44 protein-coding genes and 1 pseudogene (1 of these 45 cut by a window edge) are annotated in these 45,221 nt (G+C 75.1%); 16 read left to right on the top strand and 29 right to left on the bottom strand.

The window, feature by feature from the left end:
- The 3 genes and pseudogenes from MLV88_RS10075 to MLV88_RS10065 all read right to left on the bottom strand — a co-directional run.
- Positions 1 to 151 (bottom strand): annotated as a pseudogene (locus tag MLV88_RS10075) (HNH endonuclease); the annotation flags it as partial.
- A gap of 576 nt (positions 152 to 727) precedes the next feature.
- Entirely contained in the window at positions 728 to 1,234 is a 507-nt protein-coding gene (locus MLV88_RS10070; RefSeq protein ID WP_242372895.1) for a HugZ family pyridoxamine 5'-phosphate oxidase, read from the bottom strand.
- A 157-nt stretch (positions 1,235 to 1,391) separates the two neighbouring features.
- On the bottom strand, positions 1,392 to 1,997 hold the full coding sequence (locus MLV88_RS10065) for a response regulator transcription factor (RefSeq protein WP_242372893.1): 606 nt from the start codon (positions 1,995 to 1,997) through the stop codon (positions 1,392 to 1,394).
- Between the two features lie 261 nt (positions 1,998 to 2,258).
- On the opposite strand from MLV88_RS10065, the gene MLV88_RS10060 reads away from it, so the two are divergent.
- The 3 genes from MLV88_RS10060 (at position 2,259) to MLV88_RS10050 (ending at position 6,043) form a co-directional block, all read left to right on the top strand.
- Complete coding sequence (locus tag MLV88_RS10060; protein WP_242372891.1) at positions 2,259 to 3,170, top strand: S1C family serine protease; 912 nt, start codon at positions 2,259 to 2,261, stop codon at positions 3,168 to 3,170.
- On the top strand, positions 3,167 to 4,069 hold the full coding sequence (locus tag MLV88_RS10055; protein ID WP_242372889.1) for a S1C family serine protease: 903 nt from the start codon (positions 3,167 to 3,169) through the stop codon (positions 4,067 to 4,069). Before MLV88_RS10060 ends, MLV88_RS10055 begins: the two co-directional genes overlap by 4 nt.
- A 69-nt stretch (positions 4,070 to 4,138) precedes the next feature.
- The gene (locus MLV88_RS10050) at positions 4,139 to 6,043 is read left to right on the top strand and encodes a carboxypeptidase regulatory-like domain-containing protein (RefSeq protein ID WP_243337376.1); all 1,905 of its coding nucleotides are present in this window, start codon (positions 4,139 to 4,141) and stop codon (positions 6,041 to 6,043) included.
- 79 nt (positions 6,044 to 6,122) lie between these two features.
- Here MLV88_RS10050 and MLV88_RS10045 read toward each other — a convergent pair whose 3' ends face one another.
- Positions 6,123 to 7,004, bottom strand: a complete 882-nt coding sequence (locus MLV88_RS10045) for a DUF4142 domain-containing protein (protein ID WP_243337374.1) — start codon at positions 7,002 to 7,004, stop codon at positions 6,123 to 6,125.
- Positions 7,005 to 7,190: 186 nt separating this feature from the next.
- On the opposite strand from MLV88_RS10045, the gene MLV88_RS10040 reads away from it, so the two are divergent.
- Entirely contained in the window at positions 7,191 to 7,553 is a 363-nt protein-coding gene (locus MLV88_RS10040) for an FHA domain-containing protein (protein ID WP_242334494.1), read from the top strand.
- Positions 7,554 to 7,559: 6 nt separating this feature from the next.
- On the opposite strand, the gene sufT is transcribed toward MLV88_RS10040, so the two are convergent.
- From sufT to MLV88_RS09955, 17 genes are all read right to left on the bottom strand, one after another.
- On the bottom strand, positions 7,560 to 8,123 hold the full coding sequence (gene sufT / locus MLV88_RS10035) for a putative Fe-S cluster assembly protein SufT (RefSeq protein WP_242334491.1): 564 nt from the start codon (positions 8,121 to 8,123) through the stop codon (positions 7,560 to 7,562).
- A gap of 2 nt (positions 8,124 to 8,125) precedes the next feature.
- Complete coding sequence (gene sufU / locus MLV88_RS10030) at positions 8,126 to 8,575, bottom strand: Fe-S cluster assembly sulfur transfer protein SufU (protein WP_242334488.1); 450 nt, start codon at positions 8,573 to 8,575, stop codon at positions 8,126 to 8,128.
- A 30-nt stretch (positions 8,576 to 8,605) separates the two neighbouring features.
- Positions 8,606 to 9,898 (bottom strand): cysteine desulfurase, encoded by a 1,293-nt coding sequence (locus MLV88_RS10025; RefSeq protein WP_242371886.1) that lies wholly within the window; start codon positions 9,896 to 9,898, stop codon positions 8,606 to 8,608.
- Positions 9,895 to 11,211, bottom strand: coding sequence for a Fe-S cluster assembly protein SufD (gene sufD, locus MLV88_RS10020; RefSeq protein WP_242371884.1), 1,317 nt, complete (start codon positions 11,209 to 11,211; stop codon positions 9,895 to 9,897). The genes MLV88_RS10025 and sufD overlap by 4 nt, the downstream gene beginning before the upstream one ends.
- A gap of 8 nt (positions 11,212 to 11,219) precedes the next feature.
- Positions 11,220 to 12,044, bottom strand: a complete 825-nt coding sequence (gene sufC, locus MLV88_RS10015; RefSeq protein WP_242334479.1) for a Fe-S cluster assembly ATPase SufC — start codon at positions 12,042 to 12,044, stop codon at positions 11,220 to 11,222.
- A gap of 2 nt (positions 12,045 to 12,046) precedes the next feature.
- Positions 12,047 to 13,486 (bottom strand): Fe-S cluster assembly protein SufB, encoded by a 1,440-nt coding sequence (sufB, locus tag MLV88_RS10010; RefSeq protein WP_242334476.1) that lies wholly within the window; start codon positions 13,484 to 13,486, stop codon positions 12,047 to 12,049.
- Positions 13,483 to 13,929 carry an RrF2 family transcriptional regulator gene (locus MLV88_RS10005; protein ID WP_242334473.1) on the bottom strand — a complete coding sequence of 149 codons (447 nt, stop codon included), beginning with the start codon at positions 13,927 to 13,929 and terminating at the stop codon, positions 13,483 to 13,485. The genes sufB and MLV88_RS10005 overlap by 4 nt, the downstream gene beginning before the upstream one ends.
- A gap of 134 nt (positions 13,930 to 14,063) precedes the next feature.
- The gene (locus tag MLV88_RS10000; RefSeq protein WP_242334470.1) at positions 14,064 to 14,612 is read right to left on the bottom strand and encodes a YaeQ family protein; all 549 of its coding nucleotides are present in this window, start codon (positions 14,610 to 14,612) and stop codon (positions 14,064 to 14,066) included.
- A gap of 39 nt (positions 14,613 to 14,651) precedes the next feature.
- Positions 14,652 to 16,460: a RecQ family ATP-dependent DNA helicase gene (locus MLV88_RS09995; RefSeq protein ID WP_242371882.1), complete on the bottom strand. Its 1,809-nt coding sequence runs from the start codon at positions 16,458 to 16,460 to the stop codon at positions 14,652 to 14,654.
- Between the two features lie 91 nt (positions 16,461 to 16,551).
- Positions 16,552 to 17,367 carry an OB-fold nucleic acid binding domain-containing protein gene (locus tag MLV88_RS09990; RefSeq protein WP_242334464.1) on the bottom strand — a complete coding sequence of 272 codons (816 nt, stop codon included), beginning with the start codon at positions 17,365 to 17,367 and terminating at the stop codon, positions 16,552 to 16,554.
- 223 nt (positions 17,368 to 17,590) lie between these two features.
- Positions 17,591 to 18,352 (bottom strand): ABC transporter permease, encoded by a 762-nt coding sequence (locus MLV88_RS09985; protein ID WP_242355990.1) that lies wholly within the window; start codon positions 18,350 to 18,352, stop codon positions 17,591 to 17,593.
- Positions 18,349 to 19,278 (bottom strand): ABC transporter ATP-binding protein, encoded by a 930-nt coding sequence (locus MLV88_RS09980; RefSeq protein WP_242334457.1) that lies wholly within the window; start codon positions 19,276 to 19,278, stop codon positions 18,349 to 18,351. The genes MLV88_RS09985 and MLV88_RS09980 overlap by 4 nt, the downstream gene beginning before the upstream one ends.
- 72 nt (positions 19,279 to 19,350) lie before the next feature.
- On the bottom strand, positions 19,351 to 20,499 hold the full coding sequence (locus MLV88_RS09975; protein WP_242355988.1) for an ABC transporter permease: 1,149 nt from the start codon (positions 20,497 to 20,499) through the stop codon (positions 19,351 to 19,353).
- Positions 20,496 to 21,632, bottom strand: coding sequence for an ABC transporter permease (locus tag MLV88_RS09970; protein ID WP_242371880.1), 1,137 nt, complete (start codon positions 21,630 to 21,632; stop codon positions 20,496 to 20,498). Before MLV88_RS09970 ends, MLV88_RS09975 begins: the two co-directional genes overlap by 4 nt.
- Positions 21,629 to 22,591: an ABC transporter ATP-binding protein gene (locus tag MLV88_RS09965; protein WP_242334448.1), complete on the bottom strand. Its 963-nt coding sequence runs from the start codon at positions 22,589 to 22,591 to the stop codon at positions 21,629 to 21,631. Before MLV88_RS09965 ends, MLV88_RS09970 begins: the two co-directional genes overlap by 4 nt.
- A complete protein-coding gene (locus MLV88_RS09960; RefSeq protein WP_242355984.1) occupies positions 22,588 to 23,541 on the bottom strand; it encodes an ABC transporter ATP-binding protein in 954 nt (317 codons plus the stop codon). Before MLV88_RS09960 ends, MLV88_RS09965 begins: the two co-directional genes overlap by 4 nt.
- Positions 23,542 to 24,582, bottom strand: coding sequence for an HlyD family secretion protein (locus tag MLV88_RS09955; protein ID WP_242334443.1), 1,041 nt, complete (start codon positions 24,580 to 24,582; stop codon positions 23,542 to 23,544).
- 272 nt (positions 24,583 to 24,854) lie between these two features.
- On the opposite strand from MLV88_RS09955, the gene MLV88_RS09950 reads away from it, so the two are divergent.
- The 6 genes from MLV88_RS09950 (at position 24,855) to MLV88_RS09925 (ending at position 31,954) form a co-directional block, all read left to right on the top strand.
- Positions 24,855 to 26,255: a TolC family protein gene (locus MLV88_RS09950; RefSeq protein ID WP_242360111.1), complete on the top strand. Its 1,401-nt coding sequence runs from the start codon at positions 24,855 to 24,857 to the stop codon at positions 26,253 to 26,255.
- 56 nt (positions 26,256 to 26,311) lie between these two features.
- Positions 26,312 to 27,628, top strand: a complete 1,317-nt coding sequence (locus MLV88_RS09945) for a sensor histidine kinase (RefSeq protein ID WP_242334437.1) — start codon at positions 26,312 to 26,314, stop codon at positions 27,626 to 27,628.
- Complete coding sequence (locus tag MLV88_RS09940) at positions 27,625 to 28,992, top strand: sigma-54-dependent transcriptional regulator (protein ID WP_242334434.1); 1,368 nt, start codon at positions 27,625 to 27,627, stop codon at positions 28,990 to 28,992. Before MLV88_RS09945 ends, MLV88_RS09940 begins: the two co-directional genes overlap by 4 nt.
- A 142-nt stretch (positions 28,993 to 29,134) precedes the next feature.
- Positions 29,135 to 29,716, top strand: a complete 582-nt coding sequence (locus tag MLV88_RS09935) for a hypothetical protein (protein ID WP_242334431.1) — start codon at positions 29,135 to 29,137, stop codon at positions 29,714 to 29,716.
- 124 nt (positions 29,717 to 29,840) lie between these two features.
- Positions 29,841 to 31,472, top strand: a complete 1,632-nt coding sequence (gene pruA, locus MLV88_RS09930) for an L-glutamate gamma-semialdehyde dehydrogenase (RefSeq protein ID WP_242334428.1) — start codon at positions 29,841 to 29,843, stop codon at positions 31,470 to 31,472.
- Positions 31,469 to 31,954 carry a zinc-ribbon domain-containing protein gene (locus MLV88_RS09925; protein ID WP_242352544.1) on the top strand — a complete coding sequence of 162 codons (486 nt, stop codon included), beginning with the start codon at positions 31,469 to 31,471 and terminating at the stop codon, positions 31,952 to 31,954. Before pruA ends, MLV88_RS09925 begins: the two co-directional genes overlap by 4 nt.
- Before the next feature lie 49 nt (positions 31,955 to 32,003).
- On the opposite strand, the gene MLV88_RS09920 is transcribed toward MLV88_RS09925, so the two are convergent.
- A complete protein-coding gene (locus MLV88_RS09920) occupies positions 32,004 to 32,645 on the bottom strand; it encodes a CGNR zinc finger domain-containing protein (protein ID WP_242352546.1) in 642 nt (213 codons plus the stop codon).
- 89 nt (positions 32,646 to 32,734) lie between these two features.
- On the opposite strand from MLV88_RS09920, the gene MLV88_RS09915 reads away from it, so the two are divergent.
- The gene (locus MLV88_RS09915) at positions 32,735 to 32,950 is read left to right on the top strand and encodes a hypothetical protein (RefSeq protein WP_242334419.1); all 216 of its coding nucleotides are present in this window, start codon (positions 32,735 to 32,737) and stop codon (positions 32,948 to 32,950) included.
- Between the two features lie 7 nt (positions 32,951 to 32,957).
- Here MLV88_RS09915 and MLV88_RS09910 read toward each other — a convergent pair whose 3' ends face one another.
- The 3 genes from MLV88_RS09910 to MLV88_RS09900 form a co-directional block, all read right to left on the bottom strand.
- Positions 32,958 to 34,316: a sensor histidine kinase gene (locus MLV88_RS09910; RefSeq protein WP_242334416.1), complete on the bottom strand. Its 1,359-nt coding sequence runs from the start codon at positions 34,314 to 34,316 to the stop codon at positions 32,958 to 32,960.
- Positions 34,313 to 35,017, bottom strand: a complete 705-nt coding sequence (locus MLV88_RS09905) for a response regulator transcription factor (RefSeq protein WP_242352548.1) — start codon at positions 35,015 to 35,017, stop codon at positions 34,313 to 34,315. The genes MLV88_RS09910 and MLV88_RS09905 overlap by 4 nt, the downstream gene beginning before the upstream one ends.
- A 63-nt stretch (positions 35,018 to 35,080) precedes the next feature.
- A complete protein-coding gene (locus tag MLV88_RS09900; protein WP_242334410.1) occupies positions 35,081 to 35,518 on the bottom strand; it encodes a Spy/CpxP family protein refolding chaperone in 438 nt (145 codons plus the stop codon).
- Positions 35,519 to 35,658: 140 nt separating this feature from the next.
- Here MLV88_RS09900 and MLV88_RS09895 point away from each other — a divergent pair, with 140 nt between their 5' ends.
- Positions 35,659 to 37,677: an ABC-F family ATP-binding cassette domain-containing protein gene (locus MLV88_RS09895; protein ID WP_242334407.1), complete on the top strand. Its 2,019-nt coding sequence runs from the start codon at positions 35,659 to 35,661 to the stop codon at positions 37,675 to 37,677.
- Between the two features lie 10 nt (positions 37,678 to 37,687).
- On the opposite strand, the gene MLV88_RS09890 is transcribed toward MLV88_RS09895, so the two are convergent.
- The 4 genes from MLV88_RS09890 to MLV88_RS09875 all read right to left on the bottom strand — a co-directional run bounded on the left by MLV88_RS09890 (position 37,688) and on the right by MLV88_RS09875 (position 42,247).
- Positions 37,688 to 39,793, bottom strand: coding sequence for a caspase family protein (locus MLV88_RS09890; protein WP_243337372.1), 2,106 nt, complete (start codon positions 39,791 to 39,793; stop codon positions 37,688 to 37,690).
- Between the two features lie 10 nt (positions 39,794 to 39,803).
- On the bottom strand, positions 39,804 to 40,580 hold the full coding sequence (locus MLV88_RS09885) for a hypothetical protein (RefSeq protein WP_242334401.1): 777 nt from the start codon (positions 40,578 to 40,580) through the stop codon (positions 39,804 to 39,806).
- Complete coding sequence (locus tag MLV88_RS09880; protein ID WP_242334398.1) at positions 40,577 to 41,080, bottom strand: RNA polymerase sigma factor; 504 nt, start codon at positions 41,078 to 41,080, stop codon at positions 40,577 to 40,579. The genes MLV88_RS09885 and MLV88_RS09880 overlap by 4 nt, the downstream gene beginning before the upstream one ends.
- A gap of 84 nt (positions 41,081 to 41,164) precedes the next feature.
- A complete protein-coding gene (locus MLV88_RS09875) occupies positions 41,165 to 42,247 on the bottom strand; it encodes an LA_2272 family surface repeat-containing protein (protein ID WP_242334396.1) in 1,083 nt (360 codons plus the stop codon).
- 248 nt (positions 42,248 to 42,495) lie between these two features.
- On the opposite strand from MLV88_RS09875, the gene MLV88_RS09870 reads away from it, so the two are divergent.
- The 4 genes in view from MLV88_RS09870 to MLV88_RS09855 are tightly spaced (at most 29 nt apart) and all read left to right on the top strand, a layout consistent with a single transcriptional unit that may run on beyond the window.
- A complete protein-coding gene (locus MLV88_RS09870; RefSeq protein ID WP_242334393.1) occupies positions 42,496 to 43,194 on the top strand; it encodes a MotA/TolQ/ExbB proton channel family protein in 699 nt (232 codons plus the stop codon).
- Positions 43,195 to 43,223: 29 nt separating this feature from the next.
- On the top strand, positions 43,224 to 43,649 hold the full coding sequence (locus tag MLV88_RS09865) for an ExbD/TolR family protein (RefSeq protein ID WP_242334390.1): 426 nt from the start codon (positions 43,224 to 43,226) through the stop codon (positions 43,647 to 43,649).
- Positions 43,646 to 44,386, top strand: coding sequence for an energy transducer TonB (locus MLV88_RS09860; RefSeq protein WP_242334387.1), 741 nt, complete (start codon positions 43,646 to 43,648; stop codon positions 44,384 to 44,386). The genes MLV88_RS09865 and MLV88_RS09860 overlap by 4 nt, the downstream gene beginning before the upstream one ends.
- A gap of 5 nt (positions 44,387 to 44,391) precedes the next feature.
- Positions 44,392 to 45,221, top strand: partial view of a TonB-dependent receptor domain-containing protein gene (locus tag MLV88_RS09855; RefSeq protein ID WP_242334384.1) — the 5' end (the start) only. Its footprint extends 1,759 nt past the window's final position; only the first 830 of its 2,589 coding nucleotides appear in the window; the start codon lies at positions 44,392 to 44,394; its stop codon lies off the right edge, out of view.

Here is a 45,221-nt window from a genome sequence, read left to right as displayed (position 1 = left end):
CATGGCCGGCTTCAACGAAGGCGCGGCGCCGATCGAACTCGTCGAGGTGCAGGAGGAAGTCGACCTGGACGTTTCGTTCCTCTCCGGCGAGCTCGCGCAGGCGCAGGGCGAGAACGTTCGACTCGAGTGAAGCGGGGGCGAGCGCAGACATGGGGTGCACCTCCAGTACACCCTTCGTAGCACGCGATTTCCGGAGCTCCAGAGACGCTCCAGGTTCGCGTCTGCGCGGCGTTCTCCGCTGCGCCCTCGTCGGAGCCTCAAACCGATCGGCGCGCGCTTCACGCGCGAGGCGCGTGCGCGAGAGCGGCCCTCCCGCGCCTACCCATATGCCGAGCGCGATCGAAGCGAGAAGGCGTCAATGGGAATTGTTTCACCCACCGCAACTGGGACGCCTTGAGCGCGAGCGACGCTGCGAAGTTCCGGCGGACTATCGCTGGCGATAGTCGTTACGGTAGGTGAACAGAGGACCTCCCGCGACGCTCCGGCCGTGCGCCGGCGCGAGCTGCGGAAGCGCCTACGAGAAGTCCGCATTCACCCTCTGCGCCGCGCCCAGCCGTCCCGACACACGGCGAGACGTTCGCCTGCTCCGCCGCCACCCTCGCGTTCATGGTGTCGCGCTCGAAGCGCGTGTGCCGACCCCGTCGATGCCGGAATCCGGCAAGCGCACGTAAGACGGCGGTCGAAACACCCACGCTCGTCCGGCCAGTACCCGCACTCGTGCTGCCCGTCAGAACAGCTCAGCAGGCGTGAGCCAGCCCGCCGCGGCGAAGCCGCCGACCCACTGCGCCTCCTCGACCGCGAGGCGGTAGAGCTTGAAGTCGAGGCCGATGAGGCCGCGCGCGTCGGGGTGGCGGGCGAGGTATGCGGTCTTTGCCTCGGTCTCGTCCGCGCCCTCCAGCACCGAGACCTTCCCGTAGAGGGTGAGCCGCGGCGCCGTGCGCGCGTCCTTCACCGCGGCGGCCGCGTCGTACACGAACAGGCAGGCGCGCGGATCCGCCTCGAGGTTGCGGGTGTGCTGCGCGAGCGCCGAGAGGAGCAGGATCGGCGCCCCGCGCGCGTCGAGCGCGAAGGGCGCGAGCGACGCCGCCGGCCAGCCCGGCTTGCGCTGCGAGAGGGTCGTGAGGACCGCGACCTTCTCCGCCCGCAGGAGCGCGCGCGCCGCCTCCGCCCCGCCCATCTCCTCCACCCGCGCCTGCGCCTTCTTCTCGGCGGCTTCCCTTGGATCCTCTGCCATGGCGTCCCCCTGGCGCTGTTCGTGTCGCCCGCCGACGCGCGACGCCGCTCCCCGGCGGGTTACGTCGTTGCCAGGGAGACGCACACCGCGCGGCCCCCCGGACCCCCGGCTCGCTCCGGCGCAGCCTCATCCGGCTGCGCCTGCGCTCGCGACCGCTCTACAGCGCCACGAGCCCCAGCCGCGCGGCCCTGACGATCGCCTCCGCCCGGCTCTCGACCCCGAGCTTCCCCAGGATCGCGTTCACGTGGAACTTGGCCGTGTGGTCGGAGATCCCGAGCCGCGCGGCGATGGCCTTGTTCGCGAGCCCCTCGGCGAGGAGCGAGAGCACCTCGCGCTCGCGGGGCGTGAGCCCCTCGGCGGCGAGCGGCGCGTCGGGGAGCCGCAGCCACTCGCCCGCGAGCGGCGCCTCCAGCACGGCGAGCCCGCGCGCGACCGCGACCAGCGCGGCCGAGAGCGCGTCGGGCGTGACGCCGCGGAGGAGCACGCCGCGCGCGCCCGCGCGGAGCGCCTCGGAGGCGTGCGACTCGTCCGCCGCGAGGGCCAGGATCGCCGCGGTCCCGGCCCCGTTCAGCGCCTCGGCCGCCTCGCCCGCGACGCCGAGATCCCAGAGCACCACGTCCGGCCCGGTCGCGACGATCGACTCCGCCGCGGCATCGGAGTCGGACTCGCCCGCGAGCACGAGATCCGCGCGGCCGGCGAGCAGCGCCGCGAGCCCCGCGCGAGCGAGCGGGTCGTCGCCGACGAGGAGGACGCGGACGGACATGAGGCGGATGTAACGGCGCTCGGCGCACCGCGCGCGACGAGGGAGGGACCTCGAACATCCGACGAGTGCGCAGACCTCGACCTCGACCCCGACCGGACCCCGGCCACGTCCCCGCCCCCGATCTCGCCGTCGCGTCGCCGGATCCTACCCAATCGATTAGGTCGCGCTCCCGTCCCTCCCGCCGATGTGCCGCCCCGCTCGCCTTCCTACGCTTTCCCCCGGGCGCCAACCGTCCCCGGCGCCCACGGAGAGCGAGAAGCCATGGAAGCCCACACCCTGTCCGCCCTGTCCGACGAGCTCACCGCGCTCGTCCGCCTCGCCCAGGAGCACGTCGTCCGCGTCGAGGGCCGCCGCGGCCGCGCGGCGAGCGGCGTCGCCTGGTCAGCCGACGGCATCGTCGTCACCGCCCATCACGTCCTCGATCGCGACGAGGAGATCGACGTCGGGCTGCCGTCCGGCGAGACGGCCGTCGCCGAGGTCGTCGGGCGCGATCCCACCACCGACCTCGCCGCCCTCCGCCTGCGCGGCGGCGGGATCGCCCCGGCCCCCTGGACCGACGCGCCGCTCGCGGCCGGTTCGCTCGTCCTCGGGGTGACGCGCCCGGGCAAGAGCCCGCGCGTCGGGCTCGGCCTCGTCGCGCGCGCAGCGGGCGAGTACCGCGGCGGCCGGGGCGGCCGGATCGACCGGTTCCTCGAGACCACGCTCGCGCTGCACCCCGGCGTCTCGGGCGGCCTCGCGGTGTCCGCGGGGGGCGCGCCGCTCGGGCTCCTCTCCGCGGGGCTCGTGCGCGGCAGCGCGATGATCGTCCCGCCGGCCACGCTCCGCCGGGTCGTGAAGTCGCTCCTCGCCCACGGCGAGGTGCGCCGCGGCTACCTCGGCCTCGCGACGATGCCCGTGCCGCTCCCGGCCCCGCTCCGCGCGGCGACCGGCGAGCACGTGGCGCTCCTCGTCACGCGCGTCGAGCCGGAGAGCCCCGCCGAGCGCGCCGGGATCCTCCTCGGCGACGCGCTCCTCTCGTTCGGGGGAGACACGCTCCAGGATCCGTCCGAGCTCCTCGGGCTCCTCGCCGAGGACCGGATCGGCGATGCGGTCCCGATGAAGCTGCTGCGCGCCGGAGAGGTGCGCGACGTGACGGTCACGGTCGGCGCGCGCGGGCACGGGAGGCGGTCGTGATCCCCATCGCGGACCTCTCGAGCGGCCTCGCCGACCTCGTCGCGCTCGCGTCGCCGAGCGTGGTCGGGGTCGAGCACCGGCGCGGCCTCGGGTCGGGCGTGGTGCTCGCGCCGGACGGCTGGATCCTCACGAACGCGCACGTGGCGGCGGGGCCCGGCCCGCTGCGCGTGCGCCTCTCCGGCGCGCGCACCGTGAAGGGCGAGCTCGCCGGCGCGGACGCGCGCACGGACCTCGCCGTCGTGCGGGCCGAGGCGCGCGACCTCCCTCCGCTCCCGCTCGCGGAGCGCCGCCTGCGCGTCGGGGAGATCGTGCTCGCCATCGGCAACCCGCTCGGCTTCGAGCGCTCGGTCACGACGGGCGTCGTCTCCGCGCTGCACCGCAACCTCCCCGCCGCGCGGGGCGAGGTGCTCGAGGGGCTCGTGCAGACCGACGCGGCGGTGAACCCCGGCAACTCCGGCGGGCCGCTCGTGGACGCCCACGGCGCGGTGGTCGGCATCACGACGGCGATGCTCCCCTGGGCGCACGGCATCGGCTTCGCCATCCCGGCGCACACCGCGAGCTGGATCGCCTCGGTGCTCATCCGCGACGGCTCGGTGCGAAGGCCCTTCCTCGGCGTCTCCGCGCGCGGCGAGGACCTCGATCCGGCCGACGCGCAGGCCGCCGGGCACGGGAGGGCCGTGCGCGTGATGGAGGTCGTCGCCGGCTCGCCCGCCGAGGCGGCGGGGCTCCGCGGCGGGGACCTGGTGGTCGGCGCGGCGGGAGGACCGGTCGAGACGCTCGACGATCTGGTGCGGGCGATGGTGCTCGGCGGCGAGGGTGCGCTGCGCGTGGACGTGCTGCGCGGAGGGGGGCTGCGGCAGGTGGAGATCCGCCCGAGGCCGGCGGCGCTGGCGGCGTAGGGGCGACCCCGGCCGGACCCCGGCGCTCTCCGGCCCTCGTCCCGCCCGGCCGCGCGTTATACCTGCGCCATGCCGGATCGCCGCCGCGCGCCCGTCGCAGCCGGGCTCGTGCTCCTCGCCGCGGCGCTCGCCGCGCTCCTCGCCTGGTGGGCGATGCGCGAGCCGCAGCGCGCCGCTCCGCTCCCGGACGCCCGCCCGCCCGCGCCCGCGACCGACACCGCGCGCGCGGCGCCGGATCACCCACCGTCGCGCCTCCCCATCCGCGTCCCCGCCGTCCCCGCCGCGGGCGCGGACTCCGCCGCGCCGGGTCCGGCCACGTTCGAGGGACGCGTCATCGCGAGCACGAGCGGCGCCGGCGTCGGCGGCGCCGACCTGACCTTCTCGCGCGCCGGGGCGGCCGCCTCGGTGCGCGCCGGCCCGGACGGCGCGTTTCGCTTCGAGCCACCGGCGGAGGGTCGCTGGCTCCTCGCGGCGGTGGTGGCTCCGGGCTTCCTGCCGTTCGCGCCGGAGTGGGGGCACAGCCCCGTCCAGCTCGACGCGCGCGCGGGGCGTCCGGTGCGCGGGCTCGAGATCCACCTCGTACCCGCGACGCCGATCGCCGGCCGCGTGGTCGACCGCGAGGGGCACGCGATCGCGGGCGCCGAGGTGCGGCTCTCGGGCGCCGCGGCCGAGGCGGCGCTCGTGCCCATCGCGGACCGTTTCACGACGGACGCCGCGGGCGAGTTCCACTTCTCGGCGCCGGAGGGCGCCGTCCTCGAGGCGCGCAAGGACGGGTTCCTCCCCGGGCGCGCCCCCGTGGACGGGCTCGCCCTGCTGAACGGCCGCGTGACCGTGACGCTGGGGCCCGCCCACCGTTCGCTCGGGTCGCCCGGCCCGGTGGCGGGGCGCGTCGTCGAGAGGGGCGGCGGCCCGATCGCGGGGGCGCTCGTCACCGCCGCGCCCGAGGGGCCGTTCGGGGGCGCCGGCCCCCCCGCCGCGCAATCGCTGACGGACGACGAGGGCCGCTTCGCGCTCGCGGACCTCGCCGCCGGGCGCTACCGCGTCACGGCGCGGGCGGAGGGGCGCGCTCCCGCGACCGCGCGGCGCGTCAGCCCGGGCGCGCGAGAGCTCCTGCTGGAGCTCGGCGCGGGCGGCCGGCTGCGCGGCTGCGTCCGCGACGCCGCCTCCGGACGGCCGGTCGCGCCGTTCACGGTGACCGTGCTCGAGCGCCGCGGGCCGCTCCGCCTCGTGCCGCAGGCGAGCCGCTCGGTCATCGATCCGTCCGGATGCTACGCGCTCGACGACCTCGCGCCCGGTCCCGCCGTCGTGACCGTGTCGGCGCCGGGGTACGCGCCCTCGCGGGAGCTCGCCGTCGAGGTCCCCGCGCCGGACGCGGAGGCGGTGGCGGACGCGGCGCTCGAGCCGGGCGGGCGCGTCGAGGGGATCGTGCGCGACGACGCGACGGGCGCCCCGCTCGCCGGCGCGCGCATCTCGGTCGAAGGGACTTTCGCCGAGAGCGCCGCCTCGACCTTCCCGGCGCTCTCCGAGGCGACCACGGGGGACGACGGCCGCTTCGCGCTCTCGAGCCTGCCGCGCCGCGCCTCGCTGTTCGTCGCCGCGGCCGGGCACCACGCGCGCATCGTCGGCGTGGACGCCCCCCCGGGCGGCGGCGCCGGCGCGCTCGAGGTCCGGCTCCGGCCGGTCGAGGCGGGGGAGGAGCCGCGCGTGGATCTCGCCGGGATCGGCATCGTCCTCGCGACGCGCGACGACGGGCTGCAGGTCGCGCAGGTGGTGCCCGGCGGCGGGGCGGCGGAGGTGGGCATCGCCGCCGGGGATCTCGTGATCCGCGTGGAGGGGCGGGCCGTGACCGAGCTCGGCTTCGCGGGGGCGGTGGACGCGATCCGCGGGCCCGAGGGGACCGCGGTGGTCCTGACGGTGCGCCGCGGCGACGCGACGTTCGACGTGCGCGTGCCGCGGCGGATCGTGCGCGGCTGATGGCGCGCCGCGGACGCGAAACGGCCGGGCGCGTCGCCGTGCCCGGCCGTCTCGCTCTCGCGACTTTCTTCGAGCGTCGCTACTTGCCGCCGCCCGACCCGCCGCCGGTCCCGCCCGCGCCGGTGGGCGCGCTGCCGCTGCCCGTCCCGGAGCCGGAAGGGCCCTCGGCGCCGCCGGTCCCGCCACCCTTGCCTGCCGCGCCGCTGCCGGTGCCCATCTCGCCGGCTCGCGAGCCGTGGCGCGCCTGCGAGCCGCCCCGCTCGAGCTGCTTCTCGATCCGCTGCGCCTCCTGCAGGTGGCCCTGGAGCGTCGTGTGCGTGGTCTCGAAGAACGAGGCGAGCTGCGTCTGGTTCTCCTTGCGCGCCTCCTTCGCCGCCTTCTCGACCTCCTTCGTGTCCTTCTTGTGGTCCTTGACCATGTCCTTCATGAAGGCCTTGTCGAACTCGGCGCCCTGCTTCTTCTGCAGGTCCGTCACGCGCTCCTGGCCTTCCTTCGTCTTCTCCCGGGTCTCCTCGCCCTGCAGGTTCACGCCCATCGTCTGCGCGAGCTGCTGGAGCTGGTCGTCGTTCTTCTGGTGATCCTGGGCCAGCTTCTCGGCGTACTGCTTCACCTCGGGCGCCTGGGCGCTCTGGGCGCCGAGCTGACCGAGCTGCACCTCGGTCTGGTTGGCCGCGTGCAGCTCCTGGACGGCCTTCACCAGATCCTTCTTCAGCGCCTTGCCGGACTCGGTCCCGGCGCTCCCGGTCCCCATCGTGCTGCTGGTCGACCCGCGGCTGCCGGTCGAGCCTTGCTCGGTCGCGCTCGATCCCGTGCCCCGGTTGCTCGTCGAGCTCCGCGGCGCGTCGTCACCCGGTGACCGCTGGCCGCCCGTCCCCATCTGCGACCCGGCGCCTTGCCCGTAGGCAGGCGCCCCGACGAGCAGCGCCGCGAGGATCGCGGCTCTCCTCCACCGATTGTTCATGGTGCCCTCCCCCTTGGATCCGTGAATTGCTCAGGGCAAAAGCTGTAGAGGAGGCACGCGATTCGCACGCGGCGCGGGATCGTGCGCTCGCGGCGGGAGCGCACGCCCGCGCGCACGGAAACCGGCCCACCTTGTGCGTACCCCGCCCCCTTTCTCGCTCCCTCCCGGCCGTGCTAACGCGATGGCATGAGCCTCGACGAGACCCGCGTCGGCGCGGCGCCCCAGGCGACCGGCCGCGCCCGAACCGCGAAAGCCTCCCTCGTCGTCGTCCACGCCGCCGACGGGGCGGAGAAGGGACGCACCTACGCCCTGGGCGACGAGGACGTGACGATCGGCCGGGAGGCCGGGAACACGGTCGTGGTGGGCTCGGACCAGGCGTCGCGCCGGCACGCGCGGATCTTCGTCTCGGGGGGCGTCCACGTGCTCGTGGACCTCGACTCGACGAACGGGACGTTCCTCAACTCGAAGCTCGTCCAGGAGCAGACGCTCCGCCACGGGGACGTCGTCCGGATCGCCTCGACCGTGCTGAAGTACGTCGTGGAGAGCTGAGGGTCCCTACATCATCCCGAGGTGCAGCCGCGCCGCCTCGCTCATCCGCGACGGGTCCCAGGGCGGATCGAAGACGAGCTCGACGTCGACGTCCTTCACGCCCGGCACGCCGAGCACGCTGCGCCGCACGTCGTCCACGAGCACCGGACCGATGCCGCAGCCCGGCGCCGTGAGCGTCATCTTCACGTGCACCTTGTGGCCGCCCTCCACCGGCTCGGCGGCGAGCGCGTAGACGAGGCCGAGCTCGACGATGCTCGCGGGGATCTCCGGGTCGTAGACCGTCCGGAGCGCCTCCCAGACCTTCTCCTCGTCGAACGGGCCCTCCACCGCCGCGGCGCGCTCTGCCGCGAACCTCCGGGCCTCCGCCTCGAACTCCGGGCCGAGCGCGTCCGCGTCGGTGCCGTCGATGCGGACGAGTCCGCCGAGCTCGGTCATGGCGGTGAACTGACCGCCCAGCGCCTGCTGCACGACGAGCCACGTGCCGGAGGGGAGCAGGACACGGTCGCCGTCCGGGACCCGGACGGCCGGGACGTCGCGCCGCGTGGAGGTGGGCGTGCGGGAGAAGGCCATGGTCACTCCGTCGAGATCGCCTCGCCGCCGCCGCGCAGCGCCTGGCGCAGCGCGTGCCACGGGAGGCTCGCGCACTTCACGCGGGTCGGGTACTCGTGCACGCCCCCGAACACGGCGAGCTTGCCGAGCGACTCCGCGTCCACCGCGCCGGGCCCCTCCGTGACCAGGCGGTGGAACTGCTCGAACACCGCGTCGATCTCGGCCGGCGTCCTGCCCTTCGCGAACCCGGTCATGACCGAGGCCGAGGCCTTCGAGATCGCGCAGCCGCTCCCCTCGAAGCGGACGTCGCGGACGACGCCGTCCTCGAGCCGCGCCTGGACGGCGATCCGGTCCCCGCACAGCGGGTTCAGGCCCTCCGCGCGGTGCGTCGCCCCCTCGAGCGGCCCGTAGTTGCGGGGTCGCTTGCCGTGGTCGAGCACCACCTCCTGGTACAGATCCGTCAGCTCCGACATGTCCTCACTCCGGCCGCCGCGAGGCGCGGCTCAGGCGAACATCTCCCGGACCGCGCGGATCCCGCGCACGAGCGCGTCGACGTCCTCGGGGGTGTTGTAGAGCCCGAACGACGCGCGGGCCGTCGCCGCGAGGCCGAGGCGCTGCATGAGCGGCTGGGCGCAGTGGTGCCCGGCGCGGACGGCCACCCCGTGCCGGTCGAGCACGGTGCCGACGTCGTGCGGGTGGACGTCCCCGACGAGGAAGGAGACCACCCCCGCGCGCTCGCGCGGCGTGCCGACGAGGCGCACGCCCTCCTCCGCCTCGAGCGCGTCCACCGCGAGCGCGAGGAGCTCGCGCTCGTGCGCGGCGATCGCCTCGAGGCCGAGGCCGTCCACGTAGTCGATGGCGGCGGCGAGCCCGATCGCGCCGGCGATGTCGGGCGTGCCGGCCTCGAACTTGTGGGGCAGCGCGTTGTAGATCGTCTTCTCGAAGGTGACGGAGAGGATCATGTCCCCCCCGCCCTGCCAGGGCGGCATCGCCTCGAGGTGCTCGCGGCGCCCCCACAGCACGCCCACGCCGGTGGGCCCGTACAGCTTGTGGCCGCTGAACGCGTAGAAGTCCGCGCCGGAGGCGGCGGCGTCGAAGCCGAGGTGCGGCGCGCCCTGGGCGCCGTCCACGAGCACCGGCACGCCCCTCGCCTTCGCCCGCGCGATGATCTCGGGCAGCGGGTTCACCGTCCCGAGCGCGTTCGAGACCTGCGTCACCGCGAGGAGCCGGGTGCGGGGGCCGAGGAGCGCCTCGAGCGCGTCGAGGTCGAGGTCGCCCGTGTCGGTCACGGGCACGACGCGCAGCCGCGCGCCCTTCTCCTGGCAGAGCATCTGCCAGGGGACGATGTTGGAGTGGTGCTCGAGCTCGGTGACGAGCACCTCGTCGCCGGCCCCGACCCGCGTCCGCCCGAACGTCTGCGCGACGAGGTTCACCGCCTCGGTGGTGCCGCGGACGAAGATCACCTCGCGCGGATCCGGGGCGCCGATGAAGCGCGCCACGCGCTTGCGCGCCTCGTCGTGGCGGCGCGTGGCGCGCTCGGACAGGAGGTGCACGCCGCGGTGCACGTTCGCGTTGTCCTCCTCGTAGTACCGGGAGATCGCGTCGATTACGGCGCGCGGCTTCTGGGTCGTCGCGGCGTTGTCGAGGTACACGAGCGGACGGCCGTGGACGCGCTGGCGCAGGATCGGGAAGTCCTCGCGCGCGCGCGCCGCGTCGAAGGCCGGCGCGGGCCGCCGCGCCGGGGCCGCCCCGCTCAGCCGCTTCTCGCCCGCCGCGCTCGTTCCGCTCACGCTCATGCCGCCTCCAGGAGCCGCGCGCCCGCGGGGAGCCGGGCCTGGACGAGGCCCTTCGCCGCCGCGCGGAGCGGGGCGGCGCGGACGAGGTCCACCATCTCCGCCACGAACGCATAGATGAGGAGCCCGCGGGCCTCGGCCGCGGGCAGCCCGCGCGAGCGCAGGTAGAAGAGCGCGGCCTCGTCGAGCTGGCCGACCGTGCCGCCGTGGCCGCACTTCACGTCGTCCGCGAAGATCTCGAGTTGCGGCTTCGTGTCGACGATCGCGTCGTCGGAGAGGAGCAGGTTCGAGTTCATCTGACGGGCGACCGTCTTCTGCGCGCCCGGCATCACGCGGATGCGGCCGGAGAAGACGCCGCGCGCGTGGCCGTCGAGGACGCCCTTGTACGTCTCGGTGGTCGAGCAGCGGGGCACGGCGTGCTCCACCCAGGAGAAGTTGTCCACGAGCCGCTCGCCGTCCGCCATGTAGAGGCCGTTCGCGGCGACGCTCGCCTGCTCGCCGACGAGCCGGGTGCGCAGCTCGCTCCGGGACAGGCGCCCGCCGAGCGACAGCGCGTGCGCGGCGAGGGTCGCCTTCGCCTGCTGCTCTGCGGCGACGACGCCCACGTGGAAGGCGCGCGGCGACTCGTCCTGCAGCCGCACGTGCTCGACGTCGGCGCCCTCGCCGAGGACGAGCTCCGTGACCGCGTTCGTGAGGTAGACGCCGTCCTCCCCCAGGAAGACCTCGGCGACGGTCGCGCGGGCGCCCTCGCCGGCGACGACGAGCGTGCGGGGGCTCGCGAGCGCGGGGCGCGCCCCGGAGGCGAGGAACACGAGGACGATGGGCGCGTCGAGGGTGGCGCCGGCGGGCAGGTGCACGAAGCCGCCGTCGGCCATGAGCGCGGCGTTCGCCGCGACGAACGCGTGCTCCTCGGGGCGGGCGAGCCGGCCGAGGTGCGGCTTCACGAGCGCCGGCGCCTCGAGGAGCGCCTGCGCGAGCGAGGACACGATCGCGCCCGCGGGCAGCCCCTCGATCACGGAGAGCTCGCGGCGGAGCCGGCCGTCCACGAACACGAGCCGCGGGCCGCCGCCCGGCGCCCGCGCGAGGAGCGCCCCCAGGCGCGCGGCGCCGGCCTCGGCGTCCGCGGGGCGCGTCCGCTCGAGCACCACGGGCGCGAGCGAGGCGAGGCTCGTGAACCGCCAGTCCTCGTCGCGCGAGGTGGGCAGGCCGCGGGCGCGGAAGCGCGCCAGCGCCTCCAGGCGGGCCTCGGCGAGCCACCCGGGCTCGCGCGGGTCCTTCGCGAACAGCTCCACGAGGCTCGACTCGACGGGCGTCATCGCGCTCCTCACGCGCCCGCGGGCTGGGCGAGCTCCGGCCGCATGCCGTCCGTCCACGCGTAGCCGGTCTGCTCGAGCTCGTCCGCGAGCTCCGGCCCGCCCGAGCGCACGATCCGCCCGTTCGCCATGACGTGCACGACGTCGGGGGGGATGTACTCGAGGAGCCGCTTGTAGTGGGTGACGAGCAGGATGCCGCGCTCCGGGCCGCGCGCCGCGTTCACCCCGCGCGCGACCACGCGGAGCGCGTCGATGTCGAGCCCCGAGTCGATCTCGTCGAGGATGGCGAGCCTGGGCTCGAGCACCGCCATCTGGAAGACCTCGTTCCGCTTCTTCTCGCCGCCGGAGAAGCCCTCGTTCACCGAGCGGCTCCCGAAGGCGGGGTCGAGCTCGACGAGCTTCATCTTCTCCTTGGCGAGCGCGAGGAAGTCCATCGCGTCGAGCTCCTCCTCGCCGCGCGAGCGCCGGATGGCGTTGAGCGCGGTGCGGAGGAAGTAGAGGTTCCCGACCCCGGGGATCTCCACCGGGTACTGGAAGCCCAGGAACAGCCCCGCCGCCGCGCGCGCCTCGGGCGCGAGCGCGAGGAGGTCCTGGCCCGCGTAGGTCGCCGACCCGCCCGTCACCTCGAACGCCTCGCGGCCGGCGAGCACGCCCGCGAGCGTGGACTTGCCGGAGCCGTTCGGCCCCATGATCGCGTGCACCTCGCCCGGCCGGATCTCGAGGTCCACGCCCTTCAGGATCTCGCCCTCCCCGCCCGCGACCCTCGCGCGCAGCCCGCTCACCCGCAGCAGCGCCGCGGCGTCCCTCGCGCCGTTCACCTGGACGTTCCCTCCCATCGCTAGCCGACGCTCCCTTCCAGGCTCATCCCGAGGAGCTTCTGCGCTTCCACCGCGAACTCCATCGGCAGCTCCTTCAGGACCTGCTTCGCGAACCCGTTGACGATCATGGAGACCGCGTCCTCGTCCGAGATGCCGCGCTGCTTGCAGTAGAAGAGCTGGTCCTCGCTGATCTTCGAGGTGGTGGCCTCGTGCTCGACCTTCGCCGAGGGGTTGCGCACCTCGATGTACGGGAACGTGTGGGCGCCGCAGCGGTCGCCGATGAGGAGCGAGTCGCACTGCGAGTAATTGCGGGCGCCCACCGCCCCCTTCATCATCTTCACGAGCCCGCGGTAGGTGTTCTGGCCCCGGCCGGCGCTGATGCCCTTCGAGATGATCGTCGAGCGGGTGTTCCTGCCGACGTGGATCATCTTCGTGCCGGTGTCCGCCTGCTGCCGGTGGTTGGTGAGCGCGACCGAGTAGAACTCGCCCACCGAGTCATCGCCCTGGAGGATGCAGGACGGGTACTTCCAGGTGATCGCCGAGCCGGTCTCGACCTGCGTCCAGCTGATCTTGGCCCGCGCGAGCGCCTTCCCGCGCTTGGTCACGAAGTTGTAGATGCCGCCCCGGCCCTCGGCGTCGCCGGGGTACCAGTTCTGGACGGTGGAGTACTTGATGTGGGCGCCCTCGTGCGCCACGAGCTCGACCACGGCGGCGTGGAGCTGGTTCTCGTCCCGCTGCGGGGCGGTGCAGCCCTCGAGGTAGGAGACGTACGCGCCCTCGTCGGCGACGATGAGGGTCCGCTCGAACTGCCCCGTGTCCTTCGCGTTGATCCGGAAGTAGGTCGAGAGCTCCATCGGGCAGCGCACGCCCTTCGGCACGTAGACGAACGAGCCGTCGGAGAAGACCGCGCTGTTCAGCGCCGCGAAGTAGTTGTCGCTGTACGGCACGACCGAGCCGAGCCACCGCTCGACGAGCGCGGGGTGCTCGCGCACGGCCTCCGAGAACGAGCAGAAGACGATGCCCAGGTCGCCGAGCTTCTTCTTGTAGGTGGTCGCGACGGACACCGAGTCGAACACGGCGTCCACCGCCACCCCGGCGAGCCGCTGCTGCTCCGCGAGCGGGATGCCGAGCTTCTCGAAGGCGCGCTTCAGCTCGGGGTCCACCTCGTCCATCGAGGCCAGCGGCTTCTTCTGCTTGGGCGCCGAGTAGTAGACGATGTCCTGGTAGTCGATGGGCGGGTACTTCACGTTCGCCCAGGTCGGCTCCTCGAGCGTGAGCCAGTTCCGGTACGCCTTGAGGCGCCACTCCAGCATGAAGTGCGGCTCGTTCTTCTTCGCCGAGATGAGGCGGACGATGTCCTCGGACAGGCCGCGCGGGACCCTGTCCTCCTCGATGTCGGTGACGAAGCCGTAGCGGTACTTCTGCTGCGTCAGCTCCTTGAGCTGCTGCGCGGTGGTCATGACGCGTGGACTCCCAGCGTGACGGGCGCGGGCGACTCGTCGGCCGGCGCGCGGAAGGGGGCGATGGCGGAGAGGGGCAGGCCCGCGAGCGCCCCCTGGATCGCGCGGGTGACGGGGTCGAAGCTCGCCTTCGCGGGGCAGGTCGCCTCGATGCCGCAGGCCACCTTCGCCGGCGAGGTGCAGTCGGTGAGCGCGATCGGCCCCTCGAGCGCCTCGACGATCTCGGCCACGGAGATGCGCTCCGCAGGCCGCGCGAGCCCATACCCGCCGTGACGGCCGCGGTGCGAGACGACGAGCCCGGCCTTCGAGAGCTCCTTGCACAGCTTGGAGACGGTGGGGAGCGGCACACCCGAGCGCCCCGAGAGCTCCTGCGCGGCGAGCGTGCGGCCGCTGCGCGCGAGGTGCGCGAGCAGCACGATCGCGTAGTCGGTGAGCTTGGACATTCTGATCATCCGTCCGCCTCCGCGGGCCGATCCATCATGGACCGAAACAGTCCACTTACGGATGATTAAACGCTGCGGCAGCGGATTTCATGCCCATCGACGGGCGGCGCCAAAACCCCTGTGGGATCAGGGACTCAGAGGCTCGCCCGGCCGAGTGGCCCGTCCGCCGACTCACCGTCCAGCTCCGCGTAGACGTGGTCGGCGACGAACGTGAGCCCGACCCGTGCGCGGCGGTCCTCATGGCGTGAGAGCCAGGCGAGGAGCCCGGGATCCACCGCTGCGAGATCGGCGCGGGCGACCCGGGCGAGCCGGCGCTCGCGCGCCTCTGCCAGGAACGCCTCGAGGCGGCGCGGCGACTCGAACAGCACCGCCACCCGCGCGCCCGCGTTCCCGTTCACGTCGCGCTCGATCCGCTGCGGCTCGGGCTTGCCGACCCGCACGACGAGCGCCGTGCGGCCGTCGGGCAGCGCCGCGAGCACGTCCGGAGCGTCCGGCTCGCAGAGCCCCGGCCCGAACGCGATCCCCTCGCGCCACTGCCAGGCGTAGGCGAGGACGCGCAGCCAGAGCCGCTCCGCGGTCTCGGAGGGATGGCGCGCGACCTTGAGCGCGACGGTCGCCTCGACGCCGGTGTCGGCGTGCGTGACGCGGAGGTCGAAGTGGTGGAGGGTCGAGGGGAGCGCCATCGGAGTCTGCAGGTGGGCTGAGGTCGAGGTCGAGGTCGTCTACCGCTTCAGGATCTTCACGAGCGCCTCCCCGTACTCCTCGAGCTTGCGCGGCCCGATGCCCTTCACCTCGAGGAGCTCGTCCCGGGTGACGGGCCGCCGCAGCGCCAGCTCGGCGAGGGTGGCGTCGGCGAAGACCACGTAGGCCGGCACGCCGCGGGCGCGGGCCGCCTCCCCGCGCCAGGCGCGGAGCGCCTCGAAGAGCTCGAGATCCACCTCGGCGTCGAGCGCCGCGTCGCGCCCCCGGGAGGCGTCCCGCTTGCGACCGGAGCCGCCGCGCCCGGCGCGCGACGCCCGCACCGCCGGCGCGGTCTCGACGACGTCCTCGCCGGTGCAGCGATCGCACGCGTCGCCACACGGCGCGATCACCTCGCCGAAGTGCCCGACCACCCGCTCGTGCCGGCAGCCGTCGCCGTCCGCGAGCCGGTACATCGCCCGCGCCTGCCGCTTCTGCGCCTCGGCGAGCTCGGGCTCGACGTCGCCCAGGAGCCGCTCCCAGCTCATCACGTCCGCCCAGGAGTAGAGGAGGACGCAGGTGCTCGGCTTGCCGTCGCGGCCGGCGCGGCCGATCTCCTGGTAGTACGACTCGATCGAGCGCGGCAGGTCGCGGTGGATGACGAAGCGGATGTCCGGCTTGTCGATCCCCATCCCGAACGCCACGGTCGCGGTGACGACGTCGATCTCGCCCGACCGGAAGGCGTCCTGCACGCGGGCGCGGACCTCTGGCTCGAGGCCGGCGTGGTACGCCTCGGCGCGGACGCCGTGGTCCTTCAGGAGCTCGGCGGTCTCCTCCACCGACTTGCGCGAGAGCGCGTAGACGATGCCGCTCTCACCCCTGCGCGCGCGGACGAGCCGGAGGATCGCGTCGCGGGCCTTGAGCCCCTCGCCCTTCTTCACCGCGTGGAGCGACAGGTTCCTGCGCAGGAAGGAGCCGCGCACGAGGAGCGGCCGCTCCATGCCGAGCTGCGCGGCGATGTCGTGCGTCACCTCGGGCGTCGCGGTGGCCGTGAGCGCCAGCACGCGCGCGCCGAACCGCTCCTTGAGGCCCGCCAGGTTCCGGTAGGCGGGGCGGAAGTCGTGGCCCCAGTGGCTGATGCAGTGCGCCTCGTCGACCGCGATGAGCGCGAGCCGCACGCCCTCGAGCGCGCTGCCGACCGAGGCCTCGAGCCCCTCCGGCGCGGCGTACAGGAGCTCGAGCTCGCCGCGGCGCAGCGCGCGGACGCGGTCGCGCCGCTCCTCGGGGGAGAGCGTCGAGTTGAGGAACGCGGCCCGCAGCCCGACGCGCCCCATGGCGTCGACCTGGTCCTTCATCAGCGCGACGAGGGGCGAGATGACGAGGGTCGTGCCGCCGAGGATGCGCGCCGGGATCTGGTAGGTGAGCGACTTGCCGGCGCCCGTGGGCATGACGCCCACGCAGTCGCGTCCGGCGAGCACGGCCGTGACGATCTCCTCCTGGCCTGGCCGGAAAGCCTCGTGCCCGAACACCTCGCGCAGGAGCTGGCGCGCGCCCGACGGCGTCGCCGGGGGCGGCGGCGCGGCGGACGGACGGCCGATCGCCTCCGCGAGCGTCCGGAGCCGGCCGACGGTGGCGGGGCCGAACAGCTCGGGCGCCTCGCGCCAGCGCGCGCGGAGCGCCTCCAGCCGCGCGGCGCAGCTCCGGCGGAGCGCGGCGTCCTCCGGCGTCTCGGCGCCGGCAGGCTCGCCCTCGGCGCGCCCGAGACCGCTCGAGACGTCGGCGAGGTCCGCGACCTCCGACTCGAGCGCTCGCCGGTCCGCGGCGGAGAAGAGGGTCTCGGGAGCGGTCGCCACGGGCGGCCGAATCTACACGTCGGCCGCCCGGAAGGAAAACGGGCGCGGCCCGCGAGGACCGCGCCCGCCTGGGCTCACGCTCGAGGAGCGGCTACTTCGAGAGCTTCGCGTCCTCGATGATCACCGGGTAGGCGTAGCCGGCGCCGAAGTCCTTGTCGACGCGGACCGTGCCCTTCACGAGGACGACGTCGCCGACCGCGGCGTCGTCGTTCGTCGTGATCGTGATGTCGTTGTCCTTGCCGGCCGTGCCGGAGCCGTCGCGCAGGTGGAGCCAGTTCTTGCCCATGATGCCGGCGTTCCACTTCACGACCTTGCCGCGAACGGAGACGCTCTTCTCCTTGAGCGCCGCGCGCTGCGTCCACACCTCGGCGACGGTCCGCGCGTCGGGGCCCCCCGCCTTCGGGACCTTCACGTCGCCGACCTCCTTCGGGCCGGCCGCCGCGGCCGCGTGCGCCGCCGCCATCGACTCGGGCCCCTGGCCGCCGGGCGCGGCGCCCATCATCCCGCCGCCGCCCATGCCGCCGCCCACCGGAGCGCCCGCGGGGGCCTCGCCGCCGCCGAGCGTGCCGAAGTAGACGACGTCGAACTTGCGATTGAGGGTCTTCGACTCGAAGTCCTTCATCGGCATCGCGCCCGCGACCGTGACGTCCTTCCCCTTCTCGACGTCGGTCTTCGGCACGGCCGCCCAGGTCTCGCCCTGCGCGGTCTTGAGCTTGAGGTAGCTGTACGGCGGAGCATCGAGTCGCTCGAGGACCTTGCCCTGGAGCCCGGCGGACGGGGCCGCGACCCCATCCTGGGGCGCCGGAGCGCTCGGCTGCGCCGCGTTGCTCTGCGGCAGGGCGGGCTCTTGCTTCTTGCATCCCGCCACGGCCAGCGAGACGAGCATCACGACGGACAAACGACGCATGTGGAGAAACCTCCGTATCGCGAGTTGCGCGAGACCCCTGCTTCGAGGGGGCCGTAGCATAAACCCATGTCGGGACGATTTCGATCCCGGAAAAGCCGCTCACGGCACGCCATGTGAAGGGTCGCGCAGGCCTTGCGCCCGGCCTGATCACCGCGGCCCGCGGCTGCAAAGCTGTCGGCGCGGGAAGGCGTGCTCTACCCCCTAAGAGGCAGGTCGCCCCGGGTCAGCCGCGCAGCTTGTAGCCGGACCGGAGCATGGCGTAGGCGGCGCCGACCGCGCCCGTCGCGACGACGACGAGCAGCGCGGCCCCGGCCGCGGGCGGGGCGTCGGAGATGCCGAGCATCCCGAACCGCACGCCGTCCACCAGGTAGAAGATCGGGTTCACGTGCGTGAAGGCGCGGAACGGCGCCGGCAGCATCTCGATCGAGTAGAAGACGCCGCCGAGGAAGGTGAGCGGGGTGATGAAGAACGTGGGGAAGAAGTTCACCTGCTCGAACGAGCTCGCCCAGATGGCCGTCATGAGCCCGAACGCGGAGAACGCGACCGCCGCCAGCACGACGAGCGCGAGCGCGAGCAGCGGGTGGGCGACCTCGAAGCCGCTGAACGCCCCGGCGACCGCCCACGTGACGGCGCCGACGAGCAGCCCGCGCAGCACCGCGGCGACGACGAACCCGGCGAGGATCTCGCCGTAGGAGAGCGGCGACACCAGGAGGTCCGTGATCGTCCCCTGCAGCTTCATGACGAACATGGACGACGCGGTGTTGAGGTACGCGTTCGTCACGACGCCCAGGGTGACGAGCCCGGGCACGATGAAGCGCGCGTAGGGCACGCCCTCGACCTCGCGCAGCCGGCCGCCGAGCGAGTAGCCGAAGACGATGAAGTACAGCGCCGTGGTGATGACCGGCGAGAGGAGCGTCTGCCCGGGCACGCGCAGGAACCGGCGCACCTCCTTCTGCAGCAGCGTCCACAGCCCGAGCGAGATCACGCCGGCGCCCCCTCGCGGTCGCGCGACACGAGCCGCACGAACACGTCCTCGAGCGTCGTCCTGCGCGTCTCGACGTCCCGCACGGCGAGCCCCTCCTCCGCCACCGCCGCGAGCAGCGGCCCGAGCGCGTCGCCCCCCGAGGCCTCGAACGACACGACCGAGCCGCCGGCCTCGAGGCGGGCGCCCGCCGCCGCGAGCGGCGCGGGCAGGGCCGCGAGCGGCCGCGCCAGGGAGAGCCGCAGCACCTTCGCCCCGTGGCGCGAGAGGAGCACGTCCTTGTCCTCGACGACGAGGAGCCGTCCGCGGTCGATGACGCCGATGCGGTCGGCGAGCTCCTCCGCCTCCTCGAGGTAGTGCGTCGTCAGCACGATGGTCGTCCCGCGCTCGCGCAGCCGGCGCACGTAGCTCCACAGCGCGCGCCGGAGCTCGACGTCCACGCCCGCGGTCGGCTCGTCGAGGAACAGCACGGCCGGATCGTGGACGAGCGCCTTGCCGATGAGCAGCCGCCGCTTCATGCCGCCCGAGAGCGCCCGGCTGTTGGTGGTGCGCTTCGCGAGGAGGTCGAGGGCGCCCAGGATCTCGACGAGCCGCTCCTCGGAGAGCCGCACGCCGAAGTAGCCGGCCTGCATGCGGAGCGTCTCCTCGACGTTGAAGAACGGGTCGAAGTTGATCTCCTGCGGCACGAGCCCGATCGCACGGCGCGTCTCGCGGTAGTCGCGGACGACGTCGTGCCCCAGCACCGAGATCTCGCCGGAGGTCGGGCGGAGGAGCCCGGCGATCATCGAGATGAGGGTGGTCTTGCCGGCGCCGTTCGGGCCGAGCAGCCCGAAGATCTCGCCGCGGCGGATGCCGAGATCGATCCCGTCCACCGCGACGAGCGGGCCGTACCTCTTCGTGACTCCGCGGATCGCGACGACGGTGTCCACGGGCGGCACTCTAACGCGGGCGCGCCGCGGAGGCGGGTTTATGGCGCGGCGCCCGCGCGCGCCGCCCGCCGCTCACCCGAGCCTGCGCTGGAACCGGAGCGTCGCCGCCGCCACGATGGCGACCCCGATCACGAGCAGCACGACGAACTGGAGCCACAGGTCCGCGAACCCCGCCCCGCGGAGCAGCACGCCGCGCATGATCTCGGCGTACCAGCGGATGGGGTTCAGCAGCGTGAGCGGCCGCAGCCAGCCCGGCATGGCGAGGATGGGCGTCATGAGGCCGGAGAGCAGCACCGCAGGGATGGTGAACAGGAAGCCGCCGAGGAAGGCCTGCTGCTGGTTCGCCGAGACGGTGGAGATGAGGAGCCCCGCCCCCAGGGTGGTGAGGAGGTACAGGAGGGTGCCGACGAGCAAAAGCCCCAGGTTCCCGCGGATGGGGATGGCGAAGAGCCACGTCCCCACGCCGACCAGCAGCGTCACCACGACGAGGCCGATCACCACGAAGGGCGCCATCTTCCCGACGAGCAGGTGCACCGGCCGGATCGGGGTCACGAGCACCTGCTCGAGCGTGCCCATCTCGCGCTCGCGCGCGAGCCCCATGGCCGAGGTGAAGGTCGTCACGATCACGAGGAGCATGGCGGCGATCCCGGGGACCATGTACGGCGCGGTCGCGAGGCCCGGGTTGAAGGCCACGCGCGGGATGGGCCGGAGCTGGGCCGGCGGGGTCTGGCCGCTCGCCTCGATCCGCTCGCGCGCGAGCCGCTCGCCGAGCTCCGAGAAGAAGCGCGACACCGCGCCCGAGGTCACCGTGGTGCGGTTCGGGTCGGTGCCGTCGAGCAGCACCTGCACCTCCTGGCCGCGCCCCGACAGGCGGTCCGCCTCGGCGCGCCGCTCGAAGACGAGCGCCGCCGACGCGCGGCCGGCGTCGAGGGCCGCGCTCGCCGCCTCCGCCGAGCTCTCCTCGCCCACCGACAGGAGCGTCCCGTCGGCGAGCAGCCGCCGCGCGTCCTCGCGCGAGGTGGCGCTGCGATCGGCGTCCACGACCAGCGTGGGCACCCGGTCCACCTCGAAGTCCACCGCGAAGCCGAACACCACCGTCTGGATGAGCGGCGCGACCACGAGCATGAACATGATGCGGCGATCGCGCACCGTCTGCTGGACCTCCTTGCGGAAGATCGCGGCGAGCTGGACGCGGGCGGAGGGACGGACGGGGCCGGTCACGCGAGCCTCCGCTGGAAGCGGGCGGTGGCGAGGCCGATCACCACCACCGCGAAGACGGCCAGCGCGACCAGGTCCGGCCAGAGCACGTCGAGGCCGTTCCCCTTGAGCAGCACGCCGCGGAGCCCGTGGACGAGGTAGCGCGCGGGGATCACCCGCGAGATCTGCTGGAGGACCACCGGCATGTTCTCGATGGGGAAGATCATCCCGGAGAGGAGGAGCGAGGGGAGCAGCGAGGACATCGTGCCGGCCTGCGTGGCGACGGTCTGGTTCTTGGCGATCACCGAGACGAGCAGCCCCTGCCCCAGCATGCCCAGCAGGAAGACGAGGCCCAGCGTCGCGAGCGCGAAGCCGCTGCCCCGCATCGGCAGGTCGAACGCCGTCATCCCGAACGCCACCACGAGCAGGAACTCGAGCAGCCCGAGGCCGAGGTAGGGCAAGAGCTTGCCGAGGACGATCTCCAGGCGGCCGATGGGCGACGCGAAGAGCTGCTCCATCGAGCCGCGCTCCCACTCGCCCGCGATGGTGAGGGCGGTGAGCAGCACGGCGGTGATGGCGAGGAGGTACGCGGCGAGCCCCGGCACCATGTAGAACGCGGAGCGGCCGTCGGGGTTGTACCGGGTCCAGACCTTCACCCGCACGGGCGGGGTCCTCTCCCCCACCTCCGCGGTGGCCAGGCGCTGGGACTCGGCGCGGACGAGCGCGTCGGCCTTGGCGAGGAGCTGGTTCGCGACGAGCGCGTCCGCGCCGTCGACGAGGAGCTGCACCGGCACCACCTCGCGCGCCAGCAGGGCGCGCTCGTAGCCCTTCTCGACCACGAGGGCGGCCACCGCCCGCTCCTTCCGGAAGGCGCCGAGCGCGGCCGCCGGATCCGGGAGCTCGCCCACCGAGACGAGCTCGCGCGACGCGGTGAGCGCGTGGACGAGCGCGCGCGACGACTCGGTGCGGTCCTGGTCCACGACCGCGAGCGGGATGCGATCGATGTCGAACGCGACGCCGTAGCCGAAGAGGAACAGCAGCAGCACGGGCATCCCGAGCGACATGTAGAGCGTCCGCGGATCGCGGACGATGTGGCGCCCTTCCTTCGCGGCCATGGCGTAGATCCGCACCAGCGACCGACCGATTCGACCCTTCACGTCGCGGCCTCCCCTCGCGCCTCGCGCCCCACGACCGCCAGGAACACGTCCTCGAGCGACGGCTCGGCGCGGTCCACCGCCACCTCGCGCGCGCCCGCGGCGGCGAGGATCCGGGCCACCCCGGCCTCGTCGAGGCGGGCCGGATCGACCCGCAGGTGCAGCCCGGCGCCGAACGGCTGCACGGACCGGACGCCGTCGCGCCCCGCCAGCGCCGCCGCGGCGCCCGCGAGCCCCTGTCCCCGCGCGACCAGCACGCGGTCCGGGACCCAGGTGCGCTTCAGCCCCGCCGGCGAGTCGAGCGCCACCAGGCGTCCGTCCACCATCAGCCCGATGCGCCGGCAGTACTCCGCCTCGTCGAGGTAGTGGGTGGTGACGAACACCGTGGTCCCGCCCGAGGACAGCTGGCGGATGAGCCGCCAGAACGCGCGGCGCGCCACCGGGTCCACGCCGGCGGTGGGCTCGTCGAGGAACACCACCTCGGGCCGGTGGAGGATGGCGCCGGCGAGCGCCAGCCGCTGGCGCATGCCCCCGGGCAGCGAGCCGGTGATCGCCGCGTCCTGCCCGGCGAGCCCGGTGAGCTCGAGCAGCTCTCCGGCGCGCACGCGGAGCGCCTTGCCGGAGAGGCCGTAGGCGCCGCCGAAGAAGAGCAGGTTCTCCATCACCGGAAGGTCCAGGTAGAGGGAGAACTTCTGCGACATGTAGCCGATGGACGCCTTCACGGAGTCCGGATCGGCGGCCACGTCGTGCCCGGCGACCCGCGCCGTGCCGCTCGTCGGGGCGAGCAGGCCGTTCAGCATGCGGATGGTGGTGGACTTCCCGGCGCCGTTCGCGCCCAGGTAGCCGAAGATCTCGCCGCGCTCCACCTCGAAGCTCACCGCGTCCACCGCGGTGAAGGCCCCGAAGCGGCGGGTGAGCCCTCGCGCCTCGATGACGGGCGCGCCGGGACCGGGCGCGCTCATGCCTCCTCCTCCCGGATCCGCGACAGGAACAGGTCCTCGAAGTCCGGCGTCACGGGCGCCAGCGTGGCGCCGAGCGGCGCGAGCGCCCGCGCGAGCTCCGCGGAGGCGCCGCGGGCCACCACGATGCGGAGCCGCTCGCCGGCCGGCGAGGCCGCGCGCACGGCCGGCGTCCGGGCCAGCTCCGCCTCCACCCGGTCGCGCTCCCCTCCGCGCACCTCGTACGCCTCGTCGCGGAAGCCGGCGATGAGCGCGGGCGGCGCGCCCTCGAGCAGGAGCCGCCCGCGGTTCATGAGCCCCACCCGCCCGCAGCGCTCGGCCTCGTCCATGTACGGCGTCGAGACGAGCACCGTCATGCCGCCGTGCACGAACTCGTGCAGGAGCGCCCACAGCTCCCGGCGCGAGACCGGGTCCACGCCGTTCGTCGGCTCGTCGAGGAGCAGCACCTCCGGCTCGTGGAGCAGGGCGCACGCGAGGGCGAGCTTCTTGTACATGCCGCCGGAGAGCGCGTCGGCGCGGCGGTCGAGGAACGGCGCGAGGCGCGTGATCTCCAGGAGCCGCTCGGCGCGGCGGCGGTACACCTCGCGCGGCAGCACGAAGACGCGCGAGAAGAAGCGGAGGTTCTCGCCCACCGAGAGATCGCGGTACAGGCTGAACTGCTGCGGCATGAGCCCGACCCGCTCCCGCACCGCGTGGTCGTCCGCCGCGAGCCCGAGCACCCGCGCCTCGCCGCCGTCGAGGCGGATGAGCCCGGCGAGCGCACGGATGGCGGTGGTCTTGCCGGCGCCGTCGGGCCCGACGAGGCCGTAGAGCTCACCGCGGCCGACCTCGAAGGAGAGCCCGTCGAGCGCCGTCACCTCGCCGAAGCGGCGCGAGAGGCCGCGCGCCGAGAGCGCCGGTCCCGCGCCCGCCTCCGGGGCGGCCTCGCCGCGCGCGGCGTGGAGCTCCTGCACCTAGCGCCTCCCCTCGCCGATCGTGACCTGCACGGGCATCCCCGCGCGCAGCTTGCCGTCGCGGTTCTTCACCGTCACCTCGACCGGGTAGACGAGCCGGTCGCGGTCGGTGCGGGTCTGGATGTTGCGCGGCGTGAACTCGGCCTCGAGCGCCACCGTGCGGACCGTGCCCTCGAACCGCTCGTCCGGGAACGCGTCCGCGACGACCGTGGCCTTCGCGCCGGGCTTCACGGCCCCCACCTCCGCGTTGGGCAGGTAGAAGGTGGCCTTCACCTCGGTGAGATCGACGAGCCGGACCAGGGTCGCGCCGGGCGAGACGAGCTCCCCTGCCTCGTGCGGGAGCGTCGCCACCTCCGCGTCGCGCGGCGCGCGCACCTCGCACTCGCCGACGAGCAGCCTCGCGCGCTCCACCGACGCCTCGGCCGCGCGCATCTGCGCCACCGCGGCCTCGGCCTGCGCGCTCGCCGAGCGGATCCCGACCTCGGCGGCGCGGACCTGGGCGGCGCTCGCGATCGCCTGCGCCTTCGCCGCCGTGGTCTGGTGCTCGAGCCCGGCCGCGGAGGCCTGCGTCTGGTCGATGCTCGAGGCGGGCACGTCCTGCGGGAGCGCCTCGAGCCGCTTCGCCTGCCGGGCCGCCGCGTCGCGCTGCGCCGCGAGCGCGGACGCCTGCGCCCGCGCCGCCTCCTCGGAGGCGCCCGCCGCCGTGCGCGCGCGCTGCGATGCCTGGATCTGCGCGCCCGCCGCGACCGCCTGCGCCTTCGCCGCCGCGAGCCGCGCCTCCGCCTCGGCGAGCTGCGCGGCCGGGTCGGCGCAGTCGAGCCGGACGAGCAGGTCACCGGCCTTCACGCGATCGCCCTCCCGGATGCGGAGCTCGAGGATGCGCGCCCCGACGCGCGAGGAGAGGTCGACGTCCGTCCCCTCGATCTCCCCCGACCCGCCGGAGGGCGCGGCGAGCGCCCGCGCCTGCGTCCAGAGGCGCAGCGCGATGAGGCTCGCGAGGACGACCGTGAGCACGACGAGGATGACGACGACTCGACGCATCGGTGGGCTCTCCTGTCCCGCCGCCGGGCGGGGCGCTGTCCAGAGCGCAAGGCGCGTGCCGCGCGGGTCCCCGTCCCCCGCCGCCCCGGAAGCCCCTGTTTCCGCGAGGAGACCTCGCTCTATCGTAAGGAAATCCGACAGGCCCGTTCGGATTGGTTCACAGCTCGTTCGGGGCTGCACGCACGCAAGTGCGCGCTGGCGCAGCGCGCGCCGATGGGCACCGGGCTTGCTCTACCGCCGCTGCCCGGCGAGCGCGCCGAGGGAGGAACGGGATGATCGAGACCGTGCTGATGGTGTGGATGGTGACCGGAGCGGCAGGGGCGACGGCGGCGTCGACCGGGACGCCGACCTCGACCTCGGGGCCGGCGCCCACCTCGACCTCGACTCCGACCCCGGCCCCGACGCCGGGCTCGACCCAGCCCGCCCCCGCCACGCTGTCCCTCTCCGCCGCCCTCGCCGAGCTCGACGCGCAGAACCTCACCCTCGCCCAGGCCCGCGCCCGCGCGGACGAGGCCTCGGGCGTCGCGCGGCAGGCCGCCGCCCCGCTCCTCCCCACCCTCTCCGCGGGCGCGACCTACACGCGGAACAGCGACGACGCGATCGTCTCTCTCGGCGCGCTGCTCCCGCTGCAGCCGGGCCAGAAGCCGCCCGCGCCGATCGCGATCCAGCCGCTCGAGCAGCTCGTCGTCTCCGGCGCGGCGCGCGTGCCCATCCTCGTGCCGAACGCCTGGTTCGAGCTCTCCGCCGCGCGCAGCGGCGCGCGGGCGGCGGCGCTCTCGGCCGACGCGGCGCGGAGCGACGTGCGCGCCGGCTTCGCGCAGGCGGCGCACGCGGCCATCGCGGCGGAGGAGGCGGTCACCGCCTCCGAGCACGCGGCCGCGAGCGCGGCCGAGCTCGCGCGGAGCGCCGATCGGCGGGTCACCGCGGGCACCGCGGCGCCGCTCGACGCGCTGCGGGCTCGCACCGAGCAGGTCCGGCGGGAGAGCGATCTCGTGCGCGCGCGGGCCGAGCTCGAGCGGGCGCGCCTCGCGCTCGGGATCCTCCTCGGCCGCGAGACGCCGGTGCGGATCGAGGTCCCCGCCTCGCCGGCGGACGCGTCGACGGAGGAGCGCGACGGCCTCGTCGCGGCGGCGCTCGCCGGCCGCCCGGAGCTCGCCTCGCGGCGCGCCCGGGTGGACGCGGCCGACGCGCAGGTGCGCGGCGCCTGGGCGCGGCTCGCGCCGCAGCTCTCCGCGGGCGCCTCGATCTTCCGCTCGGACGTCGCGTACCCCACCGGCGAGAAGGACGGCTGGCGCGCCACGGTGGACCTCTCCTGGCCGCTCTACGACGGCGGCCTCCGCTACGGGAAGCGCCGCGAGGCCGAGGCGCAGCGCGCCGGCGCGGAGGCGGCGGCCGAGGCGGAGCGGCTCGGGGTGGTGCAGCAGGTGGAGGACGCGCACCGGGATCTCGGCGTCGCCGTCGAGCGGCTCCGGCTCGCGGGGACGCAGCGCGGCCTCGCCGCGGACGCGGCCGCGTCCGCGCGGCGCAGCTACGAGGCGGGCGTGGCCTCGAGCCTCGACGTCATCGACGCCAACGATCGCGAGTACGCGGCGGACATCCAGCTCGCCGACGCGCGCGCGCGCGCCGCCCAGGCGCGCATCGCCCTCGACCGGGCCGCGGGCCGGGCGCCCTGAGGAGAATCATGCGGCGGCGCACGGGCGAACGTATCCTTCCGGGCCGGAACGAGCCCATGCCCACTCCCCCCGGCCACCGCGAGATCCAGCACGAGGAGGTCTCCCGGCTGTTCGGGAAGATGGCCGGAGGCAGGCTCGCGGCGCTCCCGCCGATCGTGGTGCTGGCGCTCTGGCTCGCCTGGGTGGAGCCCGCCGCCTGGCGCCGCGTCGCGCTCCTCGTCGCGGTCGTCGGGATGTGCGTGTTCTTCGTCGCCGAGTGGGTGCGCTTCCGGCGGGTGGGGTTCCGGCCGGGCGCGATCCCGCGGAACCTCGTCGTCGCGACGTTCTGGCAGATGGCGATCACCGCCGTCACGGGCGGGCTCGCGAGCCCGTTCCTCTACATCGCCGTGCCGCTCGGGATGATCGCCGGCGTCTTCCTGCCCTGGCGCATGAGCTTCCTCCTCTCCGGCGTGCAGATCGCGGCGGTGTTCACCCTCGCCGCGCTCGGGGCGACGGGCGCGCCGGCCGAGCTGAACCTCCACGTCTTCGGCGGCGGCGCGCGGGTCGGACCGCCGGCCTACCTCTACACGCACGCCGCGATGCTCTCGCTCGTGTTCCTGTTCTCGAGCGGCGCGGGCCGCGCGCTGCGCTGGTCCTTCGACCGGATGATCCTGCGCGCGCTCTCGGCGCAGCAGGCCTCGCTCGAGGCGCACGCGCAGCGCGCCGAGGAGCTGACCGCGCTCTCGGCGGAGATCGCCCACGAGCTCAAGAACCCGCTCGCCAGCGTGAAGGGCCTCGCGGGCCTGCTGGCGCCCGGGGTGCACGAGGGGAAGGCCTCCGAGCGGCTGCAGGTGCTCCGGCGCGAGGTCGATCGCATGCAGGCGATCCTCGACGAGTTCCTGAACTTCTCTCGGCCGCTCGTCCCGCTCGCGCTCGGCGACGCGGACCTGGGCGCGCTGTGCCGCGAGGTCGCGGCGCTGCACGAGGGGATGGCGCGCGAGCGGGACGTCGCGGTCACCGTGCGCGCCGAGGGCGTCTCCGCCCGCTGCGATCCCCGCAAGGTGAAGCAGATCCTCATGAACCTCGTGCAGAACGCGCTCGACGCGAGCCCGGCGCGCGCGGCGGTCGAGCTCGACGTCGCGCGCGGCGCGGACGGCGCGGCGCGCGTGCGGGTGCTCGACCGCGGCCGCGGCGTCGATCCGGCGGTACAGGACTCGCTCTTCTCGCCAGGCGCGACGACGAAGCCGCGCGGCTCCGGGCTGGGGCTCACCATCGCGCGCGCCCTCGCCCGGCAGCACGGGGGCGACCTCGTCCTCGCCCCGCGGCCCGGGGGCGGCACGATCGCCGAGCTCGTCCTGCCGCCCGCGGCAGGGAGCGGGGGGTACGCGGCATGAGCCCGCTCGCGCGCGTCCTCGTCGTCGACGACGATCCCGGCGTCCGCTACACGCTGCGCGAGATCCTGGAGAGCGAGGGGCTCGCGGTGGACGAGGCGGCGGACGGCGCCGCCGCGCTCGCGCGGCTCGAGACCACGCCGGCCGACCTCGTCGTGACGGACCTGCGCATGCCGGGCATGGACGGCATGGAGCTCCTGCGCCGGGTCGCCGGACGGCCGGGCGCGCCGCGCGTCGTGCTCGTCACGGCGCACGGCTCGGAGCGGCAGGCCGTCGAGGCGATGAAGGCGGGGGCCTACGACTACTTCAAGAAGCCGTTCGAGACGGACGAGCTGCTCGCGGTGGTGCGGCGGGCGCTCGAGGCGGTCCGGCTCACGCACGACAACGAGCGGCTGCAGGGCGAGCTCGTGCTCTCGCGCTCCATGGTGTTCGCCTCGGAGGCGATGCGGCGGCTCGCCGTGCTCGTCGCGCGGGTGGCGCCGCGCGACGTGACCGTGCTCATCACGGGCGAGAGCGGCACGGGCAAGGAGCGGGTCGCCGAGGCGATCGTGCGCGCCTCGCGCCGCGCCGACCGGCCCTTCGTCCGCTTCAACTGCGCGGCGCTCACGCCGGAGCTCGCGGAGGCCGAGCTGTTCGGGCACGCGAAGGGCGCCTTCACCGGCGCGGTGCGCGCGCGGCCCGGCCTCTTCGGCGAGGCGGACGGCGGGACCATCCTGCTCGACGAGGTGGGCGAGCTCGCGCCCTCGGCGCAGGGGAAGCTCCTCCGGGTCCTGCAGGAGGGCGAGGTGCGCCCGGTCGGCGAGGAGCGGACGCGGAAGGTGGACGTGCGCGTGCTCGCGGCGACGCACCGCGATCTGCCGGAGCTCGTGCGGACGGGGAGGTTCCGCGAGGACCTCTACTACCGGCTCGACGTGGTCCAGCTCCGCGTCCCGCCCCTGCGCGACCGGCCCGAGGACATCCCGGTCCTCGCGCGCCACTTCCTCCAGCGCTTCGCGGAGCGCTTCGGGCTCGCCTCGCTGGCGGTGCCGGACGCGCTCGTGGACCGGCTCGCCGCCCACGCCTGGCCGGGGAACGTGCGCGAGCTCGAGAACGCGATCGAGGGGCTCGTCGCGCTCTCCCCGCCCGAGGGGCTCGACCTCTCGCTCCTGCCCGGCGGCGCGGTCCCGGCCGGCGACGTCGGCGCGGCGCCCTCGCTCAAGCAGCGCGTCGAGGCGTTCGAGCGCGGGCTCGTCGTCGAGGCCCTGCGCGCGGCGGAGGGGAACCGCAGCGAGGCGGCGCGCCGGCTCGGCATGTCGCGCGTCACGCTGCACGACAAGCTGCGCAAGTACGGGCTCGCCGGGGGAGGCGAGGAGCCGGGCGGGCGCTGAGCCCGGCGCCCCTCGGGCGCGCGGCCGCTCCCCGACGCGCATACACCCGCGGTGCATCGCCACGCGCCGCCGTCGGGGCCTCCCCGTCTTGCCTCCCCGCGCAGGCGCTCCTCGCCGGCGCGGGCGAGCCATCGTTCAGGCGATGGTCGCGTTCGCGCTCGCCCTGCAGCTCGTCGCCGCGAGCCCCTCCTTTGCCCCGCAGCCCTCGCTCGACGCCGGCGCGTTCCAGGGGCGGGAGCTCGCCGCGGCCGGCCTCGGCGTGCTCGCGGGCGACGCGCTCGTGGTGGGGCTCGGCTACGCCACGCTCCAGCTCTTCGCGAACGACACCTTCTCGCCCACCGCCGGCAACTTCCGCACCGCCGCCTTCGCGCTGGCGGGCGCCGCGCTCCTCCTGCCGCCGCTCGGCGCGACCGTGGCCGCGCGGCTGGCGCGCGTGAGCCCCGCCGCGGGCGGCTTCTGGAAGGCCTTGCTCCTCGCGAACCTGGGCCACGCCGCCGCGCTCGGCGCGGGGTACCTCGCCGCGCCGCGCTTCTGGGTGGTGATCCCGGTGCAGCTCGCCGGCGTCGCCGCCGGGAGCTCGGTGGGGCTCCACTGGGGCCCGCGGGCGCGGCCCGTCGTCCGGCAGGATCCGGGCGGCCGGGCGACGCCTCCGGGCCCCGCGCGGCCGGCGGCGGACGTGGTCGCGGAGGCGCAGCCGCTCTACCCGATGTGCCTGGATCGCTGATCGCCGGCGATGACGGTGAGGGGGGATCCGGCGCCGTGGGTGCGCCCGGCGCCCCCCGCGCGGCCGCGAGGCGGAGCTCGGGCTTCTGGGTTATCTTCCGCCCGCCCCGCACCCGGAGGAGCCCATGGCGAACGGCCTGTTCCGCATCCCCGAGCCCCGCAACGAGCCCGTCCTCTCCTATGCGCCCGGCACGCCGGAGCGCGCCGCGCTCAAGTCCCAGCTCGCCGAGCTCTCGGCGCACGAGATCGAGATCCCGCTCGTCATCGGCGGACGCGAGGTCCGCACCGGCCGGTTCGCCGAGGCCCGCGTGCCGCACCGGCACGGGCAGCGGCTCGCGCGCTGGCACCAGGCCGGTCCGGCCGAGGTCCAGGCCGCGATCGAGGCGGCGATGCAGGCGCGCAAGGCCTGGGCGGCGATGGACCCGCACGACCGCGCGGCGATCTTCCTCAAGGCGGCGGACCTCCTCGCCGGCCCGTGGCGGCAGGTGCTGAACGCCGCCACCATGCTCGGCCAGTCGAAGACGCCCTTCCAGGCCGAGATCGACTCCGCCTGCGAGATCATCGACTTCTGGCGCTGGAACCCGCACTTCATGCAGCGGATCCTCGAGGATCAGCCGCACTCGCCGCCCGGCCAGTGGAACCGGCTCGAGTACCGGCCGCTCGAGGGGTTCGTCTTCGCGGTCACCCCCTTCAACTTCACCTCGATCGCCGCGAACCTGCCGACGGCGCCCGCGATCATGGGCAACACCGTGGTGTGGAAGCCGGCGTCCTCGGCCGTCTACTCCGCCTGGCACATCCTGAAGCTCCTCGAGGCGGCCGGCCTGCCGCCGGGGGTCGTCAACTTCGTCCCGGGCAGCGGGCGCGCCGTCGGCGACCCCGCCCTCGCGAGCCCGGACTTCGCGGGCCTCCACTTCACCGGCTCGACCGGCGTCTTCCACGGCATGTGGCGCACGATCGGCGAGCACCTCGAGCGCTACCGCGGCTACCCCCGCATCGTCGGCGAGACGGGCGGCAAGGACTTCGTGTTCGTGCACCCGTCGGCGGACGTGGACGCCGCCGCCGTCGCGCTCGTGCGCGGCGCGTTCGAGTACCAGGGTCAGAAGTGCTCCGCCGCCTCCCGCGCCTACGTGCCCGAGAGCCTCTGGCCGCAGCTCCGCGAGAAGCTCCTCGGCATGACCGCCGCCATCAAGATGGGCGAGACCGAGGACTTCACCACGTTCATGGGCGCGGTCATCGACCAGCCCGCGTTCGATCGGATCAAGAAGTACATCGAGATCGCCCGCGCCTCCTCGCAGGCGAAGCTCCTCTTCGGCGGCCGCTGCGACGACTCGAAGGGCTTCTTCATCGAGCCCACCGTCATCGAGACGGTGAACCCCCGCTTCCAGCTCATGGAGGAGGAGATCTTCGGGCCGGTGCTGACGATCTTCGTCTACGCCGACATCCGGCTCGACGAGGCGCTCGAGCTGTGCGGCTCGACCTCGCCGTACGCGCTCACCGGGGCGGTCTTCGCGCGCGACCGGGAGGCGATCCTCGACATGGGCAAGCGGCTCGTCGACGCGGCGGGCAACTTCTACGTGAACGACAAGCCCACCGGCGCGGTGGTCGGCCAGCAGCCGTTCGGCGGCGCGCGCGCGTCCGGCACGAACGACAAGGCGGGCTCCATGGCGAACCTCATGCGCTGGGTCTCGCTGCGCGCCATCAAGGAGACCTTCGACCCGCCGACGCGCTTCGAGTACCCGTACATGCGCGAGAAGTGAGCCGGGCGCGGACCTTCTCGATGGAGCGCCCGATGCCCTGGAGCGTGCGCGTCGCCACGGCGGCCGTCGCGCTCGTCGTCCTCGTGCTCGTCACCGGCGCCGTGCTCGTCCTGCGAGCCCCGGAGCCCCGCCTTGCGCAGGTCGGTCAGCTCGGGCTCTACGCGGCGCTCTTCGCGGCGCTCCTCGCCGGGATCCTGACGCGCCGGCGCATCGCGTGGCTGTGGGGCCGGTTCCTCGGGTTCTTCCTGTTCGCCGTCGCGCTCGTGGGCGTCGTCGCGAACGCCTCGCGGATGCGGGCGTCCGAGGTGGCGGCGCTCGCCCTCGGCTTCGCCGGCCCGATGCTCGCGGTGAGCCTCGCGTTCGGGCGCCGGAGCGCCCAGGCCTGGTTCGGGCTCCTGTGCCCGAGCTGCGGCACGCCCTCCTCGCGCGGCGATCTCCTGCTGCGCAAGGTCCGGTGCCCGCGCTGCGGGGAGAGGTTCTAGGCGCGAGGCTTCCGCAGCGCGCACGCGGCGACGCCGCGAGGGAGAACGCTCACGCGCCGCCGCCGCCCTTCGCCCGCGCCTGGTGGCGGCGCGCCTTCGCGACGTTGCCGCAGTCCTTCATGGAGCACCACCGCCGCGTCCGCGCGCGGGTCTGGTCGAGGAAGAGCCAGCTGCACTCCTGGCTCTCGTGGAGGCCGCACACCCGCACGCGCTCGAGCTCGCCCGAGGTGAGGAGCTCGATCGCGGACTCGACGATGGGCCACAGCGGCGCCTCGAGCGCGGCGCTCGCGTCGTCCCACCCGAGCGCGTAGCCCTCGCCCTGCCGCGTGAGCCGCCGGTGCGCGAGCGCGCTCGAGAGCGCGGCGGAGAGGTGCGCGACGTCGGAGGGCGCGGGCTCCCGTCCCTCGGCGCGCGCGAGGAAGATCCGGAAGAGCGCCTCGCGCAGCGCGATCGCCTGGCGGAGCACGCCCTCCGCGTCACCGGGCCGGCGCCGCGCCTCGTCGAGGAGCCGGCTCGCGAGCCGCTCGTCCACCGCCGACGTCGCGCGCGCGAACGCGAGGAGGTCAGCGTAGCTCGCGAGCCGCTCCCGGGGCTTCACGTCGCGCGAGCTCACGGTGTTCGTGAAGTCGAGGCACAGCCGGCCGCCCGAGAGGTCGAATACCCGCGAGGGGGTCGTTTCCAGGGTCGCCACATAACCATCATAACGGCACTTGACAGGTTATGCGGGCGGCGGCAGATCTAACCTGCACACCGCATCATGCCGGTTAGACGGAGGACGTCATGGCTGCTCGCTCGATGAAGCTGTTCCTCTCCCCGCCCGCGACCCCGCGGGACACCTGGCGCGACCGCTGGCGCCTCGTGCGCGACCTGCTCGGCGGCGCGCTGGTGCTCGCGGTCTGGCTGTCGCTCTGGAGCTGGGTGGCGGTGGGCGTGGTGGGCCCGCTCTCGCGAGCCAACACCGCGCTCGAGCGCGACCGCGCGGCCGAGGTGCTGTGACGCCCGGTCAGGCGGCGGCCGCGTCGGGCGCCGCCGGGAGCCGCACCCGCATCGTCGTGCCCACGCCCGGCGAGCTCTCGGGGACGATCGTCCCCCCGTGGGCCTCGGCGATGCGCCGCGCGAGCGCCAGCCCCATCCCGACGCCGCCGGTGCCGCGGGCGCGGCTCCGGTCGGTGCGGAAGAACGGGGTGAACACCCGCGGGAGGTCCTCGGCGTCGATGCCGATGCCGCGGTCGCGGACCTCGATCTCGACCCCGCCGCCGAGGGCGGCGGCGGCGAGGGTGACGGGCGCCGGCGGCTCCGAGTACTTGGCGGCGTTGTCGAGCAGGTTCGCCACGAGCCTGCGCAGCAGCGCGGCGTCGCCGTCCACCTCCGGGAGCGACTCGGGCAGGACGAGCTCGAGCGTCCGGTCGGGGTTCGCCTCGCGGAAGCGCGCGGCGGCCTCGGCGAGGACCCCGTCGAGCTCCACGCGCGCCCGGGTGAGCGGCCAGGCCGGGCCGCCGCCGGCGGCGAGATCGAGTCGCGCCGCGGCGAGGACGTCCTCCACCAGCCGGTCGAGCTCGTCGAGATCCGTCCCGATCTCGCGGAGGAAGCGCCGCGCCCGCTCGACGTCCCCCTCGGCCGCGAGCTCGAGCGCGACACGGATGCGCGCGAGCGGCGTGCGGAGCTCGTGCGACACGTTCGCGAGCAGCTCCTGCTCGCCGCGCACGAGCCGCTCGAGCCGCTCCGCCATCTCGTCGAACGCACGCCCCAGCTCGCCCACCTCGGCGCGGCCCTTCACCCGGGCGCGCGCCGAGAGATCGCCCGAGCCGAGCGCGCGGGCGGCCAGCGTGAGCCGCTCGATGGGCGCGGCGATCGAGCGGGCGAGCGGGAACGAGCCGAGCGCGAGCGCGGCGAGGACGGCGCCGATGAAGGCGAGGCCGCGCAGCGGATCGGGGCTGGGCGGGCCCCCGGAGACGAGGAGCAGGCCGCCGTCCGCGAGCGGCACCGCCCGGCCGAACCCGTGCCGGTGGAGCCGGACGGGGTGATCGCGCGGCGGCGGGAGGCCCGCGAGGGCGGGGTCGAGCGGCGGCTCGACGCTCGTGGCGCGCAGGGCGCCGTCCGGCCCGTACACGGACGCGTCGAGCCCGAACGCCTCGCGCCAGCGCGCGAGCTCGTCGCGGAGCCGGGCCGGATCCGCCGAGAGCTCGGCCACCCGGGACGCCGCGTAGGCCGTCGCGCCGCGGCCACGCTCCGAGACGTCCGAGTGGCGCAGCGCCCAGCCGACCGCGGCGGTGGCGAGCGCGACGAGGAAGAGCAGGAGCAGCCCGTGCAGGTAGATCCGCCAGAAGAGGCGCCCGTGGCGGCGCGGCCGCGCGGGGGTCACTCGCCCTCCGCCGCGAGCAGGTAGCCGGCGCCGCGCACCGTCTTGATGAGCCGGGGGCGCTTGGGATCGTCGCCGAGCTTCTGCCGCAGCCGCGAGACGTGGACGTCGATGGAGCGGTCGAACGCCTCCTCGGCGCTGCCGCCCGCGAGCTCCATGAGCTGCTCCCGCGAGAGGATCCGCCCCGCCCGCCGTGCGAGCGCGTCGAGCAGCGCGAACTCGTAGCCGGTGAGCGCGATCTCGCGTCCCTCGAGCGTCACCCGCCGCGCGCCCGGATCGACGACGAGGGCCCCCACGCGGACGGTCGAGGCCGCCGGGCCGGCGCGTCCCCGGGCGCGGCGCAGGACCGCGCGGATGCGCGCGAGCAGCTCGCGCGGGGAGAAGGGCTTCGAGAGGTAGTCGTCCGCGCCGAGCTCGAGCCCCATGACGCGGTCCGCCTCCTCGCCGCGCGCGGTGAGGACGATGACCGGCACGTCGGAGCGGGCGCGCAGCTCGCGGCAGACCTCGAGGCCGTCCTTGCCGGGCAGCATGAGATCGAGCAGCACCGCCTCGTACCGGCCCGACAGCGCCTCCTCGAGGCCGCGCTTCCCGTCGGCGACGTGCACCACCGCGAGGCCGTGGCCCTCGAGGTACTCGCGGGTCAGCGCGGCGAGGCGGCGGTCGTCCTCGACGAGGAGGACGAGATCGGGAGTGGTGGCGGTCACGATGGGCATCTTAACCGTGCGGCTGCGGCCGGGGCGGCTCCTCCCCGGCCGCGCCGCGGTCGGCTACCGGTGCATCCGCCGCTCGAGCTTCTCCGCGAGCTTCGCGCGCTGGTCGGGCGTCAGGATCCCGTGCACCTCGAGCCCCGCGTCCACCGCCTCGTGCGCGAGGGCGCGCATCGCGTCCGCGCGCTGGTCGACGAGGGCGTGGAGCGCCGCCGCGTCGGGCGCGTCGGCCTTCCACGCCGCGAGGAAGGCGGCGCGGTCCTCGCCGCGCGTCCCGTGCAGCTCCTGTGCGCGGGCGAGGATCCGGTCCTTCACCGCGTGGATCCGGTCCCGCTGCTCCGGCGTCGCGTTCACCTCGTCGAGCGCCTCGTCGACGCGGGCGGTCACGAACTCGGCCATCCGGGCGGGGTCGTGCCGGTGGTGCCAGCCCCGGGCGAACCCCGCGAGGGCGACGACGCCCGCGGCGAGGACGAGGCCGAGGAAGATGGTCTTGCGCATGTGCTGTTCTCCTCTCGTCCGGCGCGGCTAGAGCGCCGGTCGCGGCCGCCCTGAGAGGCGTGCCGACGGTACGGAGGATGGGCGCCCCGCGTTGAGCGGGCTTGTTCGCGGCTTGAAGAAACGTTAACTCCTCGCGCCTCATGAGCCTCGTCGCCGGAAACGCGCTCTCCCTCGCCTACGGGCCGAAGGTCCTCCTCGACGAGGAGAGCTTCGCCATCGGCCCGCAGGACCGGATCGGCCTCGTCGGCGCGAACGGCACCGGCAAGTCGTCGCTCATGCGCATCCTCGCCGGGCAGCTCTCCCCGGACTCGGGCGACCTCGTCCTTCGCCGCGGCGCCCGCGTGGGCTACCTCCCGCAGGACGTCGCGGCGCTCCCCGACCTGCCGCTCGTCGACGCCGTCCTCGCCACCGTCCCCGGCCGCGCCGACCTCGAGCGCCGGCTCCGCGCCGCGGAGGACGCGCTCGCCGCGGCGGGCACGCCGGAGGAGCAGCTCGAGCTCTCCGCCGCGCTCGCCGAGCTGCACCAGGCGCTCGATCACTTCGAGGAGCGCTTCGGGCGGCACCGCGCCGAGCGCATCCTCGGCGGGCTCGCGTTCACGGCGGACGATCTCGGGCGGCCCGCCCGGACGTTCTCGGGCGGCTGGAAGATGCGCGCCGCCCTCGCCGGGCTGCTGCTCCAGGATCCCGACCTGCTGCTCCTCGACGAGCCCACGAACCACCTCGACGTCCCCACCCTCGAGTGGTTCGACGCGTTCCTGCGCGGCTCGCGGCGGGCGCTCCTGCTCGTGTCGCACGACCGCGAGTTCCTGAACCGGCAGATCGACCGCGTGCTCGCGCTCGAGCCGGAGGGGCTGCGCGCGTACACCGGCGACTACGAGGACTACAAGCGCCAGCGCGCGCAGGAGGAGGAGCGGCTCCTCGCGGAGGCCAAGCGGCAGGGCGCGAAGCGCGCGCAGCTCGAGGAGTTCATCGAGCGGTTCGGCGCCAAGGCGACCAAGGCGCGCCAGGCGAAGTCGAAGGAGAAGCTGCTCGAGAAGATGGACGAGGTGCAGGTGCTCGAGCACCGCGCCACGGTCCGCTTCCGCTTCGCCGAGGCGCCGCGCTCCGGCCGGGAGGTGCTCAGGCTCGAGGGCGTCCGGAAGGCGTTCGGGCCGCGCGTCGTCTACCGCTCGCTCGACGCCGCCATCCAGCGCGGCGAGCGCGTCGGCGTCATCGGCGCGAACGGCGCGGGCAAGTCCACGCTCCTCAAGCTCGTGGCGGGCGAGCTCGCCTCCGACGCGGGCGAGGTGAAGCTCGGCCACGGCGTCCTCGCCGGCTACTTCGCCCAGCATCATTTCGAGCGCGCGGAGCACGACGGCGACGCCGAGGGCGCGATGCGCACCTTCGGCGCGCTCGATCCCGAGCGCACCGTCCTCGACACGCTCTGGGATCTCGTCCCGGAACAGGGCGAGGCGTACGTGCGCGGCGTCGCCGGCTCGTTCCTCTTCTCCGGCGACGACGTCGAGAAGAAGCTCGGCGTGCTGTCCGGCGGCGAGCGGGCGCGCGTCGCGCTCGCGAAGCTCCTGCTCGTGCCGGCGAACCTGCTCGTGCTCGACGAGCCGACGAACCACCTCGACCTCGACTCGTCGGAGGCGCTCATCCAGGCGCTGAAGGGCTACGGCGGGACGCTCCTCTTCGTCTCGCACAACCGGAGCTTCCTGAACCAGCTCGCGACGGTGATCTGGGAGGTGAAGGACGGCGGGATCCTGCCGTTCCCCGGGAACCTCGACGACTGGCTCTACCACCAGAAGGAGCTCGAGGCCGCCGCGGCGGCCGCGGGCGCGAGCGGCGACCCCGCTCGGACGGGTCCCGGGGCGGCGGCGGCGCCCGCGAGCGACAGGGAGCGCCGCCGGCTCGAGGCCGAGGCGCGCAACGCCCGCTACCGGCTGGAGAAGCCGCTCCGCGATCGCATCGCCGCGCTGGAGGCCCGCATCGAGGGGCTGGAGCAGGAGGAGCGCGAGGCGACCGAGGCGCTCGCCGACCCGGCGCTGTACCAGGACTTCGCGCGCGCGAAGCCGCTCATCGAGCGGCAGCACGCGGCGAAGGAGGAGCTCGCGAGGCTTTACGGAGAGTGGGAGGCGGCGCAGGAGGAGCTCGCCGCGCTCCAGCCCGGCGGCTGACGCGCGCCGCTCACGGCGGCCCGAGCCGCAGCCCCGCCGCGAAGCCCAGCCAGGCCCGCCGGCCGCCGTCCGCGCCGAGGTCGTGCTCGAGCAGGCCGCCCAGGCCCGGGCGGAAGCCCTCCTCCGCCCAGAACAGGCTCGCGCTCGGCCCCGCCACCACCGCCACGCTCCGCGTGACCTGCCACCCGGCGAGCACCCGCGCCGTGGCGAGCACGTTCGCGCCCGCGTCCACCGCCTGCTGGCTCAGGAGATCCACGTCCAGCAGGAACCGGCCGCGGGCCTGGTGCGCGCCGAGCCCGAAGCCGGACCAGAGACGCCCGCCGCTGTCGGCGCGCTGCGCGCCGGCGGAGAGGATCGTGTGGAACGCGCGGCTCCCGAGCAGGAGCCCGGCGGAGAGGATCCCGTTCTCGTCGCCCAGGACGAGGAGCTTGTGCTCGCCGCCGCGGACGATGGGGAGGAGCCGGAGCGACACGCCGTCCAGGCCGTCGGCGACGTTCACGAGCCCGAGCTGCGCCCCGCGGACGTGGCCGCCCACGTTCACGAGCCCGACCTGCACGCCGCGCACGCCGCTCCCCACGTTCACGAGCCCGATCTGCGCGCCGTGCACCTCGCCCGACACCGAGGCGAGCGCGAGCTGCGCCCCCGAGACGGACCCGGCGTAGCCCACGAGCGCGGACTGGAGCCCGGTCACCGCTCCCGCCGCCCAGCTCACGCTGGAGTGCTGCCAGCCGACGACGTCGCCCCGCACCAGGTTCAGGCCCTGGGTGAGCTGCACGCCCCGGAGCGAGCCGGCCACGTTCGCGACCATCCCCACCTGCACGCCGGTGACGCGGCCGCGCGCGGAGCTCCCGATGTACGAGAAGAAGCCGCCCACCACGTCCTCGTCCGCCCAGAGCACCGGCGCGAGCCCGATCCCGCGCAGCCGGGTCGTGCGCGAGGCGATGAGGCCGAGCTGGAGGCGGTTCACGACGTAGCGATCGCCGTTGAACGACACGGGCGGGAAGATCGAGAGGTCCACCGGCACGCGCGCGAGCTCCTCCACCCCGTCGCCGCGGAGCGCCGTCAGCTCCCGCGGCACCGCGGCGAAGCCCGCGCCGGCGAGCTCGGTCCGGCCGCCCTGGGTGAGCGCGACGCGCGCCTCCACGAGGCGCCCGTCCTCCTCGCGGGAGACGCGGTAACCGCCCGGGTCGAGGGCCAGCTCCAGCGGGCGGCCGGGGTGCTTGCGCAGCTCCGCGACGAGCCGCTCGCCGGAGTCGCGCACGAAGAACCGGCCCGCCGCCGCGGCCGGCAGGACGAGCGTCGCGCCCGAGCCGCGCAGATCCGTGAGCACCACCTCGCCCGCGCCGACGAGCTGGATGTCCCAGACCGCGTGCTGCGGGCCGCCGCGGGTCCGCTCCGTCCGCGCGAGCGTCTCGTCGAACGCGAACTGGTAGACCTCCGAGAGCGTGACCTTGCCGTCCTGGCTCGCGTCGGCCGCGCCGCGCAGGCCGGTGACGAGGGCGTGGGTGAAGAACGACGCGCCGACCCGGTCCGACTCCTGGGAGGCCTCGTCGGCCGAGCTGGACGTCAGGATCACCTGACCGCTCACCCGCGACGAGGCGTCCACCAGGAACGGCGCGGCGCGGGCGCCTCCCTTCCCGCGGGTGAAGGAGCCCGACGAGCACGAGTCGAGGATCGCGATGCGGATGTCGGCGCCGAGCTCCGTGAGCCACCGCCTGAGCTCTCCATACGGGACGCGCGCGCCGCGCAGGAGCAGCCCCTCCTCGTCGGAGTGGCCGGAGTAGTAGAAGAGCACCTCCGTGCGCCCGCCGGCGCGCGCGCGCCTCACGCGCGAGCGGAGCTCCTCGAGGGCCGCGCGCAGGCTGGCCTCGCCCGGGTCGAGGAGCACGATCGTGTCCTCGCCGGCGACGCCGCCCATCTGCTGCAGCACCCGCGCGACCCGCTCCGCGTCGGAGATCGCGTAGCGGAGCCGCGGGCGCGCGGGGCCGCCGTCGTTGGCGCCCGCCACGAGGGCGAGCCGGCGCACCGCGCCGGGCGGCTCGGCGCGGGACGGCCCCTGTGCGGCGGCGGCGCCGGCGAGGAGGACGGCGGCGAGCGCGAGGACGGGTCGAATCATGTCGGGGCTCTCACTTCACGAGGAGGAGGGCGTGCTGCTCGAGGCCCGCGGGGAGGACGAGGGGATCCTCGCGGGCGCGGCCGGAGGCGGCCAGCCGTCGCGCGGCCTCCACCGCCGTCGCGGAGTCGAAGGCGGCGGCGCCCGTCACGAGGAAGAACCGCTCGAACCCGGGCGCGTCGTCGAGGAGGTAGGCGTGGGGGAGCGGCACCGCGCCCGTCCCCGCGAGCGGGGCGGCGGGGCCGCCCTCCTCGGGCCAGTGGAGCGTCACGATCCCGCGGCCGTCCACCGAGACCACCGCCCCGAACGGCCTGCCCGCCGCCACGTACGAGAGCTGCAGGAGGTCTCCCGCCCGCGCCGCCGCGCCGTCGCGGAGCTCCTCGGGCCCGGCGTCCGGCCGGCTGCGGTGCACCTCGAGGCGCGGCGCGAGGCCCTTGAGGCGGGTGTCCTCGATGGCGGAGCGCGGCGTGAGAAGGCCGGACGGGATGACGTGCAGCACGAGCGCTGACGCCACCGCCACCGCTGCCGCGATGGGGACGAGCAGCAGCGGCCGCCGCCGGGAGGGCCGCGGCGCGCTCGCGGCGAGCGCCGCGCGGCGGCGGATCTCCCCGAGCGCGGGGCCAGGCGGGTGAGCCTCGCGGAACGCCGCGGCGTCGCGCGCGAGCGCCTCGAGCCGGCGCACGCCCTTCTCCGCCTCGAGGCGGCCCCGTACGCGGGCGGCCTCGTCGGGCGGGAGGTCGCCGGCGTGGAGCCGCTCGACCAGGTAGTCGGGAACGCGATCCGGGCTCATCGCTGCACCTCCTGGGTGGGCGCCTCGGCGGCCTGCTCCACGGCGCGCCGCCGGAGCCCGCCGAGCCGCTTGCGGACCGCGGCGGCCGTGAGCCCCACCTCGCGACCGACCTCCTCGAGCGTCAGGCCGTCCACGTAGTGGAGCACCGCCATCACCCGGGTGGACTCCTGCTCGCGCCCGAGCAGCCGTCCGACGACGAGGCGCGACAGCGAGCGCGCCTCGGGCTCGTCCGCCGCCGCGATGGCGAGGAGCGCGGCCTCGTCCCGGTCCTCCGGCCGGCGCCGCTCCGTGCGGAGCAGGTTCAGGCAGACGCGGGTGGCGATGCGGAGGAGGAGCGACGCGGGGGCCTCGTCGCGGAGCCGCTCCTCCGCCCGGAGCAGGTTCACGAACGTGTCGTGCATGGCGTCCACGGCCCTCTCCTCGTCACGGAGGAGGCGGCGGCAGCGGCGCAGGACCATCGGCGCGAGGTCCCGGTAGTACGCGTCGACGTCGACCGCCACCCGCTCCCCTCTCTCCGGCCCCTGGGCCGGACGAGCTTCTACCTCGAACCCCGGTCCGGCCGTGAGCAGCGCCGGAAACCGCCGTCAGATCCGCACTCCCGCGACGAAGCCCACCCACACGCGCGCGTGGCGGCCGCCGAGCTTCCAGCCGAGGTGCAGGTCGGGCTGGTCCTCGTCCGAGACGAGCACGTTCGCCGTCGGGCCGGCGAGGACCCCCATCCACTCGGTGAGCCGGTAGGCTGCCACCGCGCGGAGGACCCCGAGCACCGCCTCGGGGGTGCCGTCGAGCGAGACCGCCTGCGCGACGAGATCCAGGTCGAGCGCGAGGCGCTGCGCCGGCTCGAACCCGACGCCGGCGCCGCCGCCCAGGGCGGAGAGCGTCTTGCCCGAGCGCTCCTGCGGGTCGGGCTGGACGCCCGCCCCGAGGACGCCGTAGGCGCGCCGCCCGCCGAGCCGCACGCCAGCGGCGAGCGGCGTGAGCTCGGTCGCGTAGAGCTCCACCTCGTGGCGGCCGTTCCGCACGAGCGCGAGGACGCCCACCGAGCCCTCCGCCTCCTCGGCGAGGTTCACGAGCCCGACCTGCGCGCCGCGCACGCGGCGGGCCACGTTCACGAGCCCGAGCTGCGTCCCGCTCACCTCGCCGCCCACGTTCACCACGGCGAGCTGCACCCCGCGCACCCCGCCGGCGACGTTGACCGCCGCCGCCTGGAGGCCGTCGAGGCGTCGCGCGACGTTGGCCGCGCCGCCGAGCTGGACGCCCTCCCCGCCGCCGCGGACCACGTTCACGATCTGCGACGCCTGGAGGCCGCGGAGATCTCGCGCCACCGTGGTGACGGTCGCGAGCTGCACGCCGCGCACGACCCCGCCCGCGCTGGCCGCGGCCCAGGTCACCTGCGCGCCCGAGACGTCCTCGTCGGCGAGGTGCACCGGCGCGAGCGCCAGGCCGCGCAGGACGGTGGAGCGGGCCACCACGCCGATCGAGAGGTGGTTCTCCACCCGCCCCTCACCGTTCAGGCTGAGCGGCGGGACGAGAGACAGGTCCACGGGGACCACGCGGAGCGCGGTCGGGGCGGCCGCGGGGGGCTCCGGGACCGCCGCGCCGGCGAGCGCCAGGGCGGGCACGGCCGCCGCGAGCGCGGCGAGGGTGGTGCGAAGCGGGTTCCGCATGGGCGTCGTCCTTCTTCCGTGGCCGAGGGGCGGTCGGCGGGGTCGGAAGGAGGAACACCGCTGCCTGCCGCGCGCGCTACCGCGGCGCGGACGATTCACATTTCTTCACGCTCCGACCAGATCGGGGCAACCTGCCGCCGCCATGCTCCGCGCCGCCTCGGCGAGGGGGCGGTAGCGCGATCTCCGCGCCGCGGTGTTCCCTCGCACAACACGAGCGCCGCACTCTCGCGGTCAACGGAGCGTCACCCATGACGAAGTCCCTCTTCGAGCTCTTCACGCGCGCCGGCGCCGAGTGGGTGATGCTGCTCCTCGTCGCCCTCTCCGCCGCCTCGGTCACGGTCATCCTCGAGCGGGCCCTGTACTTCGCCCTCCGCCGCCGCACCTCTCCGGACCTCCTCACCCTCCTCATGAACGGGCGGCTCGAGGAGGCGCGGGCCCGCATCGAGGGCCGCCGCGGCCTCGAGGCGGAGGTGGCGCGGGCGGCGCTCGACGCCGCCGGCGGCGGCCCCGCCGCGGTGCAGGAGGCGGTGGCCTGCACCATCGCGGACCGCCGCCTCGGCTACGAGCGGGGGCTCTCCTTTCTCGGCACGCTCGGCAACAACGCCCCCTTCCTCGGCCTCTTCGGCACGGTGGTCGGGATCATCCGGGCCTTCTCCGACCTCGCCGTCGGCGGCCCGAAGGGCGCCGGCGCGGCGGCGGTGATGTCCGGCATCTCGGAGGCGCTCGTCGCGACCGCGGTCGGCATCTTCGTGGCCATCCCGGCGGTCGTCGCGTTCAACGGCTTCCAGCGCTGGCTGCGCACGCTCATCACGCGCGCCGAGGCGATCGGCCACGCCCTCGCGTCGCACCTCGAGCACGACGACGTCCGCGCCGCGGCCCGAGCCCGGCTCGACCACGGAAGGTCCGCGCGGCGCCCCGAGCCCCACGAGTCGAAGGGCGCCGCCTAGCGGCGGCCGCGAGCGCACCGGAGCCCACCATGGCCGCCCACTCGAACGGCAGCGACGAGGCGATCACCGGCATCAACGTGACGCCCCTCGTCGACATCACCCTCGTCCTCCTCATCATCTTCATGGTCACCGCCTCCTACATCGTGAAGGAGAGCATCGAGGTCGACCTGCCCCGCGCCGCCAGCGGCGGCGAGACCGTCGGCCCGACCCTCGCGTTCACGCTCGATCGGGACGGGAAGCTCTTCCTCGACGGAAGGCCCGTCGGCCGCGCCGAGGCCCGCGCCGCCGTGCGCGCGGCGCTCGCGCGGAGCGCCGACGCGCGGGCGCTCATCGGCGCGGACCGGGCCGTGCCTCACGGCGAGGTGGTGTCCGTGATCGATCTCGTGAAGAGCGAGGGGCTCACCCGCTTCGCGATCCAGATCGAGCACGACGCGTCGGGGGAAGGCGCGCCGTGACCCCGGCGCCTTCCGACGGTCCGCCGCGGGGCCGCACGCTCGCCGCGATGGCGCTGGCCTCGCTGGCGCTCCACGCCGGCGGGTTCGCCTGGGCCGGTCGCCTCGAGCCGCGTCAGGCCGCAAGGGCCGCGCCCGTGGTGGTCGAGTTCGAGGCCGCCCCTCCGCCGCCCGCCCCCGCCCCGACGCCTCCTCCACCGTCGGAGCGGCCTGCGCCGCGCCGGGTCGCGATCGCGAGGCTGCCGCCACCTCCGGCCGAGCCGCCTCCACCGCCGCCCCCGAACGAAGCGCCGCCGCCCGCCGCGCCGGCGCGCGCGGTCCCCCGCGTCGGAGTGTCGCTCTCCTCGACCGCGACCGGCGGCGGCTTCGCGGTGGGCGTCGGGAACACGCTCCACGGCAGGGCCTCGGAGACCGCCGCCGATCCCGCCTCGGTGAAGCCGTACGCCGCCCCGCGCTCCGCGCCCGCCCGGCTCTCCGCGCAGCCCCGCCTCCTCGAGCGGCCGGAGATCCCGTATCCCCCGGAGGCCCGGCGGGAGGGGCTCGAGGGGCAGGTCGTGCTGCTCCTGCGGATCGACGCCGAGGGCCGGGTCGCGGCGGCGCGCCTCCTCTCCGCGCCGGGCGCCGCCCTCGGCGAGGCCGCCCGGGCCGCCGCGCTCCGCTTCCGCTTCACGCCTCCCCTGCTCGAGGGCGAGGCCGTCGAGACCGAGATCCGCTTCACCTACACCTTCGTCCTGGAGTGAACCTCATGCGCCGCTCGCTCGCCACCGCGCTCGCCCTGCTCGGCCTCCTCCTCGGGAGCGCCCGCCCCGCTCGCGCCGAGACGCCACCGGCGGAGACCGGCGTCCTCACGCGCGCTCCGGCGGTGGTCGAGCCCGCCGAGCCCGAGTACCCGGAGGCCGCCCGCGCGGCGGGGCTGACCGGCGTCGTGACCCTCGAGCTCGAGATCTCGGAGACCGGCGAGGTCACCGACGCGGTGGTGACCGGCCCCGCCGGGCAGGGGTTCGACGAGGCCGCGGTCGCCGCCGCGCGGAAGCTCCGCTTCTCCCCCGCGGAGATCGACGGGGCGCCCGCGCCGGTGCGGATCGAGTATCGCTTCACCTTCGCGCTGGCCGCGCCGCCCGCGGCCCCCGCGCCGCCGCCGCTGAACCTCCTCGGCCGGGTGCTCGAGCGCGGCACCCGGCTGCCCGTCGCGGGCGCGATGGTGGAGGCGGGCGGCCAGCTCACCCACACCGACGGCGAGGGCCGGTTCGCGCTCGCCGGGGTGGCGGACGGGGCGGTGCAGGTGGTCGTGACGGACGTCGACCACGCCCGCCTCGAGTCGGAGGAGACCGTCGAGCCCGGCAAGGCGACCCAGGTGACCTACTGGCTCCAGCGGACCGCCGCGGAGGGCGAGTACGAGGCGGTCGTGGTGGGCGAGCGGGAGGAGAAGGAGGTCTCGCACGTCGCCATCGCGGCCGGGGAGATCCGGCGCGTCGCGGGCGCCTCCGGCGACGCGGTGAAGGTCATCCAGAACCTCCCCGGCATGGCCCGCACCTTCCTGAGCGGCGAGATGATCGTCCGCGGCGGCAACGCCCG

This window comes from Anaeromyxobacter soli (genome assembly GCF_022808855.1).
In the GTDB taxonomy this organism is placed as follows: Bacteria; Myxococcota; Myxococcia; order Myxococcales; family Anaeromyxobacteraceae; genus Anaeromyxobacter; species Anaeromyxobacter soli.
The sequence above is the reverse complement of the archived record's forward strand: the minus strand, read 5'-3'. Positions and strand labels throughout refer to the sequence as shown.

What these genes read in the sequence shown, in the direction of transcription:
- MLV88_RS09870 (WP_242334393.1), top strand. Translation starts at nt 42,496, where the DNA reads ATGACGAAGTCCCTCTTCGAGCTCTTCACGCGCGCCGGCGCCGAGTGG.
- MLV88_RS10005 (WP_242334473.1), bottom strand. Translation starts at nt 13,929, where the DNA reads ATGTCCAAGCTCACCGACTACGCGATCGTGCTGCTCGCGCACCTCGCG.
- MLV88_RS09885 (WP_242334401.1), bottom strand. Translation starts at nt 40,580, where the DNA reads ATGAGCCCGGATCGCGTTCCCGACTACCTGGTCGAGCGGCTCCACGCC.
- MLV88_RS09950 (WP_242360111.1), top strand. Translation starts at nt 24,855, where the DNA reads ATGATCGAGACCGTGCTGATGGTGTGGATGGTGACCGGAGCGGCAGGG.
- MLV88_RS09890 (WP_243337372.1), bottom strand. Translation starts at nt 39,793, where the DNA reads ATGATTCGACCCGTCCTCGCGCTCGCCGCCGTCCTCCTCGCCGGCGCC.
- MLV88_RS10045 (WP_243337374.1), bottom strand. Translation starts at nt 7,004, where the DNA reads ATGAACAATCGGTGGAGGAGAGCCGCGATCCTCGCGGCGCTGCTCGTC.
- MLV88_RS09900 (WP_242334410.1), bottom strand. Translation starts at nt 35,518, where the DNA reads ATGCGCAAGACCATCTTCCTCGGCCTCGTCCTCGCCGCGGGCGTCGTC.
- pruA (WP_242334428.1), top strand. Translation starts at nt 29,841, where the DNA reads ATGGCGAACGGCCTGTTCCGCATCCCCGAGCCCCGCAACGAGCCCGTC.
- MLV88_RS10000 (WP_242334470.1), bottom strand. Translation starts at nt 14,612, where the DNA reads ATGGCGCTCCCCTCGACCCTCCACCACTTCGACCTCCGCGTCACGCAC.
- sufC (WP_242334479.1), bottom strand. Translation starts at nt 12,044, where the DNA reads ATGGGAGGGAACGTCCAGGTGAACGGCGCGAGGGACGCCGCGGCGCTG.
- MLV88_RS09895 (WP_242334407.1), top strand. Translation starts at nt 35,659, where the DNA reads ATGAGCCTCGTCGCCGGAAACGCGCTCTCCCTCGCCTACGGGCCGAAG.
- MLV88_RS10050 (WP_243337376.1), top strand. Translation starts at nt 4,139, where the DNA reads ATGCCGGATCGCCGCCGCGCGCCCGTCGCAGCCGGGCTCGTGCTCCTC.
- MLV88_RS10070 (WP_242372895.1), bottom strand. Translation starts at nt 1,234, where the DNA reads ATGGCAGAGGATCCAAGGGAAGCCGCCGAGAAGAAGGCGCAGGCGCGG.
- MLV88_RS10065 (WP_242372893.1), bottom strand. Translation starts at nt 1,997, where the DNA reads ATGTCCGTCCGCGTCCTCCTCGTCGGCGACGACCCGCTCGCTCGCGCG.
- sufD (WP_242371884.1), bottom strand. Translation starts at nt 11,211, where the DNA reads ATGACGCCCGTCGAGTCGAGCCTCGTGGAGCTGTTCGCGAAGGACCCG.
- MLV88_RS10025 (WP_242371886.1), bottom strand. Translation starts at nt 9,898, where the DNA reads ATGAGCGTGAGCGGAACGAGCGCGGCGGGCGAGAAGCGGCTGAGCGGG.
- MLV88_RS09945 (WP_242334437.1), top strand. Translation starts at nt 26,312, where the DNA reads ATGCCCACTCCCCCCGGCCACCGCGAGATCCAGCACGAGGAGGTCTCC.
- MLV88_RS09965 (WP_242334448.1), bottom strand. Translation starts at nt 22,591, where the DNA reads ATGAGCGCGCCCGGTCCCGGCGCGCCCGTCATCGAGGCGCGAGGGCTC.
- sufU (WP_242334488.1), bottom strand. Translation starts at nt 8,575, where the DNA reads ATGTCGGAGCTGACGGATCTGTACCAGGAGGTGGTGCTCGACCACGGC.
- MLV88_RS09990 (WP_242334464.1), bottom strand. Translation starts at nt 17,367, where the DNA reads ATGCGTCGTTTGTCCGTCGTGATGCTCGTCTCGCTGGCCGTGGCGGGA.
- MLV88_RS10060 (WP_242372891.1), top strand. Translation starts at nt 2,259, where the DNA reads ATGGAAGCCCACACCCTGTCCGCCCTGTCCGACGAGCTCACCGCGCTC.
- MLV88_RS09915 (WP_242334419.1), top strand. Translation starts at nt 32,735, where the DNA reads ATGGCTGCTCGCTCGATGAAGCTGTTCCTCTCCCCGCCCGCGACCCCG.
- sufB (WP_242334476.1), bottom strand. Translation starts at nt 13,486, where the DNA reads ATGACCACCGCGCAGCAGCTCAAGGAGCTGACGCAGCAGAAGTACCGC.
- MLV88_RS09935 (WP_242334431.1), top strand. Translation starts at nt 29,135, where the DNA reads ATGGTCGCGTTCGCGCTCGCCCTGCAGCTCGTCGCCGCGAGCCCCTCC.
- sufT (WP_242334491.1), bottom strand. Translation starts at nt 8,123, where the DNA reads ATGGCCTTCTCCCGCACGCCCACCTCCACGCGGCGCGACGTCCCGGCC.
- MLV88_RS09875 (WP_242334396.1), bottom strand. Translation starts at nt 42,247, where the DNA reads ATGCGGAACCCGCTTCGCACCACCCTCGCCGCGCTCGCGGCGGCCGTG.
- MLV88_RS09940 (WP_242334434.1), top strand. Translation starts at nt 27,625, where the DNA reads ATGAGCCCGCTCGCGCGCGTCCTCGTCGTCGACGACGATCCCGGCGTC.
- MLV88_RS10040 (WP_242334494.1), top strand. Translation starts at nt 7,191, where the DNA reads ATGAGCCTCGACGAGACCCGCGTCGGCGCGGCGCCCCAGGCGACCGGC.
- MLV88_RS09955 (WP_242334443.1), bottom strand. Translation starts at nt 24,582, where the DNA reads ATGCGTCGAGTCGTCGTCATCCTCGTCGTGCTCACGGTCGTCCTCGCG.
- MLV88_RS09865 (WP_242334390.1), top strand. Translation starts at nt 43,224, where the DNA reads ATGGCCGCCCACTCGAACGGCAGCGACGAGGCGATCACCGGCATCAAC.